Annotated in this window: 48 protein-coding genes (1 of these 48 only partly in view); 21 read left to right on the forward strand and 27 right to left on the reverse strand. The window is 66.0% G+C overall.

Going from position 1 to position 56,850, the window contains the following annotated elements:
- Positions 1 to 251: 251 nt before the first annotated feature.
- From V2B31_RS14915 to V2B31_RS14930, 4 genes are all read left to right on the forward strand, one after another.
- On the forward strand, positions 252 to 836 hold the full coding sequence (locus tag V2B31_RS14915; protein WP_328279881.1) for a TetR/AcrR family transcriptional regulator: 585 nt from the start codon (positions 252 to 254) through the stop codon (positions 834 to 836).
- 47 nt (positions 837 to 883) lie between these two features.
- On the forward strand, positions 884 to 2,068 hold the full coding sequence (locus tag V2B31_RS14920) for an acetyl-CoA C-acyltransferase (RefSeq protein WP_328279883.1): 1,185 nt from the start codon (positions 884 to 886) through the stop codon (positions 2,066 to 2,068).
- A gap of 13 nt (positions 2,069 to 2,081) precedes the next feature.
- Positions 2,082 to 2,843 carry an SDR family NAD(P)-dependent oxidoreductase gene (locus tag V2B31_RS14925; RefSeq protein WP_328279885.1) on the forward strand — a complete coding sequence of 254 codons (762 nt, stop codon included), beginning with the start codon at positions 2,082 to 2,084 and terminating at the stop codon, positions 2,841 to 2,843.
- 85 nt (positions 2,844 to 2,928) lie between these two features.
- On the forward strand, positions 2,929 to 3,387 hold the full coding sequence (locus tag V2B31_RS14930) for a VOC family protein (RefSeq protein ID WP_328279887.1): 459 nt from the start codon (positions 2,929 to 2,931) through the stop codon (positions 3,385 to 3,387).
- A gap of 148 nt (positions 3,388 to 3,535) precedes the next feature.
- On the opposite strand, the gene V2B31_RS14935 is transcribed toward V2B31_RS14930, so the two are convergent.
- Genes V2B31_RS14935 through V2B31_RS14950 form a run of 4 tightly spaced genes read right to left on the reverse strand, consistent with a single transcriptional unit; the run spans position 3,536 to position 8,083 of the window.
- On the reverse strand, positions 3,536 to 4,633 hold the full coding sequence (locus tag V2B31_RS14935) for a phosphotransferase family protein (RefSeq protein ID WP_422247930.1): 1,098 nt from the start codon (positions 4,631 to 4,633) through the stop codon (positions 3,536 to 3,538).
- The gene (locus V2B31_RS14940; protein WP_328279891.1) at positions 4,582 to 5,760 is read right to left on the reverse strand and encodes an acyl-CoA dehydrogenase family protein; all 1,179 of its coding nucleotides are present in this window, start codon (positions 5,758 to 5,760) and stop codon (positions 4,582 to 4,584) included. The genes V2B31_RS14935 and V2B31_RS14940 overlap by 52 nt, the downstream gene beginning before the upstream one ends.
- The gene (locus tag V2B31_RS14945; protein ID WP_328279893.1) at positions 5,757 to 6,806 is read right to left on the reverse strand and encodes an NADP-dependent oxidoreductase; all 1,050 of its coding nucleotides are present in this window, start codon (positions 6,804 to 6,806) and stop codon (positions 5,757 to 5,759) included. Before V2B31_RS14945 ends, V2B31_RS14940 begins: the two co-directional genes overlap by 4 nt.
- A 23-nt stretch (positions 6,807 to 6,829) precedes the next feature.
- The gene (locus tag V2B31_RS14950) at positions 6,830 to 8,083 is read right to left on the reverse strand and encodes an aromatic ring-hydroxylating oxygenase subunit alpha (protein ID WP_328279895.1); all 1,254 of its coding nucleotides are present in this window, start codon (positions 8,081 to 8,083) and stop codon (positions 6,830 to 6,832) included.
- A gap of 92 nt (positions 8,084 to 8,175) precedes the next feature.
- Between V2B31_RS14950 and V2B31_RS14955 the strand changes: the two genes are divergently transcribed.
- Entirely contained in the window at positions 8,176 to 8,940 is a 765-nt protein-coding gene (locus tag V2B31_RS14955; protein ID WP_328279897.1) for an SDR family NAD(P)-dependent oxidoreductase, read from the forward strand.
- An 86-nt stretch (positions 8,941 to 9,026) separates the two neighbouring features.
- A complete protein-coding gene (locus tag V2B31_RS14960; RefSeq protein WP_328279899.1) occupies positions 9,027 to 10,445 on the forward strand; it encodes an aromatic ring-hydroxylating oxygenase subunit alpha in 1,419 nt (472 codons plus the stop codon).
- 22 nt (positions 10,446 to 10,467) lie between these two features.
- On the opposite strand, the gene V2B31_RS14965 is transcribed toward V2B31_RS14960, so the two are convergent.
- Entirely contained in the window at positions 10,468 to 11,010 is a 543-nt protein-coding gene (locus V2B31_RS14965) for a nuclear transport factor 2 family protein (protein WP_328279900.1), read from the reverse strand.
- Between the two features lie 221 nt (positions 11,011 to 11,231).
- Here V2B31_RS14965 and V2B31_RS14970 point away from each other — a divergent pair, with 221 nt between their 5' ends.
- Complete coding sequence (locus tag V2B31_RS14970; RefSeq protein ID WP_328279902.1) at positions 11,232 to 13,694, forward strand: TonB-dependent receptor; 2,463 nt, start codon at positions 11,232 to 11,234, stop codon at positions 13,692 to 13,694.
- 67 nt (positions 13,695 to 13,761) lie between these two features.
- On the opposite strand, the gene V2B31_RS14975 is transcribed toward V2B31_RS14970, so the two are convergent.
- Entirely contained in the window at positions 13,762 to 14,274 is a 513-nt protein-coding gene (locus tag V2B31_RS14975; RefSeq protein WP_328279904.1) for a nuclear transport factor 2 family protein, read from the reverse strand.
- Between the two features lie 88 nt (positions 14,275 to 14,362).
- The gene (locus tag V2B31_RS14980; RefSeq protein WP_328279906.1) at positions 14,363 to 16,633 is read right to left on the reverse strand and encodes a TonB-dependent receptor; all 2,271 of its coding nucleotides are present in this window, start codon (positions 16,631 to 16,633) and stop codon (positions 14,363 to 14,365) included.
- Positions 16,634 to 16,790: 157 nt separating this feature from the next.
- Between V2B31_RS14980 and V2B31_RS14985 the strand changes: the two genes are divergently transcribed.
- Positions 16,791 to 17,780, forward strand: a complete 990-nt coding sequence (locus tag V2B31_RS14985) for an NADP-dependent oxidoreductase (RefSeq protein ID WP_328279908.1) — start codon at positions 16,791 to 16,793, stop codon at positions 17,778 to 17,780.
- Between the two features lie 9 nt (positions 17,781 to 17,789).
- Here the strand turns inward: V2B31_RS14985 and V2B31_RS14990 are convergent, their stop codons facing one another.
- Entirely contained in the window at positions 17,790 to 18,800 is a 1,011-nt protein-coding gene (locus V2B31_RS14990) for an NADP-dependent oxidoreductase (RefSeq protein ID WP_328279910.1), read from the reverse strand.
- A gap of 74 nt (positions 18,801 to 18,874) precedes the next feature.
- On the opposite strand from V2B31_RS14990, the gene V2B31_RS14995 reads away from it, so the two are divergent.
- Positions 18,875 to 19,678, forward strand: coding sequence for a ThuA domain-containing protein (locus V2B31_RS14995; RefSeq protein WP_328279912.1), 804 nt, complete (start codon positions 18,875 to 18,877; stop codon positions 19,676 to 19,678).
- On the opposite strand, the gene V2B31_RS15000 is transcribed toward V2B31_RS14995, so the two are convergent.
- Positions 19,669 to 20,988, reverse strand: coding sequence for an aromatic ring-hydroxylating oxygenase subunit alpha (locus tag V2B31_RS15000; RefSeq protein ID WP_328279914.1), 1,320 nt, complete (start codon positions 20,986 to 20,988; stop codon positions 19,669 to 19,671). The genes V2B31_RS14995 and V2B31_RS15000 overlap by 10 nt on opposite strands.
- A gap of 92 nt (positions 20,989 to 21,080) precedes the next feature.
- Between V2B31_RS15000 and V2B31_RS15005 the strand changes: the two genes are divergently transcribed.
- From V2B31_RS15005 to V2B31_RS15020, 4 genes are all read left to right on the forward strand, one after another.
- Positions 21,081 to 21,785 (forward strand): TetR/AcrR family transcriptional regulator, encoded by a 705-nt coding sequence (locus V2B31_RS15005; protein ID WP_328279918.1) that lies wholly within the window; start codon positions 21,081 to 21,083, stop codon positions 21,783 to 21,785.
- 67 nt (positions 21,786 to 21,852) lie between these two features.
- Positions 21,853 to 22,623, forward strand: coding sequence for an SDR family NAD(P)-dependent oxidoreductase (locus V2B31_RS15010; RefSeq protein ID WP_328279921.1), 771 nt, complete (start codon positions 21,853 to 21,855; stop codon positions 22,621 to 22,623).
- Positions 22,623 to 23,423, forward strand: coding sequence for an SDR family NAD(P)-dependent oxidoreductase (locus V2B31_RS15015; RefSeq protein WP_328279924.1), 801 nt, complete (start codon positions 22,623 to 22,625; stop codon positions 23,421 to 23,423). The genes V2B31_RS15010 and V2B31_RS15015 overlap by 1 nt, the downstream gene beginning before the upstream one ends.
- A 7-nt stretch (positions 23,424 to 23,430) precedes the next feature.
- Positions 23,431 to 24,225, forward strand: coding sequence for a sugar phosphate isomerase/epimerase family protein (locus V2B31_RS15020; RefSeq protein WP_328279926.1), 795 nt, complete (start codon positions 23,431 to 23,433; stop codon positions 24,223 to 24,225).
- A gap of 104 nt (positions 24,226 to 24,329) precedes the next feature.
- Here V2B31_RS15020 and V2B31_RS15025 read toward each other — a convergent pair whose 3' ends face one another.
- From V2B31_RS15025 to V2B31_RS15060, 8 genes are all read right to left on the reverse strand, one after another.
- Positions 24,330 to 25,730: a dihydrolipoamide acetyltransferase family protein gene (locus V2B31_RS15025; RefSeq protein ID WP_328279929.1), complete on the reverse strand. Its 1,401-nt coding sequence runs from the start codon at positions 25,728 to 25,730 to the stop codon at positions 24,330 to 24,332.
- Between the two features lie 5 nt (positions 25,731 to 25,735).
- The gene (locus V2B31_RS15030; protein ID WP_328279933.1) at positions 25,736 to 26,752 is read right to left on the reverse strand and encodes an alpha-ketoacid dehydrogenase subunit beta; all 1,017 of its coding nucleotides are present in this window, start codon (positions 26,750 to 26,752) and stop codon (positions 25,736 to 25,738) included.
- 17 nt (positions 26,753 to 26,769) lie between these two features.
- The gene (locus V2B31_RS15035) at positions 26,770 to 27,732 is read right to left on the reverse strand and encodes a thiamine pyrophosphate-dependent dehydrogenase E1 component subunit alpha (protein WP_328279936.1); all 963 of its coding nucleotides are present in this window, start codon (positions 27,730 to 27,732) and stop codon (positions 26,770 to 26,772) included.
- Between the two features lie 25 nt (positions 27,733 to 27,757).
- Positions 27,758 to 28,966 carry an acyl-CoA dehydrogenase family protein gene (locus V2B31_RS15040; protein WP_328279938.1) on the reverse strand — a complete coding sequence of 403 codons (1,209 nt, stop codon included), beginning with the start codon at positions 28,964 to 28,966 and terminating at the stop codon, positions 27,758 to 27,760.
- Positions 28,967 to 30,112: a thiolase family protein gene (locus V2B31_RS15045; protein WP_328279941.1), complete on the reverse strand. Its 1,146-nt coding sequence runs from the start codon at positions 30,110 to 30,112 to the stop codon at positions 28,967 to 28,969.
- A gap of 5 nt (positions 30,113 to 30,117) precedes the next feature.
- Positions 30,118 to 30,522: a Zn-ribbon domain-containing OB-fold protein gene (locus V2B31_RS15050; protein WP_328279943.1), complete on the reverse strand. Its 405-nt coding sequence runs from the start codon at positions 30,520 to 30,522 to the stop codon at positions 30,118 to 30,120.
- Between the two features lie 116 nt (positions 30,523 to 30,638).
- Positions 30,639 to 31,250 (reverse strand): MucR family transcriptional regulator, encoded by a 612-nt coding sequence (locus tag V2B31_RS15055; protein WP_328279945.1) that lies wholly within the window; start codon positions 31,248 to 31,250, stop codon positions 30,639 to 30,641.
- Between the two features lie 165 nt (positions 31,251 to 31,415).
- A complete protein-coding gene (locus tag V2B31_RS15060) occupies positions 31,416 to 32,114 on the reverse strand; it encodes a pirin family protein (protein ID WP_328279947.1) in 699 nt (232 codons plus the stop codon).
- Between the two features lie 117 nt (positions 32,115 to 32,231).
- On the opposite strand from V2B31_RS15060, the gene V2B31_RS15065 reads away from it, so the two are divergent.
- On the forward strand, positions 32,232 to 33,161 hold the full coding sequence (locus V2B31_RS15065; protein ID WP_328279949.1) for a LysR family transcriptional regulator: 930 nt from the start codon (positions 32,232 to 32,234) through the stop codon (positions 33,159 to 33,161).
- A gap of 150 nt (positions 33,162 to 33,311) precedes the next feature.
- On the opposite strand, the gene V2B31_RS15070 is transcribed toward V2B31_RS15065, so the two are convergent.
- Complete coding sequence (locus V2B31_RS15070; protein WP_328280110.1) at positions 33,312 to 34,151, reverse strand: alpha/beta fold hydrolase; 840 nt, start codon at positions 34,149 to 34,151, stop codon at positions 33,312 to 33,314.
- 173 nt (positions 34,152 to 34,324) lie between these two features.
- Positions 34,325 to 36,532 (reverse strand): catalase/peroxidase HPI, encoded by a 2,208-nt coding sequence (gene katG / locus V2B31_RS15075; RefSeq protein ID WP_328279951.1) that lies wholly within the window; start codon positions 36,530 to 36,532, stop codon positions 34,325 to 34,327.
- Between the two features lie 248 nt (positions 36,533 to 36,780).
- Here katG and ku point away from each other — a divergent pair, with 248 nt between their 5' ends.
- Genes ku through ligD form a run of 3 tightly spaced genes read left to right on the forward strand, consistent with a single transcriptional unit; the run spans position 36,781 to position 40,632 of the window.
- Positions 36,781 to 37,653: a non-homologous end joining protein Ku gene (ku, locus tag V2B31_RS15080; RefSeq protein WP_328279953.1), complete on the forward strand. Its 873-nt coding sequence runs from the start codon at positions 36,781 to 36,783 to the stop codon at positions 37,651 to 37,653.
- 4 nt (positions 37,654 to 37,657) lie between these two features.
- Positions 37,658 to 38,131, forward strand: coding sequence for an MgtC/SapB family protein (locus V2B31_RS15085; RefSeq protein WP_328279955.1), 474 nt, complete (start codon positions 37,658 to 37,660; stop codon positions 38,129 to 38,131).
- Positions 38,131 to 40,632 (forward strand): DNA ligase D, encoded by a 2,502-nt coding sequence (gene ligD, locus V2B31_RS15090; protein ID WP_328279957.1) that lies wholly within the window; start codon positions 38,131 to 38,133, stop codon positions 40,630 to 40,632. The genes V2B31_RS15085 and ligD overlap by 1 nt, the downstream gene beginning before the upstream one ends.
- 119 nt (positions 40,633 to 40,751) lie before the next feature.
- On the opposite strand, the gene V2B31_RS15095 is transcribed toward ligD, so the two are convergent.
- The 5 genes from V2B31_RS15095 to V2B31_RS15115 form a co-directional block, all read right to left on the reverse strand.
- Positions 40,752 to 42,803 (reverse strand): glycoside hydrolase family 97 protein, encoded by a 2,052-nt coding sequence (locus V2B31_RS15095; RefSeq protein WP_422247950.1) that lies wholly within the window; start codon positions 42,801 to 42,803, stop codon positions 40,752 to 40,754.
- A gap of 11 nt (positions 42,804 to 42,814) precedes the next feature.
- Positions 42,815 to 44,419, reverse strand: coding sequence for an alpha-amylase family glycosyl hydrolase (locus V2B31_RS15100; protein WP_328279961.1), 1,605 nt, complete (start codon positions 44,417 to 44,419; stop codon positions 42,815 to 42,817).
- A 1-nt stretch (position 44,420) separates the two neighbouring features.
- Entirely contained in the window at positions 44,421 to 46,235 is a 1,815-nt protein-coding gene (locus V2B31_RS15105) for an alpha-amylase family glycosyl hydrolase (protein ID WP_422247940.1), read from the reverse strand.
- Complete coding sequence (locus V2B31_RS15110) at positions 46,228 to 47,742, reverse strand: tryptophan halogenase family protein (protein ID WP_328279963.1); 1,515 nt, start codon at positions 47,740 to 47,742, stop codon at positions 46,228 to 46,230. Before V2B31_RS15110 ends, V2B31_RS15105 begins: the two co-directional genes overlap by 8 nt.
- 67 nt (positions 47,743 to 47,809) lie before the next feature.
- Complete coding sequence (locus V2B31_RS15115) at positions 47,810 to 50,437, reverse strand: TonB-dependent receptor (RefSeq protein WP_328280114.1); 2,628 nt, start codon at positions 50,435 to 50,437, stop codon at positions 47,810 to 47,812.
- Between the two features lie 355 nt (positions 50,438 to 50,792).
- On the opposite strand from V2B31_RS15115, the gene V2B31_RS15120 reads away from it, so the two are divergent.
- Complete coding sequence (locus V2B31_RS15120) at positions 50,793 to 51,827, forward strand: LacI family DNA-binding transcriptional regulator (protein WP_328279965.1); 1,035 nt, start codon at positions 50,793 to 50,795, stop codon at positions 51,825 to 51,827.
- 13 nt (positions 51,828 to 51,840) lie between these two features.
- Here V2B31_RS15120 and V2B31_RS15125 read toward each other — a convergent pair whose 3' ends face one another.
- On the reverse strand, positions 51,841 to 52,656 hold the full coding sequence (locus V2B31_RS15125; protein ID WP_328279967.1) for a helix-turn-helix transcriptional regulator: 816 nt from the start codon (positions 52,654 to 52,656) through the stop codon (positions 51,841 to 51,843).
- Positions 52,657 to 52,907: 251 nt separating this feature from the next.
- On the opposite strand from V2B31_RS15125, the gene V2B31_RS15130 reads away from it, so the two are divergent.
- Together V2B31_RS15130 and V2B31_RS15135 are read left to right on the forward strand one after the other, a co-directional pair.
- The gene (locus V2B31_RS15130) at positions 52,908 to 53,993 is read left to right on the forward strand and encodes an acyl-CoA dehydrogenase family protein (protein ID WP_328279969.1); all 1,086 of its coding nucleotides are present in this window, start codon (positions 52,908 to 52,910) and stop codon (positions 53,991 to 53,993) included.
- A 64-nt stretch (positions 53,994 to 54,057) separates the two neighbouring features.
- Positions 54,058 to 54,423, forward strand: coding sequence for a Rieske (2Fe-2S) protein (locus V2B31_RS15135; RefSeq protein ID WP_328279971.1), 366 nt, complete (start codon positions 54,058 to 54,060; stop codon positions 54,421 to 54,423).
- On the opposite strand, the gene V2B31_RS15140 is transcribed toward V2B31_RS15135, so the two are convergent.
- Positions 54,416 to 55,180, reverse strand: coding sequence for a ThuA domain-containing protein (locus V2B31_RS15140; protein WP_328279972.1), 765 nt, complete (start codon positions 55,178 to 55,180; stop codon positions 54,416 to 54,418). The two genes, V2B31_RS15135 and V2B31_RS15140, sit on opposite strands and share 8 nt — an antisense overlap.
- A gap of 4 nt (positions 55,181 to 55,184) precedes the next feature.
- Positions 55,185 to 55,946, reverse strand: coding sequence for an SDR family NAD(P)-dependent oxidoreductase (locus V2B31_RS15145; protein ID WP_328279974.1), 762 nt, complete (start codon positions 55,944 to 55,946; stop codon positions 55,185 to 55,187).
- Positions 55,947 to 56,107: 161 nt separating this feature from the next.
- Here V2B31_RS15145 and V2B31_RS15150 point away from each other — a divergent pair, with 161 nt between their 5' ends.
- A protein-coding gene (locus V2B31_RS15150) for a fatty acid--CoA ligase (RefSeq protein WP_328279976.1) crosses the window boundary here: on the forward strand, positions 56,108 to 56,850 show its 5' portion. It continues 775 nt past the right edge of the window; 743 of the gene's 1,518 nt are visible here — the first part of the coding sequence; it begins with the start codon at positions 56,108 to 56,110; its stop codon lies off the right edge, out of view.

The raw sequence follows: 56,850 nt of genomic DNA on the forward strand, positions 1-56,850 counted from the left end.
GCTTGTCAGCCTCGGCCACCACCTCGCGCAGGATATGGATGCTCTCGGCCTCCAGTCGCTGCAAATGGGTCAGCCGCTCGCGTTCCACCATTCTTACTCCGTCATTCCTCGCCGCCTTGGTCGGCTGGCGGCCTTCCCACGCCACATATGAAACTGGCCGCCAATCGCCACATATGATTGCTAGGCATGGGTGAGTTCCAACTTTCAGCCCGTTGGCGTCGCCCCGGCCGATATGCTAGCCGCTTGGGCCGATGAGTTCCCCGCTGTCCTCCCCCGCCCCGGCCGAAGAGGCGTCCGCCCGCCGCCGTGAGATATTGGAGATCGCCGCGCGCCTCTTCGCACGCAAGGGCTATCGCGGCACCTCCATGCGCGACATCGGCGAGCAGGCGGGGGTGCTGGGCGGATCGCTCTACCATCATATCAAGTCGAAGGACGCGCTGTTCATCGAATTGCACAACGCCGCGCTCGACGCGGCGGAGGCGCGGATCGCCGCCGCCATCGACGCCGTGGCTGACCCCTGGGCGAAGCTGGAAGCGGCCTGCGCCACCCTGCTCGACATCCAGCTCGCGCCCGATTCGCTGACGACCCCGATGATGAACGACTTCCGCGAAGTGCCCGAAGCCGTCCGCGCCCAGCTCATCGCCCGTCGCGACCGGTTCGAGCGAATGTTCCGCGCGCTGGTCGATCTGCTTCCGCTGCCGCCGCAGATCGACCGCTCCATCTACCGCAACCTCCTGCTGGCGCAGCTCAACTCCGCCGCCGACTGGTATCGCCCCGGTCGCCTCACCCCCGCGCAGATCGCCGCGCAGATCGTCCTCCTCTTCCGCCACGGCTGATCGCCCCCCATATGCACGCGCATCATCGCGCCTGAAGGATTGACTCCATGTCTCACGATCCCGTCGTCATCGCCAGCTATGCCCGCACGCCCATGGGCGGCTTTCAGGGCGTGCTCTCGCCACTCAAGGCCACCGATCTCGGCGCGGCGGCGGTCAAGGCGGCGGTCGAGCGCGCCGGCGTTTCGGCGGACGCGGTCGACCGCATCTATATGGGCTGCGTCCTGCCCGCCGGCTTGGGGCAAGCCCCCGCCCGCCAAGCGGCGATCGGCGCTGGCCTCGGTCTCAATACCGAAGCGACGACCGTCAACAAGATGTGCGGATCAGGGATGCAGGCGGCGATCATGGCGCATGAGGCGCTTAGCGCCGGCGCGGCTGACATCATCGTCGCTGGCGGCATGGAGAGCATGACCAACGCCCCCTATGCCCTTCCCAAACATCGTAGCGGCGCGCGGATCGGCCATGACCGGATCATCGACACGATGATGATGGACGGGCTGGAGGACGCCTACGAACCCGGCAAGGCGATGGGCGTCTTCGCCGAGGAAGCCGTGCGCGACTATCAGTTCACCCGCGCGCAGCAGGACGCCTATGCCATCCGCTCGCTCGAACGCGCCAATGCCGCCATCGCCACCGGCGCTTTCGTCAAGGAAATCGCGCCGGTGACCGTCAGCGGCCGGGGCGGCGACACGCTGATCGACACCGACGAACAGCCCGGCAAGGCCAAGCCCGACAAGATCCCTTCGCTCAAACCCGCTTTCGCGAAGGACGGCACCATCACCGCCGCCAACGCCTCCTCCATCTCGGACGGCGCGGCGGCGCTGGTGATGACCAGGCGGAGCATCGCGGAGAAGCTCGGCCTGCCGGTCGTCGCCACCGTCGTCGCCACCGCCGCCCACGCCCATGAACCGGCCAAATTCACGACGGCCCCCGTGCCTGCGATGCGCAAGGCGCTGGCGAGGGCCGGCTGGTCGGTCGAGGATGTCGATCTGTTCGAGGTCAACGAAGCCTTCGCCGTCGTCGCCATGATCGCCGCGCGCGAACTCGGCATCCCGGGCGACAGGCTCAACGTCCATGGCGGCGCGACCGCGCTCGGCCATCCGATCGGCGCATCGGGCGCGCGCATCCTTGCAACGCTGATCGGTGCGCTGGAGGCGCGCGGCGGCAAGCGCGGCGTCGCCAGCCTCTGCATCGGCGGCGGCGAAGCGACCGCCATGGCGATCGAACTGGCATAAGGGAGGTAGCGACATGGAGATTGAAGGACTCTCCGCCATCGTCACCGGCGGCGCATCGGGCCTCGGCAAGGCAACGGCGACGATGCTCGCGGAGAAGGGCGCGAAGGTCGCCATCTTCGACCTCAACGAAGAGGCGGCGCGCACTGTGGCCGACGCCATCGGCGCTGTCGCCTTCGCCGTCAACGTCGCCGACGAGGCGAGCGTCACCGCCGCGCTCGACAGTGCCGCAGCGTTCAACGGCGTGGCCCGCATCCTCGTCAACTGCGCCGGGGTCGCGCCGGCGACCAGGACGGTGGGCAAGGAGAATGCCCCCCATCCGCTCGACAGCTTCGCGCGGACCATCTCGATCAACCTGATCGGCAGCTTCAACATGATCGCCAAGGTCGCGGCCCGCGCCGCCGCGCTCGAAGAGATGGACGGCGAGCGCGGCGTCATCGTCAACACCGCCTCGGTTGCCGCCTATGACGGGCAGATCGGCCAGGCGGCCTATGCCGCGTCCAAGGGCGGCGTGGTCGGCATGACCCTGCCCATCGCCCGCGATCTTGCCGCACACAAGATCCGCGTCATGACCATCGCGCCCGGCATTTTCCTCACCCCGATGGTGGAGGGTTTCCCGCAGCATGTGCAGGACGCGCTCGGCGCGCAGGTGCCGCATCCCAGCCGCCTCGGCAAGCCCGCCGAATATGCCCAGCTGGTCGAAAGCATCATCCGCAATCCGATGCTGAACGGGGAGGTTATCCGCCTCGACGGTGCGATCCGCATGGCCCCGCGCTGACCCGACCTGACAAAGCCGCCAGCTTTCCCGCGCCCCCCGATCGGCTAATGCCGCAGGCTGGAGCAGGACAGCAGCAGGAGGCACCATGATCGATCTCACCCGCATTCACCACAACGGCATCGTCGTCGCCGATATCGACCGGGCGGTCGCAGACTATGGCGCGGCATTGGGCCTGACCTTTGCCCCGGTGCGCGATTTCGATCCGCTCGCCTTCTGGACCCCGGAGGAGGGGCTGCGCGACCTGCGCGTGCGCGCCACCTATTCGCTTGGGCAAAGGCTGCATCTCGAACTGGTGCAGGGGGAGGGGGTGTTCTACGATACCGCCCGCGCCGAAAGCGCGCGCCATATCGGCGTCTGGGTCGACGATCTGCCCGCCGAAGCCGCGCGCCTGACGGAGGCCGGCTGGACGGTGCGCGGCGCCAATGCCGCGCCGCAGGACGGCTACGGCCTCATCGCCTATCTTGCCTCCCCTGACGGCGCGCTGCTGGTGGAACTGATCTCCACGGACTTGAAGCCCATCATCGACGGGTGGCTCGGCGAGTGATGCAGACCGAACAATGACCCGCCCATAGTTTCTTGGTCCCCGGCGAAGGCCGGGGCCCAGGAGGCAAAGCGCTGCGCGTGGGGCTCTGGACCCCGGCCTGCCTGGGATCATCTTTGCATTTAGCCATCGGCCTCGATCAGCGTTCGCCTTAATCCACACTCTGCCGGGCAATACTGGCGAGGCGGGGGAAATTCTCCGCCCGCTCGCGCGCATTGGCGGAGGAGGCCGTGCCGCGCAGCACCCGCCCCTTGATCCCGTGGAAGATTGCCGCCAGCCGGAAGAAGTTGAACGCCATGTAGAAGGGCCAGTCGCCGATCCCCGATCGCCCCGTCCGCTCGCAATAGGTGGCGATATAGTCCGCCTCCGACGGAATGCCGAGCGCCGCCAGGTCCGCGCCCGCAAGCCCCGCGACGATATCCGGCGGCATCCGGTACATCATCGCATGATAGCTGAAGTCCGCCAGCGGGTGGCCCAGCGTCGACAATTCCCAGTCCAGCACCGCCAGGATGCGCGGTTCTCGCGCATGAAAGATCATATTGTCGCAGCGGAAGTCGCCATGCACCACCGCGCTTTCATCGCCGGCCGGGATGTTCGCCGGCAGCCATTCCACCAGCCAGTCCATGTCCGGGTCGCGCCCGGCCAGATCATCCTCCAGATATTGGCGCGACCATCGGCTCACCTGCCGCGCGAAATAATTGCCCGGCTTGCCGAACCCCTCCAGCGGCGCGATATCGACGCTGTGCAGCTGCGCCATCGCCGCGTTCATCGCGTTGAAATGGGCGGCGCGCGCGGCCCGATCGACATCGGGGAAGGTCGCGTCCCAGATCACCCGCCCCTCGACCATGTCCATGACGTAGAAGGGCGTGCCGATCACGTCCTCATCCTCGCACAGTCCGTAGATGTGCGGCACCGGAAACCCCGCCGCCTCCAGCGCGGTGATGACCTGCACCTCGCGCTCGATCGCGTGCGCGCCTTTCAGGATCGGACCGGGCGGCTTGCGGCGCAGCACATAGGCCGCGCCCGGCGTCCGCAGCCGATAGGTCGGGTTGGACTGACCGCCCTTGAACTGGTCGATCGCAAGCGGCCCCGCAAAGCCCGGCACATAAGCTGCCATCCATCCGGCAAGCGCCGCTTCATCCAGCGCATAGCCCGCGCGCACAGCGGTCGTCCCGCTGTTCGCCTCCTGCGCGGTCGTCACGCCTGCGCCTTGGCGAAGTCGCGCTTGATCTTCTTGGCGAGGCTCCATTTATGCACCTCGGTCGGCCCGTCATAGATGCGGAAGGCGCGGACCTCGCGGAAAATCTGCTCGACGATCGTGTCGCCCGAAACGCCGGTGCCGCCCATCACCTGCACGCATTTGTCGGCGATCCGCATCAGCGCCTCGCTCACAGCAACCTTCGCCATGCTGCTTTCCGCCGTGCCGAGCGACCCGCTGTCGAGCACCCCGGCGCACCAGTCGATCATCAGTTCGGCCTGGCGCAGGTCTATGAGATTCTCCGCCAGCATGAAGCCCACGCCTTCATGATCCACCAGCGGCTTGCCGAAAGCATGGCGCTTGCAGGCATAGGCGGTGGCGATCTCCTGCGCTCGCATCGCCCCGCCCAGCCAGCGCATACAGTGGGACAGGCGGGCGGGCGACAGCCGCACCTGCGCATATTGAAACCCCTCCCCGCTCGCGCCCAGCATCTGGTCGGCGGGCACGCGCAGATTGTCGATCGCGACGACGGAATGGCCGCCCGGCATCGAACTGTCGATCGTGTCCAGCACCCGCTCGATACGGATCGCGGGATCGGGCAGGTCGACCAGGAACATGCAGGCGCCGTCCTGCGATTTCGCCATGACGATCCCGACCTTCGCCCCCTGCGCGCCGGTGATGAACGCCTTGCGCCCGTTGACGACCCAATGATTGCCGTCAGCCACGCACGTCGTCTGCATCATCGAGGGGTCGGACCCAGCGCCGCCCTCGGCCGCCGGCTCGGTCATGAAAAAGGCCGACCGCGCCTCCCCCGCCACCAGCGGCTTGAGGAAGCGCGCCTTCTGCTCGGGCGACCCGACCTTCCCCAGCAGATACATATTGCCCTCGTCCGGGGCCATGGTGTTGCAGGCGAGCGGCCCCAGCGGCGAGAGCCCGGACCGGATCAGCACCACCGCCGTCTCGCGCTGCGACAAATGGCTGCCGTCGGGTAATATATGCGGCGTCAGCACGCCCGCCGCGCGCGCCTGCTCGCGCATCTCCGTCAGCAGCACTTCCGGCGGACCATGGCCGTGCACCGCGATGCGCGGGTCTTTCTCATAGGGGATGATGGTTTCGCGGACGAAGGCTTCCACCTTGTCCGCGATCTCCAGCGCCCGCTCCATGCCGATCCCGCTCATGCGACCTCCAGCGCCGCCAGGGTCGAAATGCCCTCATGCAGCCGCACCACCGTCTTGCCCCGCGTCTGCCCCGACATCAGCCGGATGAAGGCATCGGGCGTGCTCTCTATCCCGGTCGCGACATTCTCCGTGGCCTTGAGCGCCCCCGACTTGATCCACGCGCCAAGCTGGCCCTGCGCCTCCTCCAGCAGGTCGAGATGCTCATAGGCCAGGAAGCCGCGCATGGTGATGCGGTTGACCAGCACCTGCCACAGGTTGCGGATCGGGTAAGGATCATTCTGGTTGTTATAGTTGGCGACCATGCCGCACACCACGATGCGCCCGAAATCGGCCATGCTCATGAGCATCGTGGCGAGGATGCGCCCGCCCACATTGTCGAAATAAATGTCCGCGCCCTTGCCGCCACATGCCTCCCGCACCGCCGCCGCCAGGTCATCGGCGGTCCTGTAGTCGACCGCCGCGTCGTAACGCAGGTCGCCCGTCACCTCGGCGACCTTTTCGGTCGACGCGATCCCCACTGCGCGACAACCCGACAGCCGCGCGACCTGCCCCGCGACGCTGCCCACCGCGCCAGCGGCGGCGCTGACGACGACCGTGTCGCCCGCCTTCATCTCGCCGATGCGCTTCAGCCCCACATAAGCCGTGATCCCCGACCAGCCGAGCGCGCCCATATAGGCGGTGAGCGGCACGCGGGGGTCGATCTTCACATTCTCGCAGGCGAAATTGTCGGCGGCGATGATGCTCTGCTCCTCCCAGCCGATGAAGCCCCGCGCATAATCGCCGACCCTGAAAGCGGGGTTGCGCGATTCGGTCACCTCGCCCAGCACCATGGTGGGGATGAGGCCGCCCAGCGGCACGCTCGGCAGATAGGTGCCGTCGCCTTCGTCAAGCAGGCCCCGGATCGCCGGGTCGATCGCGAAGACGAGGTTGCGGGTGCGTACCTCTCCCTCGGCCAGCGGCCGGACCTCTTCCTCGACCAAAGTGAAATTGGCGGGCACCGGCACGCCATGGGGGCGCGAGGCCAGAATGATGCGGCGGTTTTTCATGGGATCTTCCTGCGCGAATAGGGTCAAAGGACGGGCGGCTGTGCGTTCGCGTCGCCTGCGATCAGATAGTCGACATATTTGTGGAAATATTGGTTGCCGCGCTCATTCTTGCCGAAAATCACCGACCTGAGCGCGCCCGACGCCAGCCCCTTCTGCACCTGCAATCCCACGCCATAATCCTCGCGGTCCACGACATCGCTCAGCCAGTCCATCATCCCCTCGATCGCAGCGGCATCCTCCGCGTCGCGCGGCGGGTCGCGCCGGATGAACATCAGGTTGGTGGTGTTGCGGTCGGGCGTCGGGCCGGGGATGAGCTGCGCCACCTGCGTGATTTCCGGCGCGAAGAAGATCGAGACGTTGGGAAAGATCGTCCGCACGAAATCATAGCCGCAATTTTCGATATGCCCCCAGCGCTCGCGCGGCGCGGCGCTCAGCTTCTCCCTGATCGACACCTGCGGATAGCCGACCCGCATATGGGGGCCGAAGGCGGTGAAGTGCATGATGTTGGAGAAGGTGCGCGGGTGGATCGTCTCCGGGTGCGCGGCCGCAAAATGATAGCCTTCCAGATAGCCGTCATAGGCGATCTTCCAGTTCGCGCCATGGATGCGCCGCGACCCGCAATAATGCCAGTTCGCCAGATCATAGGCGTTGAGGTCGTCCAGCATCCCGCCCAGATGTCTCTCAATGTCCATGTCCGCGTCCTGCGACAGGCTGACCCAGATGATCCCGCCGGCCTCGACACAGGGCAGGGTGGTGAGGCCCCGTTCCTCCTTGCACACCGGGCCGAACTTGCCCGGCTCGGCGACGCCGATCAGCTTGCCGTCATTGGCGAAGGTCCAGGCATGATAGGGGCAGGAAAAGCGCTTCTTGTTGCCATGCCCCTCGGGCGTCAGGATCATGCCCCTATGGGTGCAGACATTCAGCATCGCCGCGACGCTGCCGTCGGTGCGGCGCGTGATGAGCACGGGCTTGCCCATCAGGTCCATCGCCTTGTAATCGCCGGGGTTGGGCATCTCGGCGGTCAGCGCGGCGAGCAGCGGGAGGCGGTGGAAGATCGTCGCCATCTCCCGCTCGAAATGGGCGACGTCGGTATAGGCGGACGCCGGCACCTCCATCGGCGCGTCGGCGCTATCTGTGGTGCCGGTCTCGACATAGTCGAGCATCTTGGCGGCTTCGTCGCCGATCGTCTCATGATAGCCCATATGCACCTCTGCCCTGACCTGCTTTGACGGGCAGGCTATCGCCCTGCGCGGGCCGGCGGAACTCTGGACAGTCATAGGTGCGCCGATTTTTCTGTGAATATGGCTAGTTTGCCCCGGCCGCACTCGCGCCTAGCTTCGCGCCTGAACGAACGGACGGAGAGGCGGATATGATCGACCTATCGGGCAAGGTGGCGCTGGTGACGGGGGCGGCGTCGGCCGGCGGCTTGGGCTTTGCGGCGGCTAGCATCATGGCGGCGCAGGGGGCCAGCCTCTTCCTCACCGACCTCGACGGCGCGGCGGTGGAGGCGCGCGCCGCCGATCTGCGCGCCGCCGGGCACAAGGCCGCCGCCATGGCGCAGGACGTGACCGACGAAGCCCAGTGGGACGCGGTGCGCGACGCGGTGCTCGCGCAGTTCGGTCGCATCGACATCCTCGTCAACAATGCCGGCATCGCCGTGCTGCGCCATATGAACGAAATCAGCGCCGCCGAATGGCGCCGCCAGATTTCAGTCAATCTCGACAGCGTGTTCCTCGGCACGCGCATGGCCATGGCGCAGATGCGCGCGCAGGGCGGCGGCGGCTCGATCATCAACCTCTCCTCGGTCGCCGGCCTCATCGGCCTGCCCGGCTGCGGCGCCTATGGCGCGTCGAAGGGCGGCGTGCGCCTCTTCACCAAGAGCGTCGCATTGGAAGTCGCGGCGGAGAATATCCGCATCAATTCGATCCACCCCGGCATGATTATGACCGACATGCAGAAGGTCGCGATCGCGGATAACAAGGACGTTTATGACCATCTGGTCTCCGTCATCCCGATGGGCCGGCTGGGCGAACCGGAGGACATCGGCAACATGGTCGCCTTCCTCGCCTCGGACGAAGCGCGCTACATCACCGGCGCCGAATTCACCGTCGATGGCGGCATGGTCGCGCAATGAACCGCTGACGGCAGACCTGATGCAATCTATAGGTCATTCGACCAGGGAACGCGCCTAGCATGGCGCGTCACAGGAGAGAGAAAGACATGGCCGAGAGCGATCCGCGCATCAAAGGCGAACCCCTGGCCCGCTGCCCCGGCCCGTCGGTGCGCGATCTCATGGCGGCGGACACCAACCCGGTGCCCGAATTTCTCTATGAGGACGAATATGAGAATCTGGGGTCGGAGCCGATCCCCGCCAGCCGCTACACCGATCCCGCCTTCTTCGCGCTGGAGCAGGAGAAGATGTGGCCGCGCATCTGGCAGTTCGCCGCGCGCGAGGAGGAACTGCCCGAACCCGGCGACCATGTCGTCTATGACAATGCGGGCAAGAGCTTCCTGCTCGTCCGTCAGGAGGACGGGTCGATCAAGGGCTTCTACAATGTCTGCCTGCACCGCGGCCGGCAGCTCAAGACCCAGGATGGCTGGTCGGCGCAGCTGCAATGCCCGTTCCACGGCTTCACCTGGAATAATGACGGCACCGTCAAGACCATCCCCTGCCGCTGGGATTTCGCTCATCTCAAGGACGAGGGGATGCACCTTGTCGAGGTGAGCGTCGGCCGCTGGGGCGGCTATGTCTTCCTGCGCGAGGCGAAGGACGGCCCGACCCTCGAAGAATTTCTCGCCCCCATGCCGGAGCATTTCAAGCGCTGGCGCCATGAGGAGTGCGCCACCGCCATCTGGGTGGGGAAGGTCTGCAAAGCCAACTGGAAAGTGGTGATGGAGGCTTTCATGGAAAGCTGGCACACCGTCGTCACCCACCCGCAGCTCTTGCCCTTCACCGGCGACGCCAATTCGATGTACAACATCTATGGCGACCATGTGAATTTGACGGTGACGCCCTTCGGCACCATGTCGCCGCACATTGATCCCGCCGGCAAGTCGCAGCAGTGGATCGTCGACGAATTCGTCAAATATAATGGCCGCTCGTCCGACAATTATGAGGGCGAGGCAGCGCCCGAGGGCGGCTATAACGTCAAGGTGCCCGAAGGAAAGACCGCGCGCGAGGCGCTGGGCGAAAGCCTGCGCGCCACCACCACCAAGATGTTCGGCCATGATGTCAGCTTCGCGTCGGACGCGGAAATGATGGACGCGATCCTCTACAATGTCTTTCCCAACTGGTCGCCCTGGGGCGGCTTCCAGCCCAATATCGTCTATCGCTGGCGGCCCTGGCATGATGTCGACCATTGCCTGATGGAAGTCCGCATCATCACCCGCGTGCCGCCGGGCGAAACCCCGCCGCGCGCGCCCAAGATGAAATTCCTGTCGGTCGATCAGAAATGGACCGAAGCGCCCGAACTCGGCATATTGGGCGACGTGTTCGAACAGGATATGGAAAATCTGCCCTTCGTTCAGATCGGCCTCAAATCCAGCCCCAACAACCGGGTCGAGCTGGCGAATTATCAGGAAATCCAGCTCCGCCAGTTCCAGAACACGCTGATGAAATATGTGAACGGCCAGCTTTGAGCCGAGGCGGTTGGGGCGGGGATCAGTCCCGCCCCGACGTCCCCGTCGCCCAGTCCCGCGTCTGCGAGAAATCCGCCCCGCGCGGCCCGGCCAGATGGATCGTCACCTGCTCGCGCAGGATCGCATCGGTCGCGGGATCGTGCCGCGCCCAATCGATCAGCTCGCGCCGCCGCTGGATCGCCCAGCGCTCGTCCCGGCAGGCATAATCGTCGACATAGCGGCCCGCCATCAGCAGGTCTTTCTCAGTGCCGTCTTCGTCCCGCGTGCGGTGCCAGGCGAAGAAATAGACCTCGCCCCGCGCCGTCCCCGCGTCGATGTCGACCTCCAGGTCGATCTGCCCGATGATATGCTGGCTGCCGTGCAGGTCGGCCAGGAACCCTTGTGCGAAGTCGGTATAGGCTTCCGGCCCGCCGCGCAGCAGCCCGCAATCGACATCGGCGTCGGCGTGGAAGGCGGACAGTTGCAGGTCGCGGTCCAGCCGGTCCTGCCCGCGCATATAGGCGTGGACCGCCTTCACGATCTCCCGTCGCGCCACCAGGTCGCGCACCTCCCGTTCCATGTCCATGGCCATCCTCTCCCGTCGATCGATCACCCCTTTTGTCCCGCGCCCCGCGCGCCCGACCCACTATGACAAATGACAGGCAGGCCGCCTTGCGCGCCCGACCTGCGCCTTTTGCCAGTAGGCCCCGGCCCTGCCGCAACGGCATGTCGAACCCCGCAACCGGGCGACATGGACAGCGCGCCCCATAAGCCATGAACCGGCCACGCGCCGAAGGGAGACATCGGATGACCCGGAACACAGCCAAGCATCATCTGCTCATCGGCATCGCGGCGGGCGCGGCCGCCTGGGCCATGCCCGCGCTCGCGCAGGAGGCTGCGCCGCAGGCCGCCGCCGATCAGGCAAGCGCCGGCGGCCTGCAGGACATCGTCGTCACTGCGCGCAAGCGGCAGGAAAGCGTGCAGGACGTGCCCGTCGCCGTCACCGCCATCTCCGCCGAACTGGTCCAGCGCCAGGATCTGACCTCGATCGAAAAGATCGCCGCCCGCACCCCCAACCTCAATGTCGGCCGCGCCTCCAACGGCTCGGGCGCGCAGCTCACCCTGCGCGGCATCGGCTCCTCCTCGACCTCGATCGGCATCGAGCAGTCGGTCGCGGTGGTCGTCGATGGCGTCTATTACGGGCAGGGCCGCATCATCAACGAAGGTTTCTTCGACCTCGCCCGCGTCGAGATATTGAAAGGCCCGCAGGCGCTCTTCTTCGGCAAGAATGCGACCGCCGGCGTCATTTCGCTGACCAGCGCCGATCCGACCTCCACCCCCGAATTCAAGGCCCGCGCCGGCTATGAGTTCAAGGCGGAGCAGGCGCAGCTCGAACTGGTCGGCTCCGGCCCGCTCACCGATACGCTCGGCGTCCGTGTGGCGGTGCGCGCCTCCAAAATGTGGGGCGGCTATTATCGCAACGTCGCTGCGCCCTTCAACTATGGCACGTTCGACGTCGCCACCGGCGCGGTCGGCTCCGCCGTCGCCAATCCCGCGCCGACGAAGCAGCCCGGAGAGCGCGAACTGCTCGGCCGCATCACCTTGAAATGGGAGCCGACCGACCGGCTGACGGCGACGCTGAAAGCATCGGGCACCTATAACAAGACCAACAATAATAGCTGGAACTATGTCGCCTATAATTGCCCTAATGGCGGCGCCAGCCAGCTGACCGGCTATCGCTGCGAACGCGATTTCGTGACGCACCAGAACCGCGTGCCCGCCGCCTTCGCCGGACCGACCCCCTATATCAACGACGATGGCGACCTTTATAATCGCTACAAAAGTTGGGCCGTCACCGCGAACATCAATTATGAGCTGGACGATGTCACGCTGACATCGGTCACCAACTATAACTGGAACAACAACCAGTGGGCCTGCGCCTGCGACTTCCAGTCCAGCCCGGCGTCCAACTGGGCCTCGGAAAATTCCACCTTCCACGCTTTCTCGTCGGAATTCCGCGCGCTCACCACCTTCGACAGCCCGATCAATCTGATGGTGGGCGGTCTTTACCAGAAGACGAAGCGCGACTTCGACCAGTTCATCATCCTCGCCGGCCTCGTCAACAGCGCCGCCGCCCCCGAGAACCAGTATCTCGCCACCCGCAAGACCAGCTTCACCGATGGCGAGACCATCGCCTTGTTCGGCCAGGCGACATGGAAGATCGTGCCGACGCTCGAACTGGCGGCCGGCGTGCGCTACACCCATGAAACCAAGGACAGCTATTTCACCCAGCCCTATAATAATCCGGGGGTGACCGCGATCTTCCGGCCGCAGGACGATCCCGACGGGCTTGGCGTCGTGACCGCCGACCAGACCTTCAACAACTGGTCGCCCGAAGTCTCGCTCACCTGGAAACCGACCAGCGGCATCCTCGTCTATGGCGCCTACAAGACTGCCTATAAATCGGGCGGCTTCTCCAATGGCGGCATCAACTCCAAATTATCGACCAACCCCTTCGCCGATCTCACCTTCGATCCCGAGCGCGCAGCCGGCTTCGAGGGCGGCATCAAGACGACGCTCGCCGACAACCAGCTGCGCCTCAACCTCGGCGTCTATTCCTATCTCTACAAGGATCTTCAGGTCGATTTCTTCAACTCGCCCATCTTCGCCTTCCAGACGCTGACCGCCGACGCCCGGACCAAGGGCGTGGAGCTGGAATTTGAATATGCGCCGCGCAATGTGGACGGGCTGAACCTCCATGGCTCGATCAATTACAACCGGGCGCGCTACACGGATTTCCCGCAGGCGCCCTGCTATGCCGGGCAGAGCGTTGCCGAAGGGTGCAGCATCGTGCTGCCGGGCGGCGGCGTCCGCCAGGATCTCGGCGGCAAGCCGCTGTCGGTCGCGCCGCGCTGGACCGGCACGATCGGCGCATCCTATGACAGCAGCATGGGCAATGGCCTCAAGATCGGCCTCAACGCCGACCTGCGCTATTCCTCCTCCTATCTCGCTTCGGGCTTCGGCAACCCGGATTCCCGCCAGAGCCGCTATGCGACGCTCGACGCCGGCATCCGCATCGGGTCGGAGGATGATCGTTGGGAATTCGCGGTCATCGGCAAGAATCTCACCAACCGCTTCTATGTGACCGGCGTGGTCGATGGTCCGTCGACCGGCGGCGCGTCGGGCGGCGCGGTGCCCGCCCATGCCGATCAGCTCGGCTTCGGCACGCTGCCGCGCACCGTCATGGCGCAGGTCACGACCCGCTTCTGATCCCCGCCCGTCGGGTCGCAGGCAAGGGCGCCGCTCCGGTTTCTCCCCGGAACGGCGCCCTTCTTGTCTACAGGCTCGCCCAATGGGCATGGACCGCATCGGCCGCACCCCATCCGCCCCGGTTGCGCCCGGCCTCGTACATGGCGTCCAGCGGCGCGCCGGCCGGCTGCGCCATCGTCCAGTCGGCGACGAAGGTCCGCTCGGCGATCTTCCACACGCCCCCGCGCCTTTCATAACGGTCGAGATAGCGCCCGCCGGTCAGCACATCCTGCCCGCCCGCCCGCACCTGCGCGATCACATAATGTTCGCCCACCGCCCGGTCGCCCTTCACCTCGACCCACTCATTCGCGACCGCGTGGAAGCAATGCTCCATCGCGCTCCGGCAATAGGCGGTGATCGTCTCGGCAAAGTCGGCCGCGCCGGTGCGGCCCATCCCTGCGTCCATCACCCCATCCTCCCAGAAGATCGAGGCGAGCAGCGCAGGGTCCGCCCGGTCCACCCCCCGGCAATAGGCCATCACCAGGTCGTGGATCGCCGCCCGCGCGGCGAGCCTCTCCAGCAGGTCGGCATTATCGGTCATGGCGGATCTCCGATGGCGTAGAAACAAGGAGGCCGGGGCATGGCATGCCCCGGCCGCAGGTGAGGAGTCTCCAACAGGGGAGGAGCGGTCAGAATTTGACCCCCAAGGTCGCCCCATAGGTGCGCGGCTCGCGGGCGGTGCCGAAGGACCAGAGCCCGCCCACGGTGAAGCCATGCGTCGGCCCCCTGTCGTTGGCGAGGTTGCGGCCGAAAATCGTCAGCTTGGCTTCCGCCCCGCCCAAGGTGAAGTTGGTCGACAGGCTCGCATCCACCAGCCCTTGCTTGTCGGTGCGCACGCGCGGATCGTTGCCGTTGACGATGATCGGCCCGTTCGTCAGATCGCCGGTGATCGGCCCCAGCGAAATCTGCTGGTCGTACCGCCCGATATAGCGATAGGTCACATTGGCGATGACCTCGCCGAAGCTGGTGGGAACGGTGTAGTCCGCCGCCAGCGACGCCGTCATGTCGGGGTTGTAGATCAGGTCGTTGCGCGAATAGTCATAGGGCACGACCGCACCCGACACCGGCGAAATGCCGCCGACGATGAAGTCCTTGAACTTGGAATCGAGCAGGCCCATCGATCCGGTGATCGTCAATTGCGTGGTCGGCTTGGCGGTGAAGTCGAATTCCAGCCCCTTGATCTTGGCCGAACCGACGTTCGACGTGATCGTCTCGTTGCCGGTGGCGCAGCTCGGGCAATTGAGCGTGTTGTTCTGCTGGAGATTCTTATATTTGGAATAGAAGGCCGCGACGTTGAACTGCAATTTGCGGTCGAACAGCTCCAGCTTGCTGCCGACCTCGAAACTGTCGACCACTTCCGGGCGATAGGACTGGCTGGCGCTCGCCGCCGTGCCCGCGCGCGGCGAGAAACCGCCCGAGCGGAAGCCCTGCGACCAACTCGCATAGATCATCGTCTCGTTGTTCGGGCGGAAATCGACGCCGACCTTGGGCGTGAACTTCTTGAACGAGTCCGATCCCGCGCCGATCAGATTGCCGCCGAAGCTGTTGTCGAGCGACTTCTTGTCCCGCGTGAAGCGCCCGCCGAAGGACAGCCGCCAGCGGTCGGCGAACGCCCAGTTGAAGTCGCCGAACGCCGCGATCGACCGGGTCTTGCCGTTGACCGTCTGGGGATTGGTGTCGAAATCGAGCGGGTCGATCGTCGGCGAGAAAGCGAACACGCGGCTATATTGCGCCAGACTATAGTCCGACTTGAAATAATAGAGCCCGACCACATAGTCGAAACTGTCGGAGAGCTTGCCGGCGACGCGGAACTCTTGGCTCCACTGCTCATAATCCTGCAAGCGGCGGACATAATAGAGGTCGGTGGACGAAGCGTCGAAATCCTGCGTCTGATTCTCCTTCGACTTGCGCCAGCCGGTGATCGAGGTCAGCGTCACGTCGCCGGCGTCATAATTCATCTCCAGCGTCGCGGACGGCGCGGAATAGCGGCCGACATTGGCCTGCCCGAACACGGTGTAGAGATCGGTCGTGCTGTTGCGGTTGCACTGTTCCGCCGGAATGAGGCCGCAGAATACTTCGCCGGTGCGGGTCAGGTTGGACACGACCGGGTCATATTTCTGCACCTGCTTCTCGACGGTCAAGATGCCCTCGAAGCCGCTGCCCTCCGGCGCGACGCGCAGCGCGCCGCCGAAATTCTCATTGTTGGAAAAGCCGCGCCGGCTGCCATCCTGCGCCTGCCTGTACCAGCCGTCGCTCTCATTGTGGAAATAGAAGCCCTTGACGCCGATGCTGCCGTCGCTCGACAGCGGCGCGTTGACGACCGCGCGGGTCGCCAGCGTGTTGAACCGGCCATAGGAGACCTCGACCTTGCCGCCAAACTCGCCGGTCGGCTTCGATCGGCGGATGTTGATGACGCCGCCGATCGTGTTGCGCCCGAACAAGGTGCCCTGCGGCCCGCGCAGCACTTCGATCTGCTCGATATCGAAAAAGTCGAAGAATTGCCCCGTGCTGGTGCCGATGAACACGCCGTCGACCACGACGCCGACGGTCGGCTCGGCCGATTTCTCGACGTCGGCATAAGTGAGGCCGCGGATCGCGAGGTTGGCGGCGGCCGCGCCCGAATTCTGGTTGGTGATGAGCAGGTTGGGCGCGGAACCGGTCAGGTCGCCGATATTCACCGCCGCCTTGTTTTCCAGCATCGCGGCATTGACGGCGGTGACGGCGACCGGCGTATCCTGTAACCGTTCCTCGCGGCGGCGGGCAGTGACGATGATCTCGCCCGCCCCAACCGGCTCGGCGGCGGCCTGCGGCGCGCTCTCCTGCGCATATGCCGGCACCGCGCCGATCAGCGCGAAGCCCGACGACAAGATGGTAGTGGCGAACGCAATGCTCCTGTTCATGACAGCTCTCCCCTCAACGCCTGGCGCTCTTCCCGTGACGCCGTTGCATGACTGCGCCAGTCTGCGCGAAACGCGGCCTTTCTCTGCCTGTGACTTTAGACAGGTCGGTTCGATTCCGGCACAAACTATGGACAATGGGACACAGGAGGAGCCCGACATGCGGCAATGGCAATTGGCGGACCGCCCGATCGGGCGCGCGATCGCGGACAGCGACTTCGCGCTGGTCGACGCGCCCGATCCCGTCCCGGGGGAGGGCGAGATGCTGCTGGCGCTGCGCTGGCTGGGGTTCGAGCCGGCGCAGAAGGGCTGGATGGAAAATTTCGGCGGCTATGTGGCGCCGATGGACATTGGGGAGGTCATGCGCGGGATGGGCGTCGCCGAAGTGATCGAAAGCCGGGGCGGGCGCTGGCCGGTCGGCACGATGGTGACGGGCATGACCGGCTGGCGGGACCGGATCGTCACCGACGGCGCCGGCTATGATCCCTGTGAGCCCGACCTGCCGCCCGAAGCGATGCTGGGGCCGCTCGGCATCCCTGGCCTTACCGCCTGGCATGGCATGACCGCGATCGGCCGCCCGGCCCCCGGCGACACGGTGGTCGTCAGCGGCGCGGCGGGCGCAACGGGGTCAATCGCAGGGCAATTGGCGAAGATCGCCGGTGCGCGCGTCATCGGCATCGCCGGCGGGCCGGCCAAATGCGCGTGGCTGATCGACCAGGCCGGCTTCGACGCCGCCATCGATTACAAGGCCGGCGATGTCGCCGCCGCGCTCAAGCGCGAAGTGCCCAAGGGGATCGACATCATCTACGACAATGTCGGCGGCCCGATCCTGGACGCCATGCTTAGCCGCATCGCCATCGGCGCGCGGGTGGTGCTGTGCGGCGGCATCAGCCGCTACGAGCAGGGCGGGCAGATCGCCGGGCCGGGTAATTATTTCAACCTCATCCTGCGGCGCGCTCGGATGGAGGGCTTCATCATCCTGGATCAGCAGCCCCGCTGGCCCGAGATGCGCGCGCGCCTCGCCGCTCTGCTGCGCTCAGGCCGCCTCGTCGCGCAACAGGATGTGGTGGAGGGCTTCGAGAACGCCCCCACGGCGCTCGCCCGCCTCTTCACCGGCGCGAACCGGGGCAAGCAATTGCTGCGCGTGTAGCACGGTCCCTCACACCAGCTTCAGGATCATCTTCCCCTCGTTGCTGCCGTCGAACAGCCGCAGCATCGCCGGCAGCGCGCGCTCGATCCCTTCCTCGACATGCTCGTCATAGACGATCGCGCCTTCGTTCGCGAGCGCGGCCATGGCGCGCGTGCCCTCGGGGAAGCGATCGACATATTGGCTGATGAGATAGCCCCGCATCGTCGCTGTCTTGACCAGCAGTTGCCAGACATTGCGGGTGCCATAGGGCGCGCCATTATATTCCGAAATCAGCCCGCATATCACCACCAGCGCGCCCGGATTGATCCGCATCAGCGCCGCGTCGAGGCAGATGCCCCCGACATTCTCATAGACGAAATCGACCCCATCCGGCGCCGCCTGTCCGATCGCTTCGGCCAGCGCGTCGGCATCCTTGCCGCGATAGTCGATCGCCGCGTCATAGCCGTAGCGCTCGATCAGCTTCGCGCATTTGGCCGGCCCCCCGGCAATGCCCACCGTCCGCACGCCGCGCCGCCTGGCGAGCTGTCCGACCAGCGACCCGACCGCGCCCGCCGCCCCGCTCACCAGCAATGTCTGCCCGGTGCGCGGCTGCATCACATCCTCGACCCCAAACCAGGCGGTCAGCCCCACCGCGCCCGCGACCGACAGATAGGCGGTGGGGGAGGGGACAGCGCTCACATCGACCGGATGGGTGAAGCCGTCGCCCCGCCCGACCGAGACATGCTCGATCTTGTTCAACCCCATCACCCATTGACCCGGCGCAAAGCGCGGGTTGCGGCTCTCCTCGACCACGCCGATGGTGGACGCGCGCACCGCATCGCCGATCGGCACCGGCGGCATATAATTGCCCCCCGGTTCCAGCCAGCCCCGGATCGCCGGATCGATCGAGGCATAATGGTTGCGCACCAGAAACTCGCTCTCGCCGATCGCCGGCACCGGCTCGTCCACCAGCCGGAAGTCGCTCTCTTGGGGCAAGCCCTGCGGCCGCGCGGCCAGGATGAAGCGGCGGTTCATGGTCATCGGGCCTCTCCCTTTCATTTCTCGCAGTTGGCCGCGAAACGCCCCGGCTGCACACTGGCGAAAAGGAGAGGCTCATGCCCGTCATCCACCACCATGCCCGGCTCAACGTCCTCGTATCGGTGCGCGGCCATCCGTTCGACCGCAGCGCCTTCGACGCCATATTTCAGGCGATGGAAGGGGTCAGCGCCACCATGGTGGACCAGCCCGCCGCCGCCCGCCTCATGAACCCGGACGGGATGCGCGGGTTCGACGCGCTGCTGCTCTACGACATGCCTGGCCTCGATTTCGCGCATGCGACCGACCGGCCGGGCATCGTGTCGCCACCGCCGGAGCTGAAAGCAGGACTGCGCGCGCTGCTGGAGCAGGGCACAGGCGTCGTGGCGCTCCACCATGCCCTCGCCGGCTGGCCCGACTGGCCCGATTATGCCGACTGGCTCGGCGGCCGCTTCCTCTACACGCCGGCGGAGGTACGCGGACGCCCTTGCCCCGACAGCGGTTATGCGCATGACATCGCCTATGACGCCATCAACGTCGCGCCCGATCATCCGGTCATGGCCGGCATCCCGGCCCGCTTGCCCATGCGCGACGAACTCTATCTGGCGCAGATATTCGAGGAGGACGTGACCCCGCTGCTGCGCGCCGTCGCGCCCTTTACCGCCGATCGCTTCTTCAGCCCGCAGCACGCGCTTGCCGGGCGCATGCACTGCAATGACGGCTGGGATCATGCGCCCGGCAGCGACCTTATCGGCTGGGCGAAGCAGGCGCTCAGCGCCCGCCTCGTCTATCTCCAGCCCGGCGACGGCCCATCGGCCTATGACCAGCCCGACTATCGCCGCCTCATCCGCAACGCGCTCTTCTGGGTCGCGCGTCAGTCGTGAATGCCGCAGACGTCGTTCAGCTTTTCGTGGAAGAACTGAACCCGCTTCTCCTGGTTGGACAGGATGCCGCCGCGAAAGCCGCGCGAATGGAGACCAAGCTGCTGCCCCGTCGCCACCGACAGATCCTGGTCGGCGACGACGCCCAGCGATTTCTCGCCGAAGACGATATGCTCCCGGTCCACCGGCTCCAGCGGCGTCGGCCCATTGGGGCCGATCACCACGCCTGTATCGCCGATCGGATGCGCCATGAACCAATGGTCGAAAATGCAGCGCTCCGGGTCGGTCGGATGCGGCTCCGACCGCAGCAGCTGTACCCCGTCCGGCCACATGGTGAAGGTGATGTTGGGCCACAGGGTGAAGTGAAAATAATCGACGATCTCGGTGTCGCCCATCCCGTCATAATGGGCATAGCCCTTCTGCGCGCCGAGCTTCCGCTTCTGCGCCGCGATCGCTGCGCGCGCCGCCATGGCGTTGCCCTCATAGGCTGTGGGGTCCAGCTCCCAATATTCCAGCGCCTGCGCCAGCGGCAGGTCCAGCACCTGATGCGTCGGATAGCGGGCGGACGGCTGCAATCCCGGCATCCGCATCATATTATGCCCGGTCTCGGCAAAGATCGCGAAGTCGCAGTCGGCGAGTTGGTCGTTGATGACTGTCTTGATCTCCGGGTGGAGCGTCGGCAGATGATAGCTTTCGTTGAAATTGTCGCGCACGATCTTCCAGTTGCACGGAACGTCGGATGTCACCGCATAGACGCGGGTCATCTTCTCCATCTGCCATTGCGCGAGGCGATCATGCACCGCCGCGCCCAGCCAGTCGCGCAGCGGTGGCGCGTCACGGTCCATGTTGAACCACACGAACCCGCCCCACACCTCGCAGCCAATCTCGGTCAGCCGATGCTTGCCGCACGGATTGCCGCCGGGGAAATCCTCGGGATCCTGCACCTGCGCCAGCGTGCCGTCGGGGTCGTAGCGCCAGCCATGATAGCCGCACACCAGTTGCGGCGCGCCGCCCACCTCGGTCCAGGCCAGGCGGTATCCGCGATGCAGGCACGCATTGTAGAAGGCGCGGACGGAGCCGTCCGCCTGCTTCAGCATCACGATCGATTCGCGCCCCAGATTATGCGTCAGATAATCGCCGGTATCGATGAGGTCGGCGGCCATCCCGCCGACATGCCACACCTTCGTCCACACCTTGTCCCACTCGGCGTCGGCCCAGCGCCTGGAATAATAACGCTCGCCAGTGATGGGATCGCCCCGCACCGGCGGGTCATAGTCCGCAATGTGGCGGCTCATGAAAGTCTCGACGCTCATAGCCCTCTCCGGCAGAATTTTGTTTGAACGATCGACCAAAAACTACCATGCGCTTGCGGGGAGTCAACAACTCCGCCACAGTCGGCAGCCCCATGGAAACCAACCTATCAGAAGTCACAGGTAGCCGGCCGAAGCGCCCCAAGGCCGATCGCCGCCGCGCACCGGAGACCGGAACCCGCATCCTCGACGCCGCCGAAATGCTCTTCTCCTGGCGCGGCTTCTACGGCGTGTCGCTGCGCGAGATCGCGGCGGAGGCGGGCGTGCAGCTTGCGCTGACCCATTATCATTTCGGGTCGAAGGAAAGCCTGTTCAGCGCCGTCATCGAACGCCGCGCCGCCGATCATGCCGCCCGGATCGAAGCGGCATTGGCAGAAGCGAAATCGGTCGAAGGCAGCCGCCGCGTCCGGCGCGAGGCGATCCTTCGCGCCCTCATTGCCACCATCGTCGATCGCGCGCTGCGCGGCGGCCCGGGCTGGAAAAACTATGTCCGCCTGCTCGCCTTCGTCGCCAACCACCCGCAGGAGGAGGAATATGTCTCCCCCTTCCGCACCCATTATGACCATGTGATCCATGATTTTGTCGAGGCGCTTGGGCTGCTCCACCCCGAAATGGAAAAGCTCGACGTGCAATGGGGCTTCTTCTTCTTTCAGGCCGCGACCACCCACATATTGGTCGAAAGCGGGATGCTCGACCGTCAATCGGGCGGCGCGCTCCACTCGTCGGACCTCGATACGATGGCCGACCGCATGGTCCCCTTCTTCGCCGCCGGCTTTCTGGGGCTGGGCGCGGCCGACTGACCTGACAGAAAGCCGAGTTTGGCGCAGCGGCCCACCGCCTTACTCTACCGCGCGATAACGGGAGAGTATGGCGATGGCGGGACGGCTCGACGGCAAGGTGGCGGTGATAGTGGGCGCGTCCAACCCGCAGAGCATGGGCGCGGCGACGGCGCGCCGTTTCGCGGCCGAAGGCGCGCAGCTGATCCTCGCCGCCCGCCGCGCGGACGCCGTGGCGGGCGTCGCTGCCTCCCTCGATGCGACCGCGCAAGCCTGCGACATCACGCAGGAGGACCAGCTCGCCGCCCTCGCGCAAACAGCGATCGACCGCCACGGCCGGCTCGACATCGCGGTCAACTATGCCGGCGTCGAATCGGGCGGCCCCTTGCTCGAAACCAGCGCCGACACCTTCCGCCAGGCGGCCGAGGTGCATTTCGTCGGCACCGCGCTCTTCATCAAGCAGATGGCGCTCGCCATGGCGCAGGGCGGCTCGATCATCACCGCGTCCTCGCTCACCGCGCTGGTGCAAGCGCCCGATCTCTCCGCCTATGCCGCGTCCAAGGCCGGGGCCGACATGCTGGTCCGCGTTGCCGCCAATGAGCTTGGCGCCCGCAACATCCGCGTCAATAGCATCGCACCGGGCTTCACCGAGAGCGCCATGACCGCAGGCTGGTTCGCGATGGACGCGGTCAAGCGCGCCTTCCTCAAGGAAATCCCGCTCGGCCGCTTCTCGACGATCGGGGACATCGCCAACGCCGCCCTCTGGCTCGCCAGTGACGAGGCCTTCATCACCGGCCAGGTCATCGACATCACCGCCGGCCAGTCGCTCCGGCGAACGCCCCGCGCGGAGGAGTTCGTCTGATGGCCCGGCTGGCGGGCAAGCGCGCGCTCGTCGTCGGTGCGGCGGGCAAGGACAATATGGGGCAGGCGATCGCCCGCCGTTTCCTTGCCGAAGGGGCTGAGGTCGCCGTCGCCGGCCGCAAGCGCGATGTGCTCGACGCCTTCGTCGCGCAGGAAGGCGGCATCGCGGTTTATTGTGATTTCTCAGACAAGGGGTCGATCGACGCCATGGTCGTCGACACCGCGCAGCGCCTCGGCGGCATCGACATCGCCGTCAACGCGACCGGCTGGGGCCTGCTCAAACCCTTCCTCGACACGACGCCGGAGGAACTGGACGCGATGATCGCGCTGCAACTGCGCGGCCCCTTCCATTTCCTCCAGGCGCTGATCCCGGTCATGGGCGATCAGGGGGGCGGATCGATCATCCAGATCAGCTCGGCAACCGCTACCATCATGTTCCACGATCATGATGCCTATATGGCGACCAAGGCCGGCACCGACCATCTCGTCCGCAGCGTCGCCAACCAGTTCGGTCACCTCGGGATCCGCATCAACAGCATCTCGCCCGGCGTCACCGAAACCCCGATGACGGCGCAAGCCGCTGCCGTCCCCGGCGTCCTGGACGCTTTCGTCAAGGGCTATCCGCTCGGCCGCTACGGCACGCCGCAGGACATCGCCGCCGCCTGCGTCTGGCTGGCGAGCGACGAATGTTTCATGACCGGCGAAAATCTTCAGGTGAATGGCGGCCTCACCCTGCGCGGCAATCCGACCAAGGCGGATATCGAGGCGTCCGTCGCCGCTGCCATGGCGCGGCAGGGCTAAGTCCGCCATGGCCCGCCGCCCGCTCGCCATGGCGTCGGGCATCATGCCCGAAGCGTCCCCCGTCGATCTGGTCGAATGTGCGGCGGCGGCCGGCTTCGACTATGGCGGCATGTGGATCGAGCCCGCCGACTGGACCGCCGCCACGACCCGCGCCGTTCGTGCCGCGCTCGCCGCGACCGGCCTGAAGCTGCTCGACGCCGAAGTCGTCTGGATCAAGCCCGGCCCGCCCGATCCGGCGCACGACCATATTCTCGACATCGCGCTGGAGCTTGGCGCGCGCAACCTGCTCTGCGTCAGCAGCGATCCCGATTCCGCCGCCACCGCCGCCAAGCTCGCCCGCCTCGCCGATCGCGCCGGCAATGCGATCCGCATCAATCTCGAATTCGGCCTGTTCACCGAAGTCAAAACCATCGGACAGGCCAGCGCGATCCTGCGCGATATCGATCATCCCGCCATGGCGCTCCTCATCGACGCGCTCCACTGGACCCGATCGGGCGGCACGCTGGCGGACATCGCCGCCTTGCCCCCGCATTGGCTGAGCTATGTCCAGCTCTGCGACGCGCCCATGCCCGGCGCAGACCCCGCCGATCCGCAAGCGATCCTCACCGAAGCGATCGACGGCCGCGTTGCCCTGGGCGAGGGTAGCCTGCCCCTCGGCTCCCTACTCGCCGCCTTGCCGGATCATCTTCCGATCGCGGTCGAGGAACGCTCGAAGGCGCTGCGCGACGGTTGGCCAGACCTCCACGCCCGCGCCGCCCGTCTGTATCGCACCTCATCCGAATGGCTTGCCCGCCAAGGCTGAGCAGGCATATTGAAGTCTATTGGTCGGGGCTGGGTGCAACATGGCGTTCCCCGGCCTGCGCCGGGCAACAAGAAGCTACAAGTTAAGCGCAACCTACATTCGGCTCACCCCGTCAGCAGCGCCGGCTCCTCAATCAACCCCTTAAGCGTCCGCATGAAGTCCGCGCCCACCGCCCCGTCGATCGCGCGATGATCGCAGGAGAGCGACAGTTTGACGATCGTCGCGAAGGCGAGCGCGTTGCCGATCTCCACCGGCTCGCGCACCCCCGCGCCGACCGCCAATATCGCGCCCTGCGGCGGATTGATGATCGCGTCGAACTGGTCGATGCCGTACATGCCAAGGTTGCTGACCGAAAAGCTTCCGCCCTGAAACTCTTCCGCCTGCAAACGGCCGGCGCGCGCCTTCTCCGCCAACGCCTTCACCTCGCGGGAAACTGCTGCGACGGAAAGGCGATCCGCGCCCCTGACGATCGGGGTGATAAGCCCTTTGTCGGTCGCCACCGCCACCGCGATATCGGCGCTGGCGAAGCGGTGTATCTCCTCCCCATGCACCTGCACATTGACGTCGGGATGCCGCGCCAGCGCGAGCGCACAGGCGCGCACGATATAGTCGTTGATGCTCGGCGCTTCGCCCGTCGCCGCCTTGGCCTGCGCGCGCAGCCCCAAAATCGCGTCGATCCTGACCTTCGACCGCAAGTAGAAATGCGGAATCGTCGCCTTGCTGTGGCTCAGCGCCCTGGCGATCGCCTTGCGCATCGGCGACATGCGCACGACCTCCGCCGCGCCCGCCGCCGGCGGTGCAAACGAAACCGCTGGCTCGGGTGCCGGCGCCTTGACCAGCGCCAGCACGTCGGCCTTGCAGATGCGCCCTTTCGGCCCGGTGCCGCTGACCCCGCTCAGGTCGACGCCATGCTGCACCGCCAGCCGCTTGGCGAGCGGGCTGGCGAACAGCTCGCCCAACGCCGCGCCAACCGGCGTGATGTCCACCGCTAGCCCGCCCACCGCCACCGGCGGCAGGCTCGCCTGCTGCACATCCTGGAAGGTGATGCGCCCGCCCGGCCCGGACCCCGCGATACCGCTCACGTCCACGCCATTCGCCTCGGCGAAGGCGCGCGCCGCCGGGCTGATAAGCGCGTCCTGCGCCACCGCGACCCTGGGCGCCGCTTCCACAACAGCCGGCGCGGGAGCCGCCGCCGGCTTCGCCGCGCCCGGCTTATACCCCGCGATGAAGCTCTCCACTTCGCTGTCCGCCGGCTTGTCCTCCGGCCCGGCCAGCACGGCGATCAGGTCGCCGACCGCATAGGTTTCGCCCTCCTGCGCAATCAGCCGCGCGAACTGGCCGTCCGCTTCCGCTTCCACCTCGTTGGTGATCTTGGCCGTCTCGATCAGCGCCAGCAGGTCGCCCTTCCTGAACGGCGCGCCCTCGCGCACCTTCCATTCGGCGACCACCCCCTCGGTCATCTCGATGCCCCATTTGGGCATGGCGAATGCGCGCAAATTGCTCATCGCGCTCACCCCCGCCGCCAGGACATGAGCTTGACCGCGCCGGCCATGATCTTCTCGGGCGAGGGCAGATAGGCCGCCTCCAGCTCGCGCGCGAAGGGCACCGGGCTGTGCGGCGCCGTCACCATCTCGATCGGCGCTTTCAGCGACGCAAACGCCTTCTGCGCCACCAGCGCCGACAGGTCGGTGGCGAAGGAGCAGCGCGGCGGCGCTTCATCGACGATCAGCAGCCGCCCGGTCCGCTCGACGCTGTCGAGGATCGCCTCCTCATCGAGCGGGCTCGTGGTGCGCAGGTCAATGAGGTCGCAGCCAATGCCATCCTGCGCCAGCTCCCGCGCCGCCTGCTCGGCCCGCGCGACCATCATGCCCGTAGCGAGGATGGTCACATCGTCGCCCTGCGTCACCTGCCGCGCATGGCCGAAGGGGATGAGATATTCGCCGTCAGGCACTTCGCCGCTCACCGCATAGAGGAATTTATGCTCCAGGAAGATGACCGGATCATCGTCGCGAATCGCCTGGGTCAGCAGCCCCTTGGTGTCCGCCGGGGTGGACGGCATCACCACCTTCAACCCCGGCATCGCGGTCACGAACTGGTGGATCGACTGGCTGTGCTGCGGCGCGGCATTGTAACCGCCGCCATAGGGCATGCGGATCACCACCGGGCATTTGGACTTGCCCCCGAACATGTAGCGGAACTTGGCGACCTGGTTCCAGATCTGGTCCATGCACACGCCGATGAAGTCGGCGAACATGATCTCGGCGATGGCGCGCTTGCCGGTCAGCGCCGCGCCCGCCGCCGCGCCGATGATCGCGCTTTCGCTGATCGGCGTGTCGATCACCCGGTCGGGGCCATATTTGGCCCATAGCCCGCCCGACGTGCCCCATATGCCGCCGATCGCCTCCGGCCCGCCCGGCGCGCCATTGCCGCCGACGATGTCCTCGCCCAGCATGATGACATTCTCGTCGCGCGCCATTTCCTCGTCGATCGTGTCGCGAATGACGTCGCGGATCATTTTCTTGGCCATGTCCGATCCTCCCGGCGTCAGTAGCTGATATAGACGTCTTCCAGGACGTCCTGCGCTGTCGGTTTGGGCGCGGCTTTGGACTCGGCCACCGCCCGCTCGATCAGCGCCGTCACCTCCGCGTCCACCGCGTCCAGCGCTTCGCCGTCGAGCAGCTTCGCCTCGGTCACCTTGGTGCGGAATGTCTTGAGGCAATCGCGTTCCTCGCGAATGCGGTCCAGCTCGCCCTCGCCGCGATAGCGCTGCGGATCGCCCTCGAAATGGCCGTAGAAGCGCTCGCAATCCAGCTCGATCGAGGCCGGGCCGTTGCCCGCCTTGCAGTATTCGATCAGCTCGCCGATCGTCTGATACACGTCGAAGAAGTCGATCCCGTTCGCCTTGACCGCCTTCATCCCGAACGCGGCTGATCGCGCCGTCATGCTCTCCGCGCCCACGGCATAGGCTTCGCCGGTATGCTCGGAATAATGATTATTCTCGAACACGAAGATCACCGGCAGCTTCAGCACGACGGCCATGTTCATGGCTTCAAATGTCGTGCCCTGGTTGCACGCCCCGTCACCCGAAAAAGCGATCGAGACCGTCCCGTTGCTCTTGGCGCTGATCCCCGCGCCCACCGCGATCGGCGCGCCCGCGCCGACGATGCCGTTCGCCCCCAGCATCCCCACGCCCATATCGGCGATATGCATCGAGCCGCCCTTGCCCTTGCACAGGCCGTCGCGCGATCCGTAAATCTCCTTCATCATCGCCACCACGTCGCACCCCTTGGCGATGCAATGGCCATGGCCGCGATGGGTGGAGATGATATAGTCGGTCGGCCCCAGATGCTCGCACACCCCGACGGCGCAGGCTTCCTGCCCGGCGTAGAGATGGGTGAAGCCGGCAATCTCGCCCAGCGCGATCTCGTCGTGCAGACGCTCCTCGAACAGGCGGATCGTCTTCATCTGGCGATAGGCCCGGATTAGGGCTTCTCGGCTGAGTTGCATCTCTCTCTCCTGTCTGGCCGGCGCGTTAGAGGCCCAGCACGGTCTTGGCGATGATGGTGCGCTGGACTTCGTTCGTACCACCGAAAATCGTCCAGGCGAGACTGTTGAGGTAGCGCGGCGCGGCGATCTGCGCGCCCTTGCCATGGCGCGGCGGCGGCGCGTCAGCCCCATAGAGCGGCCGCCGCGGCTCCAGCTCCAGCCCCGCATAGCCGTAAAGCCGCACCGCCATCGCGTCGACCTGCTGGCGCAGCGTGGAGGCGATCATCTTCGACAGCGACGTCTGCGGTCCCGGCGGCAACCCCTTCGCCATTTCGGCCAGCACCCGCAGTTCGGTCATCTCCAGCGCCTGCGCCGTCAACTCGATCCGGGCCAGGTCGGCCATGAAACTCAGGTCGTCGGCCATAGTCCCGCCATGCCCGTCCGGCTCGCCCGCCGCGCACGCGCGCAGCTTGGCGATGTCGGACAGCAGCTTGGGCGCGTGGCACGCCCCGCCGCGCTCATTCTCCAGCAGGAATTTGGCGATGGTCCATCCCATGCCTTCCTCGCCCACCAGATTGTCGAGCGGCGCGATCACCTCGTCCAGATAGACTTCGTTGACCTCATGGTCGCCGGCGAGGCCCCGGATCGGCCGCACCTCGACGCCCGGCTGGTCCATGTCGACCAGGATGAAGCTGATCCCGGCCTGCGCCTTGGCCTGTGCGTCGGTGCGGACCAGGCAGAATATCTTGTTCGCATGGTGCGCATGGGTCGTCCACAGCTTGCGCCCGTTGATGACATAATGGTCGCCGCGCCGCTCCGCCCGGCTTTTGAGGCTGGCGAGGTCCGATCCCGATCCCGGCTCGGAAAAGCCCTGGCACCAATAGTCGCTGCCGTCGAGGATGCGGGGCAGGAGCCGCGCCTTCTGCGCCGCCGTCCCGAAGCGGCAAAGCACCGGGCCGAGCAGTTTCAGACTCAGCACCGGCAGGCTCGGGGCGTTGGCGAGCGCGCATTCCTTCTCGAAAATATAGCGCTGCACCGGCGTCCATCCGGTGCCGCCGCACTCGACTGGCCAGTTATAGGCCAGCCAGCCCTTCTCGTGCAGGATATGCTGCCACTCCTGCCCGATATCGGGTTCCACGAACACGCCCGGCGTCGCCGCCATGCCCTTGCGCAAAGGGTCGGGCAGATGCGCGTCGAGGAAAGCGCGGACCTCCTGCCGGAAGGCTTCGTCCTCGGGGGTGAAATGCAGGTCCATCTATCGTTCCAATATGGTGACGCCGGAAATGCCGGGCGCGCCATAGACATGGGTATATCCGACGCGCGGCGCGCCCGGCGCCTGCCGCCCCCCGCCCGTCCCGCGCAGCTGCACGACATTCTCGTAAACCTGCCGCAGCCCCGACGCGCCGATCGGCTCCCCGCAGGCGAGACAGCCGCCATCGGTGTTAATCGGCAGCCGCCCGTCGATCCGGCTCCAGCCCTCCGCCAACCACTCCTCCTGCTCGCCATCCTTGCAGAAGCCGTTTTCGGCCATATGCATGATCTCCGCGCCGGACTCGGTGTCCTGCAACTGCGCGACGTCGATATCCTCCGGCCCGATCCCCGCCATCTCGAACGCCGCCGCCGACGCCAGCAAAGTCGGCGCGCCGCCGCGCTCGATCGATAGGCTCGGCGAAAACACCTCGAACGATCCGGGCGGGCGGGTCCGTGTCACCGCCGCCTTGATGCGGATGTTTGCCCGGCCCAATTGCCGCGCCTTCTTCTCGCTCGCCAGGATCAGCGCCACGCCGCCCTCGGCGGGCGAACAAAACATATATTTGGTGAGCGGATCGGAAATCATCTGGCTGGTGAGGATCGTCTCCAGATCGACCGGGCTGCGCCGCCAGGCGTGGGGCGCATGGACACCATTGTCGAACGCCTTCTGCGCCACCCGCCCCAGCGCCGTCGGCGTAATGCCATGCTGCGCCATATAGCGTTGCAGCTTCATGGCGAAAAACTGCGTCGTCACCATCATGCCGACTTCGCCATACCAGTCGGGCAGGCTATATTCGGCCGGCATGGCGTTGAACGCGCCGCGCGGATGCTTGTCATAGCCGAAGGCGACGCCGAGGTCATATTGGCCCGACGCGATCCCCTGCCACGCCCCGATCAGCGACGATCCGCCGGTCGCGCAGCCATTGCGGACATTGATGATCGGGATGCCGGTCAGCCCCATCTCGTTGACGATCGTGTCCGCGCCGCCCGCGCTGTCCGATCCGCCGAAGCCGAATTGCAGGTCGCGCCATTCCAGCCCGACCTCGGCCAGCGCCTGCGCGATCGCGAACGCCCCCTGCTGCAATCCCGAAAGCCCCTCGGTCCGGCCGAACGGATGGATACCGATACCCACGATGAACACGTCCGCCATCGCGCTTACTCCTGCACCGGGCGGAAGGCGAAGCTGCGCACGCTGCGTCCTTCGCCATCGGTGGTGAGCGGCACGAGCACCGTCTCCATCTCCATCCCGATATGCAGCGCGTCGAACTCGACATCGACGAACGGGGCTTCCACGATCACGGCGTCGGGCAACTCGACATAGCCGAGCGCGAAGGGAGTGAAGTCCGCCGGCCCGGCATAGGGCGGGGTCTTGGGGCGGAAGCGCTGCACCGTCCAGGACCAGAGCTTGCCACGGTGCGGCAGCATGACCGGCTCATAAGCGGGATTGCCGGCGGGGCAGGGGAAGCGCACCTCGCCGCTATCGCGATGCCGCCCGCCGATCAGCGCCGGGCGCGGCTCGGCGACGAACAATCCTTCGGCGATATCGACAACTTGCCCCATGGGCCGCGCTCTCCCTCTCGTCGGTTTCGACTATGGGAAGGCGCGGCCCTCATGGCTTCTGTAAGAAAGCATAGGTTCGTTGCGGGGAGGGGCGGATCGCGGCCCCTTCCCGGCTATCAGGCGACCGGCTCGGCCTCGCTCGGCGCGGCGGCCTTGCGCCGGCCGCGCTTCGGCTTCTCGGCCGCCTGATCGGTTGTCGCGATCGTCAGCTTCCGGCGCGCGCCTTTGGGCGCGGCCTCCGCCTTGGGCGCGGCTTTTGGGCGGCCGCGTCCGCGCTTGGGCGGGCTTTCCTCAGCTGGCGCAGCCGCGGCGCTGTTCGTCCCGCCGGTGCGCTTGCGCCCCAGTCCCAGCCGCTCGGCTACGGCGCGTCGTGCCGCCGAATAGGCGGGCGCAACCATGGGATAGGAAGCGGGAAGGCCATAGCGCTCCCGATATTCCTTCTCGCTCAACCCATGAGAGGACAGATGCCGCTTCAATGTCTTATAGGGTTTGCCGTCGATCAGGCTGATAATATGCTGGTCCGACGCCAGGCTTTTGCGGATCGACACGGCGGGAACATGCTCGGGCTCGGCCGGCGGGGCGGGAGCACTTATGTCATCCGTCAAGGCTGCCCGCGTCGACTTGATAAGGTCTGCAAGCGATTCGCTGGATACCGTATTATTGGACACGAAGGCGCTTAGAAGCTGGACGGTCAAAGTGGTTACGTCAGCGGTCTCATTATCTGCCATGTCTTACGACCCCTCATATGGAAGAGGCGCACTGTCTGAACTGTTCTGTCATCTTTGTAAATTGCTATTCGATATCGGCAATAAGCGCACAGGTTAAGATGTAACGCTTATCTTGACCGCGCAATATCGAAGACCCGTCCCGCAGGACGGGTCTTCTTTTACAACTCAGGCGGCATCGACCAGAACGATCTCGCTATCCTCGATCGCCCTGACGCGGATGACTTCCATATCGCTGATCGCCGCGCCATCGCGCGCATTGATCCGCACATCGTCGATTTCGATCGCGCCGGTCGCCGGCACCAGATAGGCCTTGCGATCCCGCCCGATCGGATAGTCGGCGGTTTCCCCGGCCTTCAGCGTGGCCGCCACCACCCGCGCGTCGGTGCGGATCGGCAGCGCATCATTGTCATTGTCATAGCCCGACGCCAGCGTCACGAACTGGCCCGCCCGCTCGCCCTTGGGGAAGGGACGCGCGCCCCAGCTCGGCGCTTCGCCGTCGCGGGTGGGGATGATCCAGATCTGGAAGATCTTGGTCGTCACATCCTCCAGATTATATTCCGAATGGCGAATGCCGGTCCCCGCACTCATCACCTGCACGTCGCCCGCCTCGGTGCGGCCCTTGTTGCCCAGGCTGTCCTGATGCGTGATCGCGCCTTCGCGGACATAGGTGATGATCTCCATGTCGCGATGCGGGTGCGGCGGAAAGCCGGTCTGCGGCGCAATCGTGTCGTCGTTCCACACGCGCAGATTGCCCCAGTGCATCCGCTTGGGATCATGATAGCCGGCGAAGGAAAAATGATGCTTGGCGTCGAGCCAGCCATGGTTTTCGCCGCCCAGGCTGTCGAAGGGACGAAGTTCGATCATGATGACATCTCCTTTGCTGGGGCGGCGGAGGCCGCCCGCTTGCCGACCCATTTAGGGGTTGCGCGCTTTCCTGTTCAGAGAGATAAAATCGGTCGAAACGTTCCAGGAAATCGAATAGTGAATAATCCCGGCACCCCGACCTTCGACCAGCTCCGCATCTTCCTCACCATCGTCGATACCGGCAGCTTCGCCGGCGCGGGGCGCAAGCTCAACCGCGCGGTTTCGGTCATCAGCTACGGCATCGCCAATCTGGAGGCGCAGCTTGGCCTTACCCTGTTCGAGCGGGAGGGGACGAGAAAGCCGGTCCTTACCGTCGCCGGCCGCGCCTTGCTGGCCGAAGCGCGCAGCATCGCGCATGGCATCGATGGCCTCCGCGCCAAGGTGAAGGGGTTGCTCGACGGGCTGGAGGCGGAGGTCGATCTCGCTGTCGACGTGATGCTCCCGGCCGATCGCCTCGGCCGAGTTCTGCGCCGCTTCGCCACCGAATTCCCGACAGTGCAACTGCGCCTCCATATGGAGGCATTGGGCGCGATCACCGCCATGGTGCTGGACCGCAAGGCGGTGGTCGGCCTGTCCGGCCCGCTATCGGCGGGGGTGGAGGGGATCGACTGCCGCCTTGCGGGATCGGTGCCGATGGTTCCGGTCGCCGCGCCTGACCATCCGCTCGGCCGCATGAGCAGCATCCCGCCGGGCGCCGGGCGCGATCATATCCAGCTCGTCCTCTCGGACCGCTCGCGCTTCACCGAAGGCCGGGATTATTCGGTCACCAGCCCCAAAACCTGGCGGCTGGCCGATCTCGGCGCGAAACATGCGCTGCTGCGCGAAGGCGTGGGGTGGGGCAATATGCCGCTGCCGATGATCGAGCCGGACCTTGTCGCCGGTACATTGGTGCGGCTCGCCATGCCCGATCATGCGGGCGGCACCTATCGCTTTTCGGGCATTTGGCGCCGCGATACTCCACCCGGCCCGGCCGCGCGCTGGCTGCTCGACCAGTTCGTCGCGCTGGGCGCGGACGACCGGGAACTGGACGGCATGGGCGACGTGTAGCGCGCGGCTGCCCCCATATCCTTGTTCCCCGGCGCAGGCCGGGGTCCAGTTCCGCCCTCGCGGGCGAACCCCGGCTTTCGCCAAGAAACAAGAATAAATCAGCGCCTGTCCATAGAGAAGGGGCGGGCCTTTCGACCCACCCGCCAGCACTCACTTCTGAATAAAAGCCAATATATCGGCGTTCAGCACATCGGCATTCACCGTCAGCATCCCGTGCGAATAGCCTTCGTAAATCTTCAGTTCCGCGTCCGGCAATATCTCCGCCTGAAGCACGCCCGCATTCCTGTAGGGCACGACCTGATCGTCATCGCCATGCAGCACCAGCGTGGGCACGCTGATCGCCTTCAGGTCATCGGTCTGGTCGGTCTCGGAGAAAGCCTTGATCCCCTCATAATGGGCGAGCGCGCTGCCCATCATCCCCTGCCGCCACCAATTGTCGATCACGGCCGGCTTCACGTCGGCGCCGTCGCGATTATAGCCGTAGAAGGGACCGCTCGCGACATCGCGGAAGAATTGCGCGCGGTTGGCGACCAGCCCCGCACGCAGCCCGTCGAACGCCTCGATCGGCAACCCGCCGGGATAGCGGTCGGTCTTGAGCATGATCGGCGGCACCGCGCTCACCAGCACCGCCTTGGCGACGCGCCCGGCGGGTATGCCGTGGCGCGCGACATAGGCCGCGACTTCGCCGCCGCCGGTCGAATGGCCGATATGGATGGCGTTCCTCAGGTCCAGATGCTCTGCGACCGCCGCCGCGTCCGCGGCATAATGCGCCATGTCGTGGCCGAAATCGACCTGCGCCGAACGCCCATGGCCGCGCCGGTCATGGGCGACGACGCGATAGCCCTTCCCCAGGAAGAACAGCATCTGCGCGTCCCAATCGTCGGCCGACAGCGGCCAGCCATGATGGAACATGATCGGCTGCGCGTCCTTCGGCCCCCAATCCTTGTAGAAGATGGCGACGCCGTCCTTGGTGGTCACGAAGTTGGTCATGGCATGGTCCTTTGCTGAGAGGCAAGCCACCGGATCATCCGGCGTGCCCCCCTTGTAGCCGGTGATGATGACAGGATTTATCCGCATAAAATCACCTGAACTGTTCGATAAAATAGAACAGCTCCCTGGCGCGAAAACGCCAAAGAGCTGTCCCACTCGCTGTTCTCTTAATGTCAGGCGTTAAGGTCGAACCGGTCCGCGTTCATCACCTTGACCCAGGCCGCGACGAAGTCCTTCACGAACTTCTCGCCCGCATCGGCCGACGCATAGACTTCGGACAGCGCCCGCAGCTGCGAGTTGGACCCGAATGCCAGGTCGGTGCGAGTCGCGGTCCAGCGCTTCTCCCCGCTGCCCCGGTCGGAGCCGAGGAAGGTCTCGTCGCCCTCGTCATCCACCTGCTTCCAGGCGGTGTTCATGTCGAGCAGGTTGACGAAGAAGTCGTTGGTGAGCTGCCCCACCCGGTCGGTCAGGACGCCATGCTGCGACCCGCCATGGTTCGCGCCCAGCACCCGCAGGCCACCGACCAGCACCGTCATCTCCGGCGCGGACAGGCCCAGCAGCTGCGCCCGGTCGACCAGCAGTTCCTCGGTCGGCACGTTGAAGCGCACTTGCAGATAGTTGCGGAAGCCATCGGCCTTGGGCTCCAGCACGTCGAAGCCTTCCGCGTCGGTCTGCTCCTCGGTCGCGTCGACCCGGCCCGGCGTGAACGGTACGGTCAGCTCATGACCTGCCGCCTTCGCCGCAGCCTCGATGCCGACGCTGCCGCCCAGCACGATGAGGTCGGCGACCGAGACATTGCCCGCCGCCTGTGCAATCCCCTCATAGACGCTCAGCACCCGCGCCAGCTCCGCCGGCTCGTTGACGTCCCAGTCCTTCTGCGGGGCAAGCCGGATACGCGCACCATTCGCGCCGCCGCGATGGTCCGACCGGCGGTAGGTGACGGCGCTCGCCCAGGCGGTCTTGACCAGATCCTGCACCGACAGGCCCGACGCCGCGATCTTGTCCTTCAGCGCCGCGACATCGGCATCGCTCAGCGCCGGGTGGACCGGCGCGGGCAGCGGATCCTGCCAGATCAGATCTTCGGCCGGCACATCCGGCCCCAGGTAACGCGCCTTCGGCCCCATGTCGCGATGGCACAGCTTGAACCAGGCGCGGGCGAAAGCGTCGGCGAAGTAAGCGGGATCGGCCCGGAACGCCTCCATGATCTTGCGATATGCGGGGTCGACCTTCATCGCCATGTCGGCGGTGGTCATCATCGTCGGCACCTTGACGCCCGGCGTATGCGCCTTGGGCGCGAGCGTCTCTTCGGGGTTGCCGACCGGCTGCCACTGCTTCGCCCCGGCGGGGCTGCGCACCAGCTCATATTCATGGTCGAGCAGCATGTCGAAATAGGTCATGTCCCATTGTATGGGGGTGGGCGTCCACGAGCCTTCGATGCCGCTGGTGATCGTATGATCGCCCATGCCGCTCTCATGCCCGCTCTGCCAGCCAAGCCCCTGCTGCGCGATATCCGCGCCCTCGGGTTCCGCACCCACCAGCGAAGCATCGCCCGCACCGTGCGCCTTGCCGAACGTATGCCCGCCCGCCGTCAGCGCCACCGTCTCCTCGTCGTTCATGCCCATCCGCGCGAAGGTCTCGCGAATGTCGCGCGCCGATTGCAGCGCATCGGGCTTGCCGCCCGGCCCTTCGGGATTGACGTAGATGAGGCCCATCTGGATCGCGGCCAGCGGGCTTTCCAGCGCCCGGCCTTCTTCCTCGTCGATCCGGGTCAGGCTGCCTTCGCTGCCGACCCATTGCTCCTCGGTGCCCCAGTAGATGTCCTTTTCCGGCTCGAACACGTCCTTGCGCCCGCCGCCGAAGCCGAACACCGGCCCGCCCATCGACTCGATCGCGACATTGCCGGCCAGGATCATGAGGTCCGCCCAGCTCAGCTTGCGCCCATATTTCTGCTTGATCGGCCACAGCAGCCGCCGCGCCTTGTCCAGATTGCCATTGTCCGGCCAGCTGTTGAGCGGTGCGAAGCGCTGCGATCCCGAAGACGCGCCGCCGCGCCCGTCGCCGGTGCGATAGGTGCCGGCCGAATGCCAGGCCATGCGGATGAAGAAGGGACCATAATGGCCGTAATCCGCCGGCCACCAGGGCTGGCTGTCGGTCATCAGCGCCGTGAGGTCCGCCTTCACCGCCGCCAGGTCCAGCGTCTTGAACTCGGCGGCATAGTCGAAATCGTCGCCCATCGGATCGCCCGACAGGCCGTTCTGCTGAAGAATGTCGAGCGACAACTGGTTGGGCCACCAGTCGCGGTTGGTGCGCCCCAGCAGCGTCCGCAGCGCGCCGGGTTCCTTCATCGGACAGCTTAGGGGGTCGGTCGTCTTGGCGTCCATCGCACTCTCTCCTCTTTGCCGGATGTGCATCGGTCTACCGCCGCTGCATGGCGCTTCAAAGCCGGGATTATCGCTTTGACTGATCGACTTTATCGCGCAACCCGATGACCGGCTCAAGACAGGCGGCACGGCTGACGCGGCATGGCGAAAATAACTTGGGATAGCGCGCTGCCGCACCGCCATTTCCGTGCCGGGTCCGAAACGGAACTTACCGCCTTTGTGCGCGCTGATAGGGCGGAGGTTACACCATGGCTGCACGCGCATATTGGCAGGGCCAGATCCGGCTCGCGCTCGTCTCTATCCCCGTCGAAATCTACCCCGCCACCCGTTCGGGCGCTGCGGTCGCCTTCAACCAGATCCACGAGCCCACCGGCAAGCGCATCCGCTATGAAAAGGTGGTGCAGGGCGTCGGCCCGGTCGACAGCGACGACATCATCAAGGGCTATGAAGTCTCCAAGGGCAATTATGTGCTGCTGGAGGATGAGGAGATAGAGGCGGTCAAGATCGAGAGCCGCAAGACGCTCGACCTCGTTCAGTTCGTGGAGGCCGATGCGATCGACGTTCTCTATTATGAAAAGCCCTATTTCGTCCTCCCCGCCGACGATCTGGCGGAGGAAGCCTATGCCGTGTTGCGCGACGCGCTCCGCGAAACCCGCAAGGTGGGCCTCGGGCAACTGTCGGTGCGCGGGCGCGAGCAGCTCGTCTCCCTGAAACCTTGCGGCAAGGGGCTGATCCTCGAAATCCTGCGCTACGCCGACGAAGTCACCAAGGCCCAGACATATTTCGCTTCGATCCCCGATCAGAAGGCCGATCCAGACCTGCTCGATCTCGCCACAGCGATCATCGACAAGAAGACCGCGCCTTTCCGCCCAGAGGAATTTCACGACCGCTATGTCGACGCGCTCCACCGCCTGATCGAGAAAAAGAAGAAGGCCAAGGGCAAGCGCGTCATCGAGGAGGAAGACGAGGCGCCTTCCGCGCGCGGCGGCAATGTCATCGACCTCATGGCCGCGCTCAAAAAGTCGGTCGGCGACACCGCCAAGCCGGCCCCTGCGAAAAAAGCGCCGGCCAGGAAGGCCCCCGCCAAACCCCGCGCCCCGGCCAAGCGCAAGAGCGCCTGACGCCATGGAGCTGAATCCGGCCACCCCCCTTCATCTGATCGACGGGCCGATCCTGCTGCGGCTCGGCGCAGCGGCATTACTGGGTCTGCTGCTCGGCCTCGACCGCGAATTGCGCGGCCATCCGGCAGGCTTACGCACCCATGGCATACTCTGCTTCACCTGCGCGCTGATGACGATCAGCGCCATCGCCCTCCACAAGCAGATGGGCGGCAGCGAAGGCAATATCGATCCGCTGCGCGTGTTCGAGGCGTCGGCCGCTTTCACCGGCATCATCGCGGCGGGCCTCATCGTCTTCAACCAGGGCAGGATCAAGAATCTGACCACCGCCGCCCATGTCTGGCTCGCCGGCATGATCGGCATCGCCTGCGGCGCGGGCCAATGGCCGCTGGTGGTGAGCGCCTCGATCGTCGCCATCGTCATGCTGACATTGCTCCGCGTGGCGGAGGATCGCTGGCTGCTGCCGAAGGACGAAGCCTGATGGCCGCGAAAAGCCCGCTCGCCGACTATAACGCCAAGCGCGACTTCACCCGCACGAAGGAGCCCAAGGGCGAACTGGCGAAAAGCAGCGGCAACAGCTTCGTCGTCCAGAAGCATGACGCCACTCGCCTCCATTGGGATTTCCGGCTGGAGGTGGACGGCGTGCTCAAAAGCTGGGCCGTGACCAAGGGGCCGAGCATCGACCCATCCGACAAGCGCCTCGCCGTCCAGACCGAGGACCACCCCTTAAGCTATGGCGACTTCGAGGGGGTGATCCCCAAGGGCGAATATGGCGGCGGCACGGTGATGCTCTGGGATCGCGGCACCTGGGCGCCGATCGCGGGCAAGAGCGCGGCCGACCTCAAGGACGGCCATCTCCACTTCACCCTCGACGGCGAGCGGATGAAGGGCGAATGGCTGCTGGTCCGCATGAAAAGGCGACCAGGCGAGAAGCGCGACAATTGGCTGCTCCGCAAGGTCGGCGAAGACGAAGCGGGGGAGGGCGACATACTGGTCGAACGCGCGCTCATCAGCGTCCTGACCGGCCGCTCCATGGCCGAGATCGCGGCGGACAAGGAGGCGGCGCAGTCCTTGAAAGGGGCGAAGGGCAAGGCGTTCGGCGAGAAGATGCAGGCCGCCCGCGACCATAATGCGAAGGTGGCGAAGAAGCCCCGCACCGCCGCCAAGCTCCCCGCCTTCGCCCCGCCGCAGCTCGCGACGCTGATCGACGCCGTCCCCGCCGGCAATGACTGGATGCACGAGATCAAGTTTGACGGCTATCGCGCCCTCGTCGCCGTCGCAGGCGACAAGGTGCGCGTCTCCACTCGCAACGGCCTCGACTGGACCGACAAGTTCGGCCCGCTCGTACGCGCCATCGCCGCGCTCGACCTGCCGCCCGCGCTCATCGACGGCGAGATCGTCGCTTTCGGCCCCGACGGCAACCCCAGCTTCTCGGCGCTTCAGGACGTGCTGAAGCGCGGCCACGGTTCGCAGCGGGAGGATACGCCCTTCCACCTCTTCGCCTTCGACCTTCTCTCGCTGGAGGGCAAGGACATGAAATCCCTCCCCCAGATCGAGCGCAAGGAAAGGCTGGAGGCGCTCCTGCGCGAAGCCACCCCCCCCATCCGCGTCGCCGATCATGTCATCGGCGCGGGCGAGCAGCTATTCACTTCGCTGTGCGGCGCCGGGCAGGAGGGGATCATCGCAAAGCGGATCGACGCTCCCTATCGCGCCGGCCGCACGAAAAGCTGGGTCAAGGTCAAATGCACCCGCCGCCAGGAGTTCATCATCATCGGCAAGACCGCCAGCAGCGCGCGCGGCCGCCCGTTCAAGTCGCTCCTGCTCGCCCAGCATGAGGGCAAAAGCCTCGTTTACAAGGGCAAGGTCGGCACCGGCTTCGACGCGGACCTCATGGCGGACCTCGACAAGGCAATGCAGCCAATCGGGACGGACAAGGCCCCCGCCGACCTGCCCCGCACCGAGTCGCGCGGCGCAACATGGTTGAAGCCGCACCTCGTCGCCGAAATCGCCTTCGCCGAATTCACCGCCGAGGGCCGCGTCCGCCACGCCAGCTTTTTAGGGCTGCGCAGCGACAAGAAGGCGGCCGAGGTGAAGCCCGAGAAACCCGCCGCCGCGCCCAAGCCCCGCGAGATCGTCAAGATCAGCAACCGCGATCGCGTCATTTTCCCCGAAAGCGGCCAGACCAAGGGCGAACTCGCCGACTATTATGCCGCCATCGCCCCGCTGATGCTCCCCTTCGCCGCCAATCGCCCCGTCAGCCTCGTCCGCTGCCCGCAGGGGCGGGCGAAAAAATGCTTCTTCCAGAAGCATGACAGCGGCGCCTTCGGCAAGGCGGTGCATCAGGTGCCGATCCGCGAGAAGGATGGCGGCGCGGAAGATTATATCTATGTCGAGGATGCCGAGGGGCTGCTCGCCTGCGTCCAGATGGGGACGATCGAATTTCACGGCTGGGCCAGCCGCGCCGATGCCGTGGAGCGGCCCGACCGCATGATCTTCGATCTCGACCCCGACGAGGGCATGGATTTCGACCGGGTGAAGGCCGCCGCGCAGGATATCCGCGCCCGCCTGTCCGACATCGGCCTCGTCTCTTTCGCGATGCTCTCGGGCGGCAAGGGCGTCCATGTCGTCGTGCCGCTCACCCCTGGCCATGACTGGGACGCGCACAAGGATTTCGCCGCGCGCTTCGCCCAGGCGCTCAGCGCCGCTGAACCCGACCGCTTCGTCGCCACGATGAGCAAGGCCAAGCGCAAGGACAAGATCTTCATCGATTGGCTGCGCAACCAGCGCGGCAGCACCGCTGTCCTCCCCTATTCCGCCCGCGCCCGCCCCGGCGCGCCAGTCGCCATCCCCCTCGACTGGAACGAACTGGACGCCATGAAGGACGCGCACCCCTTCGGTATCGGCGACGCCGATACGCTGCTCGATCGCGCCAGCTCGCTCAAAGGCTGGGGCTTCGCCGCGCAGACGCTGCCGGACATTTGACCAGAAAAAAGCCGCCGGGCCGGCGTGCAGTCCGGCCCGGCGGCACAAAAGCCCAGCCTCAAAGGCCGGAACCCACAAAAATCTCCGTTCGCTTCGAGCGAAGTCGAGAAGCCGGCAGCCTACTTCGCCTCGACCAGCCGCATCGCCGCGCCGCCGCCCGGCGCGAGCCAGAGGTCATAGCGGTCCCCCTTGCGGAAGGTGCGTGTCTCGTAAGCGATCCTGTGCCGCGCCTCGGTCAGATAGGTCGCGCTCTCGCCATCCTTGTAGATGGTCGCGCTATAGCTCTTCCCCGGCTCCAGAAAATCGAAGCTGAGCGGCACCGTCCGCGCTGTCGCGTCATTGACCCCGCCGACATACCAGTTTGCGCTGTTGCGGTCCTTGCGCGCGAAGATCGCATAGTCGCCCACTTCGCCCGCGATCAGATGGCTCTCGCTCCAGTCCGCCGGCACCTTCGATATGAAGTCCAGCTCCTTGGGATATTTCGCCAGCTCCTCGATGAAGTCCGCCGCCATCTGGATCGGCGAATAGATGGCGAGATAGAGCCCCAACTGCTTCGCCAGCGTCGAGGCGAGCGGCACATGCTCCGCGCCCTCCAGGCTCAGCACGCCGGGCGTGAAGTCCATCGGCCCGGACAGCATCCGCGTATAGACCAAAGTCGGCTCATGGTCCGGCCCGTTCGCGAACGCCCCCCAGGCATTATACTCCATCCCTCGCGCCCCTTCGCGCGCGACCCAGTTGGGATAAGTGCGGCGCAGGCCGGTATCCTTGACCGGCTCATGCGCATTTACCGTGACCTTATATCTCGCGGCCGTCTCCACAACCTTCAGATGATGCTGCACCTGTCGCTGCCCGTCATGATATTCCATCCGGGTCGTGCCCGGTGCGTCCCCCGGCGCGATGATCCCGCCCATGTCCGCGACATAGCCGGTCTTGACTACATCGACGCCCAGCCCGCCATAAAGCTTCATCGCGTCGTCGAGCTGCGCCTCATAATTGGCGATATTCCCGCCCGTCTCATGATGGCCGATCAGGCGCACGCCCTTCTTCTTCGCATAGGCGGCGAGGCCCGGCAGGTCGAAGTCCAGCGTCGCCTGGGTGAAGCTGAACGCGTCCCCATGGCCGAACCATTCGCCGTTCCAGCCCTTGTCCCATCCCTCGACCAGCACGCCCCGGAACCCATGCTTCGCCGCAAAGTCGATATATTGCTTCGTCCGTGCAGTCGTCGCGCCATGCTTCGGCCCCTCGGCCCAGCTCCAGTCGCCGCGGATCATCCCCCACCAGATGCCGATATATTTGGCGGGCGTGAACCAGCTGACGTCGCCCAGCCTGTTAGGTTCGTTGAGGTTCAGCTCTAGGTCGCTTTCGACCAGCCCAGCCGCGCTGTCGGCGATGCGGATCGAACGCCAGGGCGTGTTGAACGGCAGGTCGCGGATCACCCGGGCCCCTTGCGACGAGGGCGAGAGCGTCGTGCGGAACGTCTGGCCCGATGCGCGCTTCAGCCAATAGGCCGAATAATCGACCAACGCCGCCTCGTGGAAGCTGAGGTGCGTGCCATCCTCCAGCCGCATCGTGATCGGCGTATGTGCGGTCGCCACCGCGTCGATCGGCGTCGCCTGATAGACCTGCTCATAGCGGTTCCACTCGCCGCCGGGGATCCACCAGGCCATGCCCTTGGGCGCGATGTCGAACTCGGTCGATTCGTCCGCGATCCGCATCGTCTTGAGGCCCGGCTGCTCGGGCAGCTCGTACCGGAAGCCGACGCCATCGTCGAACAACCGGAAGCGCACATTCATCAGCCGCGCGCCCTGAACGTCCGATTGCTTGAAGCGGACCAGCAGCTCATTGTGATTGTCGGTGACGAACCGACGCTCGCCCCAGGGCTGCTCCCACGTCTCCTTGGCCGCCCCCTTCTCGGACCCCGTGATCGAGAAGCCGCGCACCATGTTGAGCCCGTCGGTCAGGATGAAGCCCAGCTTCGACGGCGCGATCAGCAGCTTGCCCTTACGCGACAAGGACCAGGTCGGCCGGCTGTCATTGTCGGTCGAAACGGTCAGCACGATCCCGCCATCGGGCGAAGCGGCCGTGACCGAGGGTCGCGCCTGCTGCGCCAGCGCCGGTGTCGCCAGCAAAGGGGCCAGCAGGAAAGGAATTGCCAGCGCGGCCTTGAACATCGTCGTCATCGTCATTCCTCGATCATCAGTGCGCCATAGGCGGGCAGGGTGCCGGGCGCGGCGCCATTCACCGCAGCGAGCACATGGTTGGTGGCGGCGATCTCCGCCGGCCATTGCGCCGCCTGCGCCGACAGGTTGAACAGGCAGAGCAAGGACTGGCCGTTGGCCTGCCGCCGGAACAGCAGCCGCTGCTCGTCGGCGACCAGCACGTCCAGACTGCCATATTTGAGCGCCGGATTGGCCTTCCGCAGCGCCAGCATCGCGCGGGTGTGATGCAGCAGCGAATTGGGGTCCGCTTCCTGCGCGTCCACCGCCCGCGCGCGATTTTCCTCGCCGATCGGCAGCCACGGCTCGGCGCTGGAAAAGCCCGCCTGCGCCGCGTCTGCCTCCCAGGGCAGCGGCGTCCGCGCGCCGTCGCGCGACAGGGTGAGCGGCCAGTTGGCGATCGCCTCGGGGTCTTGCAGCTTCTCGAAGGGAATATCGACCTGCGTGATCCCCAGCTCCTCGCCCTGGTAGAGGATGGCGTTGCCGCGCAGCGCAACCAGCAGCATCGTCTTCATCCGCCCGAACGCCGCGCGGTCCTGCGGCGCGCACCAGCGGGACAGAGCGCGGGGCGCGTCGTGATTCTCGAAAGCCCAGCTCGGCCAGCCCATCCCCGGCTCATCGGGCCAGCGCTCGACCGTGTCCTTGACCAGCGCCGGGGTCAGGGCATCGGCATAGAGGAAGTTGAAGCCATAGGCGCTGTTGAGATGCGTCTCGCCCGCCGTATAGGCTTTCATTTCAGCTTCGGCGAGCGCGCCGCCCACCTCCGCCACGGTGAAGATCGCGCCATAGTCGTCGCAGAGGCGGCGGATGCGCGCGACGAAATCGGCCACGCCTGCATGGCTCTGGCTATAGCGCTTGATCTGGAAATCGAACGGCCGGGTGCGCAGCTTGCCGTCGGCGGGCGCGGGCGGATTGTCGCGCAGCAGCGGGTCGTGCATCGAATGGTTGAGCGCGTCGAGCCGGAAGCCGTCGACTCCCCGGTCGAGCCAAAAGCGCATCGCGCCCAGCAGCGCATCCTGCACGGCAGGGTTATGGACGTTGAGCTGCGGCTGGCTGCTCAGAAACTGGTGCATATAATATTGCCCGCGCCGCGCATCCCAGGTCCAGGCCGGGCCGCCGAACACCGACTGCCAATTACTGGGCGGTGTCCCGTCCGGCTTGGGATCGGCCCAGACATACCAGTCCGCTTTGTCGCCGCTCCGGCCCGCCCGGCTCTTCGCGAACCAGTCGTGCAGGTCCGACGTATGGGCATAGACCTGATCGATCGTGACCTTGAGGCCCAGGTCATGCGCCCGCGCCACCAGCGCATCGAAATCGCCGAGCGTCCCGAAGATCGGATCGACATCGCAATAATCGGCTATGTCATAGCCGAAATCGCGCATGGGGGAGGTGAAGAAAGGCGAAATCCAGATCGCATCCACGCCCAGCTTCGCGACATGCTCCAGCCGCTGCGTAATGCCGGCTAGGTCGCCGATGCCGTCGCCATTGCTGTCGCAGAAGCTGCGCGGATAGATTTGGTATATGACCGCGCCCTTCCACCAGGGCAGATCGGTTGAGAGTATAGGCGTCATATCAATCTCTGGCGGCGCAGACGGCATAGCCGAAGGCGGGGAGGGTGAGCGCGATGCTGCCGGGCGCAGCCGGCGCTGCGGGGCAGGGGCCGGCGAGGGCGGTGAACCCGCCACTCGCCGGATCGACCGCGATATGGCCCGACAGCGGAGCGGCCGATGTGTTGAAAGCGAGCACGACCTCGCGCCCGGTCAAAGGGTCGATGCGCGATACCGCGAACAGGCCGGGCTTGTCCGAACTCGCCCGCAGGATAGTCGCGCCGCGCGACAATGCGGGCGTCTCGCGCCGGATTCTGGCGAGCCTGGCGATTTCGCGATAGAGCGGATGGCCCGCCTCGAAATTGTCGCGCGCCGTCGTCGCCGCCGTCCCGATCAGGCTGTCCGCATTATATTCCGCGACCTTGGACGCGAACATGTCCTGCCGCGCTTGCTGGTCGTTGCCCTTGCCGGCAAAGCCCTGCTCGTCGCCATAATAGAGCGTCGGCACGCCACGCAGCGTCAGCAGCATCGCATGGCCCAGCATGTCCCGCGCCAGCGCCTCGGCATCGTTCATCGCGGGGTTCTGCTGCCGCAGGAACCAGCCGAACCGCCCCGCATCATGATTGCCGAGGAAGGTCGGCAGCTGCAGCGCCGCCGCCTTGCCGCCTTCGTAGAGGCCGTCGTCCTCGACCATCCGCGCCAGCATGTCCGTCCCCCTCTTGCCGCTCGCTGCGTCCACCGCCGCGCGCATGAAGGCGAAGTCCAGCACGGCCGGGAACGCCGCATTGCGGGTCCAGCTCGCCAGCAGCGCCGGGTCATAGTCGCCCGTCGCGACTTCGCCGAAGACATGGAAATTGGGGATGCCCTTGTCCGCCGCATGGGCGCGGATCGCGGGGATGAAAGCGCGCCAGAATTCCGCATTCACATGCCGCGCCGTGTCGATCCGATACCCGTCGATGCCGAACCGGTCGATCCAGCCCTTGTAGATGTCGATGAAGCCCGCGACCACGCGCGGGTCTTCGGTCGCCAGATCGTCGAGGCCGACGAAATCGCCATATTGCGAACTCTCGCCCTTCCAGTCGGTGTCGCCGCGATTATGATAGTAGATCGGGTCGTTGAGCCAGGCGGGCGCTTTCACCTTGTCCTCGCCCTTCGGCACGACCGGCGTGTAGGCAAAGCCAGGATCGGTCAGCTTCGCCCAGTTGGCGGCGCTTGCGTCACGATCGCCAGCGAAGCCCGAATTGATCGGCGCGCCCGTCGCCCCGCCCTTGCGCGACCAGGGATAGTCGGCCTTGCTGCGGTAGGGCGCGGCGCTGGTCGGGCTCTCCGCATATTGGATCACGTCCGCCGTATGGTTGGCGATGATGTCCATATAGACCTTCATGCCCCGCGCATGGGCCGCGTCCACCAGCGCCTTGAAGTCCGCGTCGGTGCCGAAATGCGGATCGACGGTGGTGAAGTCGGTCACCCAATAGCCATGATAGCCCGAACTTTCCTGGCCCTTCCCGCCCTGCACCGGCTTGTTCTTGAAAATGGGCGCCAGCCAGATCGCGGTCGCGCCCAGCCCCTGAATATAGTCGAGCTTCGCCGTCAGCCCCTTCAGGTCGCCGCCATGGTAGAAGCCGCGCGACGCGGGATCATAGCCGGTCGCCAGCCGATCGCCTGTGAGGCCACCCCGGTCATTCTTCGGATCGCCATTGGCGAAGCGGTCGGGCAGCACGAAATAGACGATCTCCTGGTCGGGCGTCCGCGCCCGCAGGTCGTTCAGCGTATCCGCTCCGGCCGGCATCGCCGCCGCCATCATCATCGCACCGGTCATCAGGGCGGCAAATTTACGCATGAACAGGCTCCTTGGGGTGCAATCGCGCCAGCAGATCGGCGTGCAGCGGCATATGGCGGACCTCGCCGGTCGCCGCCTTGTGGACGGTGTCGAGAAAGGCGGAGAGCTGCCGCTCCTCCAGCTGATCGGCCAGCGGGTGCCAGCGCTCGGGAAGGATATTCTGCCCGATCATCACCTGCACCCATCCCGGCACGTCGAACAGTTCCTCGCCTTCGCGGATGATCCGCCCGTGCGCGCGGAACAATGCGATGCGCTGCGCCAGCCGTTCGGGCAGGTCCATCTGCCGCAGCCGGTCCCAGAAAGGCTCACCCGCCCGGCCGTTGGCGGCATAATGCAGGATCACGAAGTCTCGGATTCGCTCGATCTCGAAGGCGGTGAGGCGGTTATAGGTGTCCCGGTCCGCCGCCGCGACCTTCCCGTCGGGCAGTAAATCGATCAGCCGGCTGATCCCGGTCTGGATGAGGTGGATGCTGGTCGATTCGAGCGGCTCGATGAACCCCGACGCCAGGCCGATGGCGACGACATTATGCCGCCACGCCTCGCGCCGCCGCCCGGCGGCAAAGCGGATCGTGCGGGGCTCTGCCATCGCCTCCCCGTCCAGCCCCGCCAGCAGGATCGCCGTCGCCTCATCCTCGCTCATATGCGCGGAGGAAAAGACATGGCCGTTCCCGGTGCGATGCTGCAGCGGAATGCGCCAGCGCCACCCGGCGGCGCTGGCGATCGCGCGCGTATAGGGCACCGGTCCCTCGACCCGCGCGCTCGGCACCGCCACCGCCCGGTCGCAGGCCAGCCATTCGCTCCAATCCTCATAGCCCGCGCCTAGCGTGCCGGCGATCAGCAGCCCGCGCATCCCGGAGCAATCGACGAACAGCCCGCCCTCGATCAGCCCGCCGTCCGCCAGCCGGAGCGCACTGACATCCCCGCTCTCGCCGTCGCGCAGCACCTCCACGATCCGCCCCTCGCGCCGCACCACCCCGCGCGCTTCGGCATAGGCGCGCAGATAGCGGGCATAGAGGGTCGCGTCGAAATGATAGGCATGGGGCATTGGCGGCAGCGCGCTGCCCGGCGCACGATCGACCGGCGCGAAGCGATTGGCCTCGCACGCCGCGACATTGAGCACATAGTCCCCGATCGGCCGCGCCAGCCCCAGCGCCTTCGCGCGCAGCCAATATTGGTGGAAAGGCAGCAGCCCCAGGCTCCGCCCGACCAGCCCGAACCCATGGATATAGCGCTCGCCGAACCCGCCCCAGCCCTCGAAGGCGATACCCAGCTTGTAGCTGCCCTGCGTCGCGCGCAGGAAATCGGCCTCGTCTATTCCCAGCGACTGGTTGAACAGGCGGATCATCGGGATGGTCGCCTCACCGACGCCGATCGTGCCGATCTCGTCCGATTCGACCAAAGTCACCCGCCAGCCGCGCGGCAGGAAGCGGGCGAGGGCGGCTGCCGTCATCCAGCCGGCCGTGCCCCCGCCGGCGATCACGATGGTGCGCGCGGCCGTTCCATCCATGGGATGATCCCCCTTGCGAAGATGTGGCTCCGCGGCGCGACCCGTGCCGCCGGAGCCACTCTACATATCAGAAGCGGTAGTTGAAGCCCGCCATGAAGCGGCGGCCATAGCTTTGATAATTGCGGATCTGGAGCGGCGCGCCCGGATCGATCGACACGAACGGCTCGTCCGTCAGATTCTGTCCCTGGAGGAACAGCGACACGCCTTCGAGCGCGCTGCCCTTCTGGAACTCATAGCCGACCTGGCCGTCGACGATGGTTTCGCTCAGCGCCCGACGCAATTCCCGCTCACCGCCAAAGCCGACGAACTGGCCGACGAAGGACGAGCGGTAGCGGACCGACCCGCGCGCGGAGAAGCCCCATTTTTCGAAGAAGAGCGTGCCGTTCGCGACCCAACGCGAATAATCGGGCAGGTCTTCGGCGGCCGCGCCGACGCCGGGGCGGATGCTTGTCTTGGTATAGCCGACGCCGCCGGTCAGACCGAACCCGTCGAGCGCGGGCGTGACCACGTCGAACGGCACCGTGCCCGCCAGTTCGAAGCCATAGAGCTTGCCGCCCTGGCCATTGACGGGCCGGGTGATCGTGCCGCGCAGGTCGGTGACGCCGGGCGGCACCACCACCGGCAGGCCGTTATAATCGAACGGCACGGTCTCGCGATAGACGTAGCTTTGCAGCTTCTTGTAGAAGAGCTGGAGGCCGAGATACCCCTTGGTCCCGAAATATTTCTCGATGTTGAAGTCCGCTGCCCAGGCGCGGTAGGGTCGCAGATTGGGATTGCCGCCGGTGCCGGTCACGATCCCGCTGGCGGTGTTGAACCCGTAATCCAGGCTCACCTTCATATCCTCGAAGCGCGGCCGCTGGATTTCGCGCGCCGCCGCCAGGCGGAAGACGATGTCGCTCGGCAGGCGCAGCGACAGGTTCATGCTGGGCAAGATATCCCAATAATTGTCCCCGCGCGTGGTCGGCACCAGCGACGCGGCGGCCAGGTTGATGAAGCCGCGCGACTTCTGCTCGGTATTCTGCGCCAGCACCCCGATATTGCCGGTGAGTTCCGACGCGCCGACCGGCGTCTTGATGTCCGCCATCAGATAGGCCGACATGACCCGCTCGGTCACGGCATAGGCTTTCGCCGGCACGTCCTTGCTGGGGTTGAGCGTCCGCACATAGACGCCGTCTTCCAGCAGCTGGAACGGGTCGTAGGACAGGATCGGCCCAGCGCCGATGAAGCTCAGGTCGGTCGCGCTCATCCGATATTCCTGCGGCAGCACCAGCTGGCGCGCGCCGCCGGCCAGGTTCAGGAAATATTCGTCCGGCGTCTTGGACTTGGTGCGGTCGGTATAGCCCAGGCCAACCGAAATCTTGGAGAAGAAGCCGCCTTCCAGCTCCTTGCCGACCTCCAGCTGATAACTTTTCAGCTCATCGTCGATGATGCGGTCGTTATAATAGCCTTCCTGATGGCCGAGCGGCGCGCCGCCGCCCCAGCCCAGCGGATCGGTCAGCACGATGGCGTTGACGTCCGAATAATCGAGCTGGTTGCTGGTGAAGCGCGTGCCCTTCTTGCCGCTGACGAAGGTCAGCGTGTCGGTCGCGCCCACGCCGCCGCCGGGGCCAGTGCCGGCGTTGGTCTCCAGCGACAATTCGCTGCGGTCGGTGCGCGAATAGCCGAAGTCGAAGCTCGCCGACCAGCCATCGTCGCCGGTATATTTGGCGTTGAACCCGCCCGAGAAGATGGTCGAGGTGCGCTCATAGCCATGGTTGTTCACCACCGCCTCGACATTGGAGAAGGTGCCGCCCTTGATGAAGTCGCCTTCGGTCTCAAGTCCCGTTGGCGAGAGCTGCGCGCCCGACCAGAAGAGCGGGAATTCGATGCCGCGCTTGATCTGCTTGTCCTTGAAATCGCCGTAGAAGCCGTCGAAGGTCAGCATCAGCGTGTCGCTCGCGCGATATTGCACCGCGCCCTGGATGCCGAGGCGCTTGAGCTGGGTCGACACGCCGAACGGCTTGATGCCGCCGATCACCTTGTTGCCGTTCGGCCCGTCGGCATAGCCCCAGGCCTCGAACTCCTCGCTCTGATAGGGTTCGTCGCTATAGGCGACCGACAGCGCGACGCCGATCGAGTCTCCCGCGAACTGGTCGACATAGGTGCCGGTCAGCCGATATCCCTTGTCCTTGCTGTCGGCATTGACCTTGCCGAGGTCAGCGTAAACGCCGCGCGCTCCGACTGCGATCAGCCGCTTGCCATAGTCGAGCGGCCGGATGGTGCGGATATCGACCGTGCCGACCAGGCCCTGGTGGATGAGGTTCGCCTGCGGCGTCTTGTAGACGTCGACCCGGTTGACGACTTCGGCCGGATATTGATCGAATTCGACGTTGCGCTGCTCGCCGGTGGAGGTCTGCGGCCGCCCGTTGAGCGTGGTCGAGGAGAGGTCCGCGCTCGCGCCACGGATCGCGATCGAGTTGGCGCGGCCGAACAGGCGCTGCGAGGTGAGGCCAGGCAGGCGGGCGATGGATTCGCCGATCGATGCGTCGGGCAGCTTGCCGATATCCTCGGCCGACACCGACTCCACGATCGTCTGCGCGCTCTTCTTGACGTTGACCGCGCTTTCCAGCGCGGCGCGGAAGCCGGTGACGACGATGGTGTTGGCCGACTCATCCTGCGGCGCGGCGCTATCCGCCTGCGGCGCTTCCTGCGCCATCGCCGGCGCGGCTATCGAGATGGCAAGCAGGGATGCGCCCAGCCATGGGGCGCGCGCGATATGATTAGCCACTGTAAGATCCTCTCCCCTATGACATCGGCACAGCCCTCTTGGCCGATGCAGACACCCTGGTTCCGCAGGCGCGACCGTGCAGTGTCGCTGTCCTGCGGTGGCGTCTTCATACGCCCGCCAGAGCGTCAGCGGCCATACGGCATACGTATGCGCGGATTATGCAACGCGATGCTGTGGCTGCGGGGCCACGATCCTAACCGGCCCAAAGGACGCAATTGCCAAGATTTCCGCCCTGTCCTATCGTCGCTGTGGCGCGATGAGCGCGCCGTTCGGGAGCGGAGCCATGGGGCGGCAGCCCAGCAGCAAGCCGACCAGTTTCGACATCGCCTATCTGGCTGGCGTGTCGCAGCCGACCGTCAGCCGCGCGCTGCGCGGATCGCGCTCGGTCAGCCTTGAAACGCGCGAGCGGATCGAGGCGATCGCCCGCGAACTCAACTATTCGGTCGACAAGAACGCCTCTTCGCTGCGCTCGCAAAGATCGAATACGATCGCGCTGCTTTTCTTTGAAGACCCGACGCCCGACGAATCGAACATCAACCCCTTCTTCCTTGCCATGCTGGGGTCGATCACCCGCCAATGCGGCGCGCGCGGGCTGGACCTGCTCATCTCCTTCCAGAAGATGGAGGATGACTGGCATGTCCGCTACCAGGACAGCCACCGCGCCGATGGGCTCATCCTGCTCGGCTATGGCGACTATACGCTCTATGAGCGGCGCCTGACCGATCTGGTCGGCCACGGCACCCATTTCGTCCGCTGGGGATCGGTCGGGGACGATACGATCGGGCCGACCGTCGGCTCCGACAATGTCGGCGCGGGGCGGCTGGCGGGAGATCATCTGCTGGGGCTGGGGTGGCGGCGGATCGCCTTTCTCGGCCATGCGGACGGCCATTATCCCGAATTCGCCGATCGCTATGCCGGGCTCTGCCAGGCAATGGCGGCGCATGGCCTGTCGCCCGATCCAGCGCTCCAGGTCGATGCGCTGACCGGCGAGGAGGCAGGACAGGCGGCTGCCCAGACGCTGATCGGGCGCGGCGCGCCGTTCGACGCCATCTTCGCCGCCAGCGACCTCATCGCCATCGGCGCGATGCGCGCGCTGGCCCAGGCCGGGCTGCGCATACCGCAGGATGTGGCGATCATCGGTTTCGACGACATTCCCGCCGCCAGCCTCACCAGCCCGCCGCTCACCACCTTGATGCAGGACATGAAGGGCGCGGGCCAGCTGCTCGTCGACACGTTGGTGGCGCAGATCGAGGGGCTGCCGGTGCCGCCCTCCACCCTTCCGGCGCGGCTCGTGGTGCGCGGCAGCACCGCCGTCTGAAATCGCCGCAGGCTCAGGCGGGGCTATGATGTCCGCAGGCCGCCGACACGGCGACGCTGCCGAGATAGCCGAGCTGCGTCGCCTTGAATACGGTCTGGCTGCGATTGACCGCCTCCAGCTTCATCGCGGCGTTGTGGATATGGAACCGCACCGTCGCGCAGCTGCGGCCCAGGATCATCGCGATCTCGACATCGGTCTTGCCCAGCGCCGCCCAGCGCAGGCACTCCACCTCGCGCTTTGAAAGGCGGCAATTGCGCGGGATCCAGTGCCGCTCGCTCGCCACCCGCGAATAGCCGGTGATGAAGCGGCGCGCCTGATATTCCAGCACGTCGGCATAGAGTTCAAACTCTCGGGAGAGGTCTTCGCTGCGGTCGTCGATCAGCGAGAAACTCACTACCCCGATCTGGCCGAAGGGCAGGTGGACCGGCACCACGATGACCGCCTTGGCATTCACCTCGTCCCGGAAATGCGACAGGTCGATCTGGTCGAGCAGCGGGTTGGGCGCGCGGGTATGGATGCCTTTGGCGTTGACCCAGAAGGGTTCGCTTTCATAGCGGCAGGCGAAGGTCAGCGGCGAACTCAGCGCCAGCAGCGGCTTCTTCCACCACTGGTCCTTCGACCCAGGCCAACCGAATACAGCGGAGGCCAGCGCATGGCCCTGTGCATCCATCATCGGCGATTTCGACGCGATATTGGCGCAGGCCGCGACCTGGAAATTGCCGATCTCCTTTGCAAGATCGCGCAATGCCTCCGCGGCCGGCCGCACATCGTCGATCGACGCGATGCAGATGGTGCCCTGCCTGCTTGACCGGAAATCGACCGGGCTCATGCTCTCTGGGTCGAAACGATCCGTGCAGGCGACGAATGAGTCGTCTGTTCTCTCCATATGGGGAAAGCTACGCCTCTCCAGATGCTTAGACAAGTGTTCAAAAACCTGTGACTAGTGAGAGGTTTTTGGCGGCCCTTCGCACCATCCTATCGGAAAGCGCAGTCGGCCTGCCCGCCGTCATGATGCTTTAACCGGCCGACGGGGCGCGATGCTTTGCGCCACCGGCGTGGGAGAGCAGGGGTCAGGCCGCCGTGAACTTCGATTTGAATGACGAGCAGCTGATGCTCCGCGACCTGGTCGATCGCTTCGTCGCCGATCATTATGACGCCGCCCGCCGCCTCGCTTATGTGGCGCAGCCTTATGGCTTCGCCCCGGCCAACTGGCGGACGCTTGCCGACACCGGGCTGCTCGCCTTGCCTTTCGGTGAGGATATGGGCGGCCTTGGCGGCGGCGCGGTGGAGCTTATCACCGTCGCGGAAAGCATGGGGCGCGGTGTCGCGACCGAACCGTTGCTGCCTGTCACTCTGCTCGCCGCCGCGCTGATCGACCGATCGGACGACGCCGCCGCGCGGGAGGCCATATTGCCCGGCGTCATCGCCGGCACCCGCTTTCCCGCGCTCGCCCATCTCGAACGTGGCGGCCGCTACCTCCCCACCAGCCTTGCGATGCGGTTTCAGGACGGCGGCATCCATGGCCAAAAGATCGCCGTTCTGGGCGGCGGTTTCGCCGACCTGCTGCTGGTGACAGCCCGCGATGAAGAGGGGCGGGATCAGGTCTTCATGGTCGATCCCGCCGGCCCCGGCGTCGCGCGCGCCGATTATCGCCTTGTAGACGGATCAGTCGCGAGCGACATCGCTTTCGCCGCGGCCCCCGCTAAACTGCTCGCTGGCGGCACGGCAGCGCTCGACGCGGTACTGGATCAGGCCCGGCTCGCCATCGCCGCCGAACTGCTGGGCCTCATGACCCATATGTTCGACGCCACGCTCGACTATGTGAAGACCCGCCAGCAATTCGGCCAGCCGATCGGCCGCTTCCAGGCGATCCAGCACCGGCTGGCGGATTGCTACGCGCTGCTCGAACTCAGCCGCTCGCAACTCTACCGCGCCGCCGCGCAGCCGCCCGCCCAGGCGCGCGCCGCGATCCTGGGCGCCAAAGCCTATATCAGCGCTAGCGCGACCCACATCGCCGAAGAAGCGGTGCAGCTCCATGGCGGCATCGGCACGACCGAGGAACTGATGGTCGGCCAGGCGTTCAAGCGCGTGCTGCTCCTCACGCGCCTGCTCGGCGACGCGGACCATGACCTGCACGCCTATGCGTCGCTCTGCCGCGCCGCATGACCCCCTTGTGCGCCGGCCGCCCGGCATGGCACATCGTCACGCCAGCGCTGGAGCGGAGATAGACATGGCCGACACTTTCCACCGCATCGCGAGGGCTGACGAAATCGACGGTCCCGGCCCCCACGCCTTCATCGTTCAGGGCTGGCCGGTGCTGCTGGTCCGCGACGAAGGCCGGCTCCACGCCCTCATCAACCGCTGCACGCACCAGGCCGCCGCGCTCGCGCCTGATGGCCGGGTGCGGCGCGGCGCGATCATGTGCCCGCTGCACGGCGCGCGCTTCAAACTCGACAGCGGCGAATGCCTCGGCGGCGCGGGCTACGCCCCGCTGATCCGCTTCGACGCGCGGGAGGATAGCGATGGCTGGATCGAAGTCGCCGTGCCCGACGAAGCGCCGGGCGCCGAGCATCTGCCGGTCGCGCCGCTCAGCTGACCCGCCGCCCGTCCTTCGCCCATTCGATCCCCCGCCGCAGCAGCTCGCGGAACACCGGCAAGTCCCAGGCGCACCGATCCACCTGCGGCCACCAGTCGAGGAAGGGCTGCATGTCATAATGCCCCCGGCAATGACCGAGCGTATTGTACAGCACCGCGCCCGACCCCTGCGCCTTGATGTAGAGCACCGGATGCCGGTCGTGCGCCCAGTCGGCCTCGTCGAACCCCGTGGCCTCGCCCTGAAACTCGGCGTCGAGCAGAACGTGCAGGTCGCCATGCCGCTCCATCAGATATAGCTCGTCGGTCGTCTCGAACGGCGCGATTCCCTGCGTCAGCGGATGGTTCGCATCGGCCACCTCCACCTTGTAGGGCGCGATCGGCGGATGAGCGATGAACTGCGTGCCGAGCGTCTCCATCAGGAGCGGCGCCCAGCGCGGCGCGCCATAGAGGCCATTGTCGAACAGGCGCAGCACGCTGTTCGTACCATGTAGCGCATACCATCGCCCGCCGCCCCGCACCCAGTCGCGCAGCGCCTCCTGCGCCTCCAGCGGCGGCGTGACATCGCAGGTGTAGGTGATAAGGAAATCGGCCTGCCGGATCGCGTCCAGATTGCCATAATCCTCGAACACCCGCGTCCGCACGCGCGGGTCTTCCGCCAGCGGCTTCAATAGCTCCAGCCGCGCATAATCGAAATCATGATAGAGCCCGCCCGCGATCAAGACGCAGTTGATCCGCGTAGGATGCGCCGCCTCGCTCATGGCGTCAGAACTGCACGCGCTTGGTGAGGCCGCCATCCACGACCAGGCTCGCGCCGGTCATGAAACGGCAGGCGGGCGACGCCACGAAGGCGATCGCCTTGCCAATCTCCTCGCCGCTGCACATGCGCCCCATCGGAATCTGCGCCAGGATGCCGTCATGAAATTCGGTCATATGGGCCTTGATATAGGCCCATGGGCCATCGTCGGTATAGACAGGGCCGGGGATCAGGCAATTGACCCTTATCCCCTCCGCCGCATGTTTCTGCGCCAGCGCGCTGCTGTAATTGATGACCGCGGCTTTCAGCGCATTATAGGGCTGCGGCCCCATGAACTCCTCCACCGCCCCAGTCGAGGACAGCGTGACGATCGACCCCGCGTCGGACTTCTGCAAATGCGGCAGGGCGGCGCGCACCCCGCGCGACAGCGGCAATAGGTCGGCGTTCATCACCGCCATCCAGCCTTCGTCGCTGTCCACGCCCAGATTGGTGGACACGAAGGAAATGAAGATGTCGCACCCGCCCAGCGCGTCCGCCGCCGCGTCGATGAAGGCGGGCAGCGCCTGCGCGTCGCTCGCATCCACCGCCTGGCCGAAAGCGTCCACGCCGAAGCTGCGCACCGTCGCCACCACCCGGTCGACCTTCTCCTGGGTCCGGCCGCACAGCGCGACGGCACATCCTTCCTGCGCCAGGATTTCGGCGGTATGCCGGCCGACGCTCGCATTGGCGCCGATCAGGATCGCCTTCCTGCCCTTCAAGCCCAGATCCATGTCGCTCTCCCTCATGCGGATTCTTGAAAAGGCAGCATAGTCCGCCCGGCGCACGGCGGCACTGACGATTTCGCCAGTCTCCGCCACCCCATCCAATTTGACAGGGCACAAGCGCCGCGCGCCCGGCTATGACGGCAGGGCAAAAGGGAGGATGACCGCGCATGAAGAGGATCGGCGACTATCTGCGCGATCATGCCGCGACCCGTGGCGATTCGGTCGCGCTCTCGTTCGAGGATCGCGAAACCAGCTTCGCGCAGCTCGACCGCCGCGCCAGCCAGGTCGCCAACGGGCTGCGCGCGGCCGGCCTCGCGCCGGGCAGCCGGGTCGCCTATCTCGGCCGCAACCGCGACCATTATTTCGAATATTGGATGGGCGCGATCCGCGCCGGCATGGTGATGGTGCCGATCAACTGGCGGCTCGCCCCGCCGGAGGTCGCCTATGTCCTCGCCGACTGCCGCCCCGCGCTGCTGGTCGCCGACCCCGATTTCGCCGCCCGCCTCGATCCCGCGCTCGACTGCCCGCTGCTGCTGACCGAAGGGGAGGGCGCGCTGTTCGCCGATTGGCGCGACGCGCAGGACGATGCCGACCCCCATGCCGACGCCGGACGCAACGATGTCGTCCTGCAACTCTACACCTCGGGCACCACCGGTCACCCCAAGGGCGCGATGCTCACCAACCGCAGCCTGCTCGCCCTGCGCGACAGCGCCTCGCCCGACGCGCTGCCCGCCTGGTATCGCTGGAGCGCTGAGGATGTCGCGCTGGTCGCCATGCCCATCTTCCACATCAGCGGATCGGGCTGGGGGCTCTGGTCGCTCCAGCATGGCGCGAAGGCGATTATCGTGCGCGAATTTGATCCGCAGCAATTGTTCGACCTGCTCGTGCGCCACCGCATCACCAAGCTGAT

This window comes from Sphingobium sp. (assembly GCF_036170395.1).
Classification (GTDB): domain Bacteria; phylum Pseudomonadota; class Alphaproteobacteria; order Sphingomonadales; family Sphingomonadaceae; genus Sphingobium.

What these genes read in the sequence shown, in the direction of transcription:
- V2B31_RS14915 (WP_328279881.1), top strand. Translation starts at nt 252, where the DNA reads ATGAGTTCCCCGCTGTCCTCCCCCGCCCCGGCCGAAGAGGCGTCCGCC.
- V2B31_RS14920 (WP_328279883.1), top strand. Translation starts at nt 884, where the DNA reads ATGTCTCACGATCCCGTCGTCATCGCCAGCTATGCCCGCACGCCCATG.
- V2B31_RS14925 (WP_328279885.1), top strand. Translation starts at nt 2,082, where the DNA reads ATGGAGATTGAAGGACTCTCCGCCATCGTCACCGGCGGCGCATCGGGC.
- V2B31_RS14930 (WP_328279887.1), top strand. Translation starts at nt 2,929, where the DNA reads ATGATCGATCTCACCCGCATTCACCACAACGGCATCGTCGTCGCCGAT.
- V2B31_RS14935 (WP_422247930.1), bottom strand. Translation starts at nt 4,633, where the DNA reads ATGGAGCCTCGCCAAGAAGATCAAGCGCGACTTCGCCAAGGCGCAGGC.
- V2B31_RS14940 (WP_328279891.1), bottom strand. Translation starts at nt 5,760, where the DNA reads ATGAGCGGGATCGGCATGGAGCGGGCGCTGGAGATCGCGGACAAGGTG.
- V2B31_RS14945 (WP_328279893.1), bottom strand. Translation starts at nt 6,806, where the DNA reads ATGAAAAACCGCCGCATCATTCTGGCCTCGCGCCCCCATGGCGTGCCG.
- V2B31_RS14950 (WP_328279895.1), bottom strand. Translation starts at nt 8,083, where the DNA reads ATGACTGTCCAGAGTTCCGCCGGCCCGCGCAGGGCGATAGCCTGCCCG.
- V2B31_RS14955 (WP_328279897.1), top strand. Translation starts at nt 8,176, where the DNA reads ATGATCGACCTATCGGGCAAGGTGGCGCTGGTGACGGGGGCGGCGTCG.
- V2B31_RS14960 (WP_328279899.1), top strand. Translation starts at nt 9,027, where the DNA reads ATGGCCGAGAGCGATCCGCGCATCAAAGGCGAACCCCTGGCCCGCTGC.
- V2B31_RS14965 (WP_328279900.1), bottom strand. Translation starts at nt 11,010, where the DNA reads ATGGACATGGAACGGGAGGTGCGCGACCTGGTGGCGCGACGGGAGATC.
- V2B31_RS14970 (WP_328279902.1), top strand. Translation starts at nt 11,232, where the DNA reads ATGACCCGGAACACAGCCAAGCATCATCTGCTCATCGGCATCGCGGCG.
- V2B31_RS14975 (WP_328279904.1), bottom strand. Translation starts at nt 14,274, where the DNA reads ATGACCGATAATGCCGACCTGCTGGAGAGGCTCGCCGCGCGGGCGGCG.
- V2B31_RS14980 (WP_328279906.1), bottom strand. Translation starts at nt 16,633, where the DNA reads ATGAACAGGAGCATTGCGTTCGCCACTACCATCTTGTCGTCGGGCTTC.
- V2B31_RS14985 (WP_328279908.1), top strand. Translation starts at nt 16,791, where the DNA reads ATGCGGCAATGGCAATTGGCGGACCGCCCGATCGGGCGCGCGATCGCG.
- V2B31_RS14990 (WP_328279910.1), bottom strand. Translation starts at nt 18,800, where the DNA reads ATGACCATGAACCGCCGCTTCATCCTGGCCGCGCGGCCGCAGGGCTTG.
- V2B31_RS14995 (WP_328279912.1), top strand. Translation starts at nt 18,875, where the DNA reads ATGCCCGTCATCCACCACCATGCCCGGCTCAACGTCCTCGTATCGGTG.
- V2B31_RS15000 (WP_328279914.1), bottom strand. Translation starts at nt 20,988, where the DNA reads ATGAGCGTCGAGACTTTCATGAGCCGCCACATTGCGGACTATGACCCG.
- V2B31_RS15005 (WP_328279918.1), top strand. Translation starts at nt 21,081, where the DNA reads ATGGAAACCAACCTATCAGAAGTCACAGGTAGCCGGCCGAAGCGCCCC.
- V2B31_RS15010 (WP_328279921.1), top strand. Translation starts at nt 21,853, where the DNA reads ATGGCGATGGCGGGACGGCTCGACGGCAAGGTGGCGGTGATAGTGGGC.
- V2B31_RS15015 (WP_328279924.1), top strand. Translation starts at nt 22,623, where the DNA reads ATGGCCCGGCTGGCGGGCAAGCGCGCGCTCGTCGTCGGTGCGGCGGGC.
- V2B31_RS15020 (WP_328279926.1), top strand. Translation starts at nt 23,431, where the DNA reads ATGGCCCGCCGCCCGCTCGCCATGGCGTCGGGCATCATGCCCGAAGCG.
- V2B31_RS15025 (WP_328279929.1), bottom strand. Translation starts at nt 25,730, where the DNA reads ATGAGCAATTTGCGCGCATTCGCCATGCCCAAATGGGGCATCGAGATG.
- V2B31_RS15030 (WP_328279933.1), bottom strand. Translation starts at nt 26,752, where the DNA reads ATGGCCAAGAAAATGATCCGCGACGTCATTCGCGACACGATCGACGAG.
- V2B31_RS15035 (WP_328279936.1), bottom strand. Translation starts at nt 27,732, where the DNA reads ATGCAACTCAGCCGAGAAGCCCTAATCCGGGCCTATCGCCAGATGAAG.
- V2B31_RS15040 (WP_328279938.1), bottom strand. Translation starts at nt 28,966, where the DNA reads ATGGACCTGCATTTCACCCCCGAGGACGAAGCCTTCCGGCAGGAGGTC.
- V2B31_RS15045 (WP_328279941.1), bottom strand. Translation starts at nt 30,112, where the DNA reads ATGGCGGACGTGTTCATCGTGGGTATCGGTATCCATCCGTTCGGCCGG.
- V2B31_RS15050 (WP_328279943.1), bottom strand. Translation starts at nt 30,522, where the DNA reads ATGGGGCAAGTTGTCGATATCGCCGAAGGATTGTTCGTCGCCGAGCCG.
- V2B31_RS15055 (WP_328279945.1), bottom strand. Translation starts at nt 31,250, where the DNA reads ATGGCAGATAATGAGACCGCTGACGTAACCACTTTGACCGTCCAGCTT.
- V2B31_RS15060 (WP_328279947.1), bottom strand. Translation starts at nt 32,114, where the DNA reads ATGATCGAACTTCGTCCCTTCGACAGCCTGGGCGGCGAAAACCATGGC.
- V2B31_RS15070 (WP_328280110.1), bottom strand. Translation starts at nt 34,151, where the DNA reads ATGACCAACTTCGTGACCACCAAGGACGGCGTCGCCATCTTCTACAAG.
- katG (WP_328279951.1), bottom strand. Translation starts at nt 36,532, where the DNA reads ATGGACGCCAAGACGACCGACCCCCTAAGCTGTCCGATGAAGGAACCC.
- ku (WP_328279953.1), top strand. Translation starts at nt 36,781, where the DNA reads ATGGCTGCACGCGCATATTGGCAGGGCCAGATCCGGCTCGCGCTCGTC.
- V2B31_RS15085 (WP_328279955.1), top strand. Translation starts at nt 37,658, where the DNA reads ATGGAGCTGAATCCGGCCACCCCCCTTCATCTGATCGACGGGCCGATC.
- ligD (WP_328279957.1), top strand. Translation starts at nt 38,131, where the DNA reads ATGGCCGCGAAAAGCCCGCTCGCCGACTATAACGCCAAGCGCGACTTC.
- V2B31_RS15095 (WP_422247950.1), bottom strand. Translation starts at nt 42,803, where the DNA reads ATGTTCAAGGCCGCGCTGGCAATTCCTTTCCTGCTGGCCCCTTTGCTG.
- V2B31_RS15100 (WP_328279961.1), bottom strand. Translation starts at nt 44,419, where the DNA reads ATGACGCCTATACTCTCAACCGATCTGCCCTGGTGGAAGGGCGCGGTC.
- V2B31_RS15105 (WP_422247940.1), bottom strand. Translation starts at nt 46,235, where the DNA reads ATGCGTAAATTTGCCGCCCTGATGACCGGTGCGATGATGATGGCGGCG.
- V2B31_RS15110 (WP_328279963.1), bottom strand. Translation starts at nt 47,742, where the DNA reads ATGGATGGAACGGCCGCGCGCACCATCGTGATCGCCGGCGGGGGCACG.
- V2B31_RS15115 (WP_328280114.1), bottom strand. Translation starts at nt 50,437, where the DNA reads ATGGCGCAGGAAGCGCCGCAGGCGGATAGCGCCGCGCCGCAGGATGAG.
- V2B31_RS15120 (WP_328279965.1), top strand. Translation starts at nt 50,793, where the DNA reads ATGGGGCGGCAGCCCAGCAGCAAGCCGACCAGTTTCGACATCGCCTAT.
- V2B31_RS15125 (WP_328279967.1), bottom strand. Translation starts at nt 52,656, where the DNA reads ATGAGCCCGGTCGATTTCCGGTCAAGCAGGCAGGGCACCATCTGCATC.
- V2B31_RS15135 (WP_328279971.1), top strand. Translation starts at nt 54,058, where the DNA reads ATGGCCGACACTTTCCACCGCATCGCGAGGGCTGACGAAATCGACGGT.
- V2B31_RS15140 (WP_328279972.1), bottom strand. Translation starts at nt 55,180, where the DNA reads ATGAGCGAGGCGGCGCATCCTACGCGGATCAACTGCGTCTTGATCGCG.
- V2B31_RS15145 (WP_328279974.1), bottom strand. Translation starts at nt 55,946, where the DNA reads ATGGATCTGGGCTTGAAGGGCAGGAAGGCGATCCTGATCGGCGCCAAT.